Origin of the sequence: Paenibacillus sp. PastF-3, from assembly GCF_029893135.1 — a bacterium.
GTDB lineage: Bacteria > Bacillota > Bacilli > Paenibacillales > Paenibacillaceae > Paenibacillus_AQ > Paenibacillus_AQ nitricinens.
Window position 1 is genome coordinate 1 of sequence record NZ_JARXWM010000006.1, and the last position, 57,671, is coordinate 57,671.

The window sequence follows — 57,671 nt, forward strand, 5'->3', positions numbered from 1 at the left end:
GCCCAATAATTCCGGACAACGCTTGCCCCCTACGTATTACCGCGGCTGCTGGCACGTAGTTAGCCGGGGCTTTCTTCTCAGGTACCGTCACTCCGGTAGCAGTTACTCTACCGGACGTTCTTCCCTGGCAACAGAGCTTTACGATCCGAAAACCTTCATCACTCACGCGGCGTTGCTCCGTCAGACTTTCGTCCATTGCGGAAGATTCCCTACTGCTGCCTCCCGTAGGAGTCTGGGCCGTGTCTCAGTCCCAGTGTGGCCGTTCACCCTCTCAGGTCGGCTACGCATCGTCGCCTTGGTGGGCCGTTACCCCACCAACTAGCTAATGCGCCGCAGGCCCATCCCTCAGTGACAGATTGCTCCGTCTTTCATTCTTTCTTCAGGAGAAGAAAGAAATTATCCGGTATTAGCTACCGTTTCCGGTAGTTATCCCAGTCTAAGGGGCAGGTTGCCTACGTGTTACTCACCCGTCCGCCGCTAAGTTATTTTGAAAGCAAGCTTTCAAAATAACTCCGCTCGACTTGCATGTATTAGGCACGCCGCCAGCGTTCGTCCTGAGCCAGGATCAAACTCTCCAATTAGTATTGAAAAGAGCGATATGCTCATTTTGAAACTGACGATTCATTAAATGAATCTTTTTAAAAATTAACGCGTTCCATTTGTTCAGTTTTCAAAGAACTTGCTCCTAGCATTTCGACATTCAATGTCTCTTGCACAGGAATTTTAGTATATCATGTTGTCGTATTTCTTGTCAACTTATTTTTTCATCGTTTGTGTTTCATTTGTTCGATGCGTCATAAGCACAAGAGATAATATACCATGCCGTTCTTATGTTTGCAAGCTTTTTTTGAAATAAAAATAATCTACGAATAAATACTTTCAAACTAACACAAACCAACACAAATTGATTCCAATAATTCATAATCTGTGGCTAAATAGAATCTATCGTAATCCCATATATTAACTTCTAATGATACGTACGAAAGGAGTCTAAATGAAAAACAATCCATCTACTGCTACGAGCCAAACAAACACTAAGGACAAGGAGCAGCGTAATCTGCAGCAAGCAACAATTTATAAGATTTTGCTGGCTGTCAGCTTTGTTCATTTATTTAACGATTCTATTCAGGCAGTTATCCCTGCAATCTTCCCTATTCTTAAAGATAACCTGATGCTCTCCTTTGCTCAAATTGGGTGGATCTCCTTCGCCTTAAACATGACGTCCTCAGTGATCCAGCCAGTCATCGGATATGCCGCTGATCGCAAACCTCGTCCTATTTTGTTACCACTGGGCATGTGCAGCACATTTTTAGGCGTACTTTTATTGGCTTATGCCAACAACTATATCCTTGTATTGTTTTCCGTCATGTTAATCGGCTTCGGATCTGCTACCTTTCATCCGGAAGGCATGCGTGTGGCTCATATGGCTGCCGGTCAGCGGAAAGGTCTTTCGCAATCTATTTTTCAAGTCGGCGGCAATGCCGGGCAATCTCTAGGTCCAATGCTTACAAAATGGATTTTCATTCCCTTTGGGCAGATCGGGGCTCTTGGCTTCACTATCGTTGCGGCTGCCGGAATTGCCGTCCAGACCTATGTCGCTCGCTGGTATCGGGAGATGCTGGATGCGGGATATACGTTTCATAAGAAATCAACCGCACGCGCAATCGATCCTGCCCGCCGCAAAAGTATTCGCACGGCAACTATCATCCTTGTGTTCCTAGTCTTTGTAAGATCTTGGTACGGCGCTTCTATCGGCAGTTACTACGCTTTCTATTTAATGGACAAATATCAAATGACGCTTGATAAGGCCCAAATCTATATTTTTATGTATCTGGCAGCTGGAGCTGTCGGTACATTCTTTGGAGGCCCACTGGCTGACCGCTTCGGACGGCGTAATCTCATCCTTCTTTCTATGGTCGGAACAGTGCCCTTTGCGCTGGCTCTACCCTTTGTGAACCAAATGTGGGCAGCTATTCTCCTGCTGATTGGTGGTTTCATCCTTTTGTCCAGCTTCTCCGTTACTGTAATCTACGCTCAGATGCTTTATCCAGGCAATATCGGAACAGTTTCAGGGTTAATCACTGGTCTTGCTTTTGGGCTCGGAGGAATTGGCTCTTTGGTACTCGGCAATCTGATTGACAGCATTGGAATTTCAAAAGTGTTTATTGCTTGTGGATTCCTCCCTCTTCTTGGTTTCCTTGCTCTCCTGCTTCCTAGAGACGAGAAACTAGAAGAATGGGCCGCTCAATAAACATCAGTAAAATCAGTAACCACTTAACGCCTTACTCATGACTGCAGAAAATAGAGCGGCAGCCTTCCCGCTGCCCTCTGTCATATAATTATCCCTATTTGTACGATCAAACCCCATCCACACTGCAGCTGTCCATTCCGAAGTATAACCAACAAACCACAAATCCCGATTAGCTTTCTTGCTTACGCCAGGCAAATCCAATTGGGTTGTTCCGGTTTTCCCTGCTACAGGTCTGTTCATTTGTGCTTTTTTGCCTGTTCCTTCATTGACAACATTACGGAGCATCATCGTCATTGCCTCTGCGGTTCGCTGCGAGATTACCTGCCGTGATTCGGAGAGATGTGAATACACGACCTTCCCTTTTGAATCCATTATCGTGCGTATCATATGAGCCTCATTCAGTTTACCTCCATTAGCAAAGACACCGTAGGCTTGTGTCATTTTAAGTGGAGATACTCCGTTATGAAGCCCTCCCAAAGCTATTGATAAATGGTTATCCTCCTCCGTCAGTACAATTCCTAATTTGGCTGCGAATTGCCGCGCAGATGAAATTCCAACCTGCTTCAAAAGCCAGACGGCTGGCGCATTTATGGATTTTTGTAGCGCTGTGTTCATGGTAATCTTACCTTGGTACACTCCATTCAAATTCTCAGGTACATAGCTTCCATAAGCGTATTTGCGATCAGACAGTATGCTATCCGGGCTATACTTCCCGCTTTCTAGTGCGGGTCCATAGTCAATGATCGGCTTGAAGCTGGACCCAGGTTGCCGCGCATCAATTGTAGCTCTATTCAAGCTCCCCTCGTTATGTTCACGTCCACCAATCAATGCTACCACTTCACCTGTACGATGATCCATGATCGTCATAGCTGCTTCTACCTGCTGATCTTTTCCGTCAGGCGGGAAAGAAGAATCTTTAAGAAAAGACTGCTCTAGCGCCTGCTGCGCTTTAATGTTCAACCCTGTAACGATAGTGTAGCCACCCGTTCGAAGCTCCTCCACAGACTTCCCAGTGATCTGAGCCGCTTCCTTAAGCGTAGAATCCACATAATGAACGCCGATGACTTCTTCTTTTTTTGTAGCAGGAGGTTGATACTGTTTATCTCTAGCCTCAAGCATTTGTTCATTAGTGATCAGTCCTTGATCTAACATAATCTGTAGAACGAGATCCCTTCTTGTTTTGGATAATGTCCAATTATCTACCGGATTATAAATAGACGGTCCTTTAGGAATTCCCGCTAGGGTGGCGATTTGCCATATTTCTAGTTTTTTTAAATCGGATACGCCGAAGTAACGCTCCGCAGCTGCCTTTACTCCATATTGCCCACGCCCCATATAAATCTGATTGAGGTAAAGCCCTAGGATCTCTCGTTTTGTAAACTGTCTCTCTAATGCAAGAGCAATGGATGCTTCATTTAGCTTACGTATGACATTCTTGTTCCTGTTCAAATAAAGATTGCGTGCTAGCTGCTGAGTAATACTACTCCCGCCCTCGGAGAGATCCATATCCACAATATTATTTAGAAAAGCGCGAGAAATCCCTTTATAATCTAACCCCTGGTGGCTATAAAAGCGCCGGTCCTCCACCGCTAAAAACGTATTGATCAATAATGCAGGCATCTCCTCCAGCTCCGCTGAATGTCTATACCCCGAGCCCGGTAAAGGGATCCTTCGTAATGTCGTCCCATCCGAGGCCTTAATGATGCTCGATTCCGGCAGCTGAAGTTTATCCTCTTGCTGCTCAACCACTTGCCCGCCGTATTGAAATATGTAAAGCAAACCCACGAGCGCTATTATTATTCCAATGACACTCCCATCAAATAATAAATACCCCAGACGGAGTATCCGGGTACGCATGATCCATCTGCCATCCTTGCCTGAACGGGCTACACTTTGTTTTTTTTCGGTAACGGCATTCATGACTCTATAATCAGGTTCTCTAAGAACCGCTCCATACTACGGGCTTCAACATTCGCTGCTTCAAGAAGTGCTTGGGCTTCCATCCCATCATCCATATTGTCAGCATCCTCTACCTCACGGAGAGCACGGAGAATTGCCCGAGTTCTTATCAATAAAGCTACTGCTGGTGTGTCCTGCATCGTTTCTGGTGCTACGCCTCTATTTGGAACTTCAATTCTTTGCATGCGATTCAGGTTAGCGACGATTTGCCCTAATTCTCCTCCGGAGAGGACCTTGATTTCTTTTGTTACTCCCTTATCTGCTAACTCTGAGGTTCCAAGCAATACCGTGTGCAAATCATCGGCAATTTTCTGTGAACGGAGAATAAACAACCCGCTGAAGAATAGAACAAATAGAATTATGGCGCTGGGGATTGTTCCAATATGATTAATGGTCCAATGGATAAGACGAACAAAAAAGACGCCTGATTGCCCCGAATAATGTGCATACAGCAAAGCAACAACCCGCTGGACAGCAAAAAGAAAGGCAGCACTCAAAAGAGCACTCCCTATAAAAACATAAAGATAATGGATGCGAACCGTCCGAAGTTTGTGCATAGTAATCCCTCCTTGTGCTCATAAGAAGAAACGCCTTCGGCGTCCTTTTTAAGGACGATAAGCATTTCTTCGAAAAATATAAGGATAAAGTATAGCTTGAAGCTTATACTTTCTTATATTTCAAGGATAGCTTCCAAATCTTAAGAACCTGCCTAGAGTTTTCTTAAGATTCTATGAAGAAGGGGAAACAGGTGATGAAATCCGTGCGAAGTGGGGAGCTTTCTACATAAATAACGCCATTGTGGCGTTCGATGATACTTTTTGAAATGGCAAGGCCTAAGCCTGAACCGCCTGTATGCTGTGAACGGGACTTCTCTGCCCGATAAAATCGTTCAAAAATAAACGGAATATCGCTCTCTGCAATCCTCTCTCCAAAGTTGCTAATGCGGACAATCGCTTCATTTCCCTTTTTACTGAAACCAATCTCCAGTTTTTTGCCGCTTCTCCCGTAACGGATTGCATTCGTAATCAAATTCTCATAAGCACGAACTAATTCTTTAGGGGAAGCCTCTATCCACAGCTCATCAGCTTGGTCATCGATCTCGTAGGTCATTTCAGCCTTTGTTAGTTCAGGAACCGACTCCTCCGCTAACTGCCGTATAAATGCTTTTAAATCTAATCGCTCCATAGCCAGAGGGTATTCCCCACTATTTACGCGTGTATATTCAAAAAGATCGTCGATCAGTTTACGCAGCACAAGGGATTTGTTGTAGGCTATGCTCACGTAATATCGTATTTCTACTTCTTCCTGGCATCGATCTTGCTCGATATATTCCAGAAAGCCGAGGACAGAGGTGAGTGGGGTTCGTAAGTCGTGTGAAACGCCAGTAATCAAGTCATTTTTCGCATTCACAGCTTTACGTTCCTCTTCCACGGAGTGCTGCAAACGCTCAGCCATTTCATTAATATTCTCAGCCAGCACACCCAACTCGTCCGATGTTCTGACCTCAATGCGGTGAGTCATCCCTGAGCTCGTGATTTCCTGAATCCCTTTGGTGATCTCCTCCAGATACAGCACTACTTTACGAGTATAGATAAAAAAGAACAGCAAAAAGCTGATAATCCCGGCTGCGGTCAGTAGTGGCACAGAGCCAATATGATTAATGATCCAGCGTAAGATACGTGAATAGGGAGCCGACTCTGGAGCTGGATTCAGATAGATCATAAAATTAACGAGCTGGTAGCCAGCCATAAGTAACAAACCACCGGAAAGTACACTAAGTAAAAATGCAAATATAAACTTCCACCGGATCGTTGTTATATATTTCGAATTCAAGAAGCCTCACCTAATCCTTTCAGGAAGGTCCATCTAATTTATAGCCAACTCCCCAGACGGTTTGTATGTAACGCGGGCGCTTTGAATCGATTTCAATTTTGTCGCGGAGATTACGAATATGTACCATAACTGTATTGCCTCCATCTAAAAATGGTTCATTCCACACTTTATCGTAAATCTGTTCTAAGCTGAGCACTTGACCTTGGTGCCTTGCCAAAAGCTCTAGAATAGAAAATTCCCGCGGAGTCAGCTTAATCTTCTGTAGATCTACATGTACCTCATGCTTAGACGTATCTATGGTTAAATCTTCAAAGTTCAGTTTACTTTCACTCCCCAAGCTACTATTATCCTTATTAAATGCGTGGTAACGACGCAGCTGTGACTTGACGCGGGCCACAATCTCTAAAGGATTAAAAGGCTTGCCCACGTAGTCGTCCGCTCCTATGCTCAGTCCTGAGATTTTGTCCATATCGGTATTTTTGGCTGAAAGGATGATAATCGGCATCTTCCGCGCTTCACGGATCTTCATACATGCCGCTAGTCCATCCATCTTAGGCATCATGACATCAAGAATAATTAAATCCACTTCTTCCTTCTGCAGACACGCCAGCGCTTCCAACCCATCATAGGCTTTAAGCAGCCGGTAGCCCTCATTGCTGAGATAAATCGATAACAGCTCTACAATTTCCCTCTCATCATCTACTAACAATATCGTCTCTCTCTTCACGGAAGGGGTATCCTTTCAAATAGAGTAATAAGTATCTATAGCTTATATATTAGCAGATCAATCGAATGACAATAAGAAGAATACGCAAAAAAGGGTTCCAGCTCCTCTCGTACTTAAACGAAATGGAACTGGAACCTTTTGAGGTTCTAGTATAACTATGCTTACATCTCCAGCAATCGAATCAGCTCATCCTCATCCTCAATGACTTGAATGCCCAGCTGCTGCGCCTTGGCCAGTTTACTACCTGCCTTCTCGCCGGCAATAACTAAATCCGTCTTCTTGGATACACTACCGGATACCTTCGCTCCAAGTGCTTCTAAGCGTTCAGCGGCTTCGTCTCGGGTAAGCTTTTGTAACGAACCGGTCAACACTACCGTTTTTCCGCTAAAGAAGGAATTCGTACTAACAGGACGTGGTGCCTCAGGAGCTTTCGCTTCAACCCCAAGCGCGCGCAGCCGCGAAACGTTCGCCACAACGATAGGATCTGCGAAGAAGTTAACAATGCTTTCGGCGACAATCCCGCCAATGTCCGGTAACTCAGCGAGTTCCTCTGCTTTAGCCTGCATCACAGCATCCAAATCGCGGAAATGATCGGCCAGCATCCTGGTTGTTGCTTTTCCTGTGTTAGGAATACCTAACGCAAAGAGGAACGAAGCGAGATCACGCCCCTTGCTATCTTCTAACGCTTGCAGCAAATTCTGTGCTTTTTTCTCTCCAAAACGATTTAGCTGTACAAGCTGCTCAAAGGACAATTCATACAGATCGGCAGAGTCATGTACATTAAGCTCGTCGTAGAGCTGGCCTGCCGTCTTCTCACTGAACGTCTCAATATCCATAGCATCACGCGAAGCGAAATGAGTAATCCGGCTAACTATTTGCGGCCTACAATTCAGCTTATTGTTACAGAAAAGATGCGCGCCGCGCATTTCCAGCGGATATCCACAAGCCGGACAATTTTCAGGAAAAATGATCTCTTCACCGTCATTCTCTTCTGTTACTTTGCCGAGGATTTCCGGGATAACATCATTAGAGCGCCGAATAAACACTCGTGAGCCTAAGGCGAATTTCAAGTTTTTGCGCTCAATATCGCCCACATTATTCAAGGTGCAATTCTGTACGGTAACTCCAGCAAGCTCTACAGCCTCAACACGAGCCAGCGGAGTCACTTTACCTGTACGTCCAACATTCCAGCTAACAGACTCTAGCACGGTCGTTGTTTCTTCCGCTTCAAATTTATAAGCCACCGCCCAGCGTGGAAACTTATCCGTATAACCAAGAACCTCACGGATACGGAAATCCGTCACCTTAATTACGGCTCCATCGATCAGGTAATCAAGACTTGAACGACTCTCCTCGATTCCAGCAAGCTGTTCGGTCACATCATCGAAATCATTGCAGTAAGTCAGATAAGGATTTACTTTGAATTTGTTATTCCGCAGAAAATCCATCATCTTCTGATGATCTGCGAAATCTACACCCTCTGCAAAACCTACATTATAGAAATAAGCATTCAACCGACGCTCTGCAGTCGTCTTTGGATTAAGATTACGCAGTGCACCCGCTGCTGCATTACGTGCATTCTTCAGCGGCTCTGCAGCCCGTGTATTATAATCAGCCAGCACAGACAGATTCATAATTCCTTCACCCTGAACCTCAATGACCCCTTCTTTAAAAGGAATCGTTAATGGAACAGACTTAATGGTCTTCACCTGTGCAAGGATTCCTTCACCCACTACACCATTCCCACGGGTTGATGCCTGTTCGAGAACACCATTCCGATAGGTTAGATTTAGCGTCAAGCCATCGAACTTCAGTTCTACTGCATAACAAGGATCAGGCAGAGGGTTGCCTGGGTTCTTAAGATTGTACTCATTCACTAAGCGAAGTACCCGCGTATTCCAGCTCCGCAGCTGTTCGATATTCTGTGCTTTATCCAGACTCCAAAGCGGAGCCAGATGCCGATGCGGCGTGAAGCCCTTAAGAAGATCTCCTCCTACACGTTGTGTAGGAGAATCTGGTAACACGAAGCCACTCTCAGCCTCCAGTGCTACAAGCTTGTCGTATAAAACATCGTATTCCTTATCGCTGACTAGCGGTGTATCCAGCGTATAGTAGTGGTAATTATAGTGATTCAATTCTGCAACAAGCTCTTCCATCACATGCATAGCATCCATGCAGGTACATCCCTCCGTCAATAAGTTTCCTAATGGTTAGCGTGGTCTAAATATCCGTTCGTTAATCGTTTGTTACTATTATTCCACCCTGGTAATCGGTGCAAACCCTGCAAGCAGTCGTTTTACACCCACTGGTGCCGGAAAAGCAATTTGTAGCTCCGTATCATTCCCGGTGCCCTTCACAGCTACAACGGTGCCAGTGCCCCATTTGCCATGCGAAACCTTATCACCCGCTTTGTATTCGCCAGCTGCTGCAGCCCCTGCTCCAGTAGCGCGCTGAGCGCCTCCGGAGGTTACGGTCACGCTGCTCTTGCTTGTCGCTGCTGACGCCGTGCTTCCGCCTGCCGACGTAGCTTCGGCCGCTCCGCCCCGGCCGCCAAAGTTCCCACGGCTACCGCCGCTAAAGCCGCGTCCGCCGTAAGCACCGCCTACGTCCGCGCCTCCGCGCTGGAAGCGGTCCTTCGTCTTAACGGTATCTTCCTTCAGCTCTTCTGGAATCTCCTCCAGGAAGCGGGACGGCTGGTTCGCCGTCGTCCGCCCAAAGAGTGTACGCATCCGTGCACAGGAGAGAAACAGTTGTTTCTCGGCGCGTGTGATCCCTACATAAGCAAGCCGACGTTCCTCTTCGAGCTCATCATTGTCCTGGAAAGCACGGCTATGCGGGAATACGCCTTCTTCCATACCGACGATAAAAACGGTCGGGAATTCCAGACCTTTGGCACTGTGCATTGTCATTAGCACAACAGCATCACTACGATCCTCTTCATCATCGTTGACACTATCAATATCTGCGATAAGGGCCAGATCCGTGAGGAAGGAGACCAGTGACTTGTCCTCGTTATTCTTTTCAAACTCCATCGTCACGGACAAGAACTCATCGATATTCTCTAGCCGGGAGCGAGATTCGAGTGTGTTTTCATTTTGCAGCTCCAAACGGTACTGCGACATCTCCAAGATTTTTTCCGTCAGTTCAGTTACAGACAAGAACTCCACCATACGGTGCAGAGCTTCAATCATATCGTAGAACTCTACTAGCATATTCCGCGTCCGTCCGGCAAAGCCCAAATCATCAACAGTTTGCAGTACGCGGAAGATAGAAACACCACGTTCACCAGCCGCAGCTGCCAGCTTGCCAACCGTTGTATCCCCTAATCCCCGCTTAGGTACATTAATAATACGCGTCAGGCTGATATCATCATCAGGGTTAGACAACAGGCGTAGATACGCCAGTAGATCCTTGATTTCTTTACGATCATAGAACTTAATCCCGCCAACAATTTGATACGGAATATCTGATTTAATCAGAATTTCCTCGATTACCCGTGACTGGGCATTCGTACGATACAATATCGCGTGATTCTGATAAGCTTGGCCTTGTTTTACATTCTTACTAATTTCTCCGGTTACAAAGTACCCTTCGTCATGCTCAGAATCTGCTCTGTACACTTTAATCTTGGCGCCTTCTTCAGAGTCGGTCCACAGCTTCTTCGGCTTCCGTCCACTATTGAGCGCGATCACACCATTCGCTGCATTCAGGATATTAGCGGTCGAACGATAGTTTTGTTCTAAAAGAATGGTCTTCGCTTCTGGATAATCCTCTTCAAAATTAAGAATGTTCGTAATATCCGCTCCGCGCCAGCGATAAATCGACTGGTCACTATCCCCTACCACACAAATCCGGTGGTGGCTATCAGCTAGCATGCGGCATAACATGTACTGCGCTCTATTCGTATCCTGATACTCATCTACATGGATGTATTTGAATTTCTTTTGGTAGAAATCAAGAACCTCGGGAACTTCTTTAAATAATTCGATAGTCTTCATAATCAAATCATCAAAGTCCAGCGAGTTATTGCTTCTCAAACGTCTTTGGTACATCTTATAAACCTTAGCAATAAGGCCTTCAAAATAATCGCCAACCTTCTGCTCATACTGCGCTGGAGTGATCAGTTCATTTTTGGATGCGCTGATTACAGCTTGTACAGCTTTTGGCTCGAATTTTTTCGTATCAATGTTCAGTTCCTTCATACAGTTACGGATTACCGATAGCTGATCTGTAGAGTCCAAGATGGAGAAGTTGGAGGTAAAGCCAATCCGCTCGATATCCTTCCGCAAAATCCGCACACACATAGAGTGAAAGGTGGATACCCAGATATCTCTTCCCTCAGGTCCAACGAGCTTAGATACCCGTTCCTGCATTTCCCGCGCGGCTTTATTCGTAAACGTAATCGCCAAAATCGCCCAAGGCGGCGCCTTTCGATTGGCAATCAGCCAGGCGATTCTGTGAGTCAACACTCTCGTCTTCCCACTGCCCGCACCAGCCATAATCAAAAGGGGTCCTTCAGTAGTTTCGACAGCCTGTCTTTGTGGAGGATTCAGTCGACTCACTGCATCTTGTATGCTAATAAGTTGCATGTGTAACATGCTCCTTTCTAAATATAAAATCACAAATCATAAGTAGTCCTTGGACTAACCACTACTCAAATTGCTCTTGTACTGTCTTCTTCACAGCCGCAACTGTTAGCAGTGCCTTCTGTACATCACTATAAATAATATTGCCGACCACTACTGTATCACATAGAGCTGCTGCTTGCTCGGCCTCTTCCTCACAAGTAATGCCCCCTCCATAAAAAAGCTGAGCCTGCTCCACCATTTCACGTACCGTCCGCACGGTCTCCATATCCCCGAACCTACCGCTGTATTCAAGATAAACAATCGGCAGTGACATCAGCCTGTCCGCAACCTGGGCATATGCTGCCGCTTCTTCAGCATCAATGGCCGTCTCAGCCCCTGTAATCCGTGCAACTGAAGATTCGCTATTCAGCACAATATAGCCTTCCGTTAGTAACGAATCCCATGGAATCATAAATCCATAGCGTTCAATCGCTCGGCGATGATGGCCTACAATCCAAGCTGGATCAGGCGTATTAAGCACCATTGGAATCATATAAAGATCAAATCCGGGCACAGCAGCTTCAAGTTCGGACACCTCGAGTGCACAGGGCAACTCAAACCGTCTTACTCTGGATAAGAGATCCACTGTGTTCTCATAGGTTACTCCTGTAGAGCCCCCTATCAGTATGGCATCCGTGCCAGATAAGCAAACGGCCTCCAAATCCTCATCCAAAATCATCCGGTCAGGGTCAAGCTTAAACACATGCCGCCAAGGTTTGATCATTTGCTGCACTGATTTCATGAGAATCATCCTTAATAGTCATTTGGGCAAGACAAAGACACTCCTGCCGCCGCAAAAGATATAAATCTAGTCTATGCCAGCACAGCAGGTGTGTCAATTTAAAGCGAACAAAAATGCGAACATTTTTTCGCATATAAATTTTGGGAAACCCCGCAAAGTACCTGAATACACGCTAAGGAAAGCAGCAATTTGTGGGGATATATTAATGGCAATAAGTAGTCTACGATTTCAACGTACACCTGAGATGTTAATCAAATCCTTTTCGGGTACAAAATCAGTGTAAAAACCATCCACGCCCATACGGGCCAGCTCCCTAATTTCATTTTCTTCATTTACTGTATGAACATATACTCGAGCACCAGCCTTCTTCAGCTTTTTAACAAAGCTCTTGGTGGCTCGGCTAACTGGCATGGTAATATCCACACCTGTTTTATTTACAAACTCAATAACCTGTTCATCCGTATCCTTGGATTGGTACAGGGTGTAGAGCACTTCCGGAAAAGAATATACCTTATTGATCTCATCCAGCATCGTCTGATTGTATATTTGTGGAATGATTCGATCTAATATGGCTGGATCCCGGCGCTGCGCCGCTTCTACCAACAATGTAAATTGTTTATTTATAAGTTCAGGTTTGATTTCTTTCGTATCGGTCACGATATAAGCATCTGGATAATGCTGCATCAGATCAAGCAACTTCTCAACATCGATCGGGGAGTATATATTTAAGATTGGACTGTCCATGAATTCCTTATAATCTAGCACTACCCCTTGTTTATTAGCAGGAAGTACATCCAACTGACCTAAAAGCTTACTCATGTTGCCTGACCACTCATGCCTGCCTACTAGCTGATCATCAGCCGATAATAACAAGTCTACTTCAAATACACGAGTTCCCTGTGCATAATTAGCAACAAATGCTTCAAAGGCATTGGTGTATGTATGACCGTTAATGCCACCCATGGCATGTGCTACGACCTTGTGAGCCTCAAAACCACTTGCAGGCTGTTCGTCTTCATTACTAAAAGCGATTACAAGTAACATGATAAGAGCTCCAATTACAATTACGGTAGCAACAATCTTTTTCTTATCCATAGTTGAGAGTTTCCTTTGCGAAGTTTAGATTATAAAACCAATAGAAAAACAATACCCCGCTCTACCATAGGTAGAAACGGGGATCCAATTAAAGTTTTAGAAAATCTGAATAAGTGCAGGAATCAATAAGCATTTTTGTTGACAAAGCCGTTGCGAATCGTTTTGAAAATAATTCGAATGTCAAACAGTAAAGACCAGTTCTCAATGTAGAAAATATCGTGCTTGATCCGCTCCTCGATGGAAGTGTCACCGCGGAGTCCATTACTCTGTGCCCAACCTGTAATTCCAGGGCGTACATGGTGCTTAACCATATACTTCGGAATTTCATCACGGAACTGTTCCACATAATATGGGCGTTCTGGTCGAGGTCCCACCACACTCATATGTCCCAGCAACACATTAAAAAATTGCGGAAGCTCATCTAGACTTGTCTTACGGATAAAAGTACCAAACCGAGTTCTGCGAGGATCTTCACGCGTACTCCAGCCTGTATCCTCTTCACCATCCTGCTGCATCTTCATGGAGCGGAACTTATACATCATAAAATTACGACGGTTCAGACCTACACGTTCCTGCCGGAATATAATCGGTCCCGGAGAGGTCAGCCGGACACCAAGAGCCACGATAAGCATCACTGGAGAGATCATAATAATTGCGAACAAAGAGAACACAATATCAAACAATCGTTTTGCCATCTTATTCCCCGTCATATCTAGTGGAATATCACGAACATTAATCATTGGCATGCCTGCAAAGTTATCAAAGTAAGGGCGGGCTGGTAAGTAGTCGAAAAAATCAGGGATAATCAGTGTGCGTACACCTGCTTTTTCACAGGCCGCAATTATTGAAGGGTACTTCGAATGCGCATCAAGTGGCAGCGCAAGGATAACCTCATCCACAGGCAGCATCTCTAGCATTCCAGACAACTGGTCAACTGTTCCAAGAATTGGTTTATATCGTTGTTCTTCAATTCCATCCCAAGTATGATAGTCATCCAGGAAACCAATCGCTTCGTACCCAAGCTCAGGGTACTGTTCTAGATTATTGTAGAATCTTTTGCCTAGCGTTCCTGCGCCTATAATGAGTACAAACTGTCGGTTGAAGCCCTTTTCGCGAAAAGATTTAAGCATTTTCTTCAGTACATAACGGTATAGCATAATAGAAAGAATGTTCAATCCCATGTAAAGAGCTAGATATGTTCGGGAGATATTTATTTCTTTCACGAAAAACATCAGACCAAGCAGAATGAAAATGCCCATAATATGCACTTGGAAAATCTTAATGAATTCATCGACAAACCGTTTCTTACGCTTCGGCAAATACAGCGACAGCAGTATACCGATTAACACTGCAATTCCGCCATAAATCATACTCCAGTAAGCGTACGACTCTACAGGCAACGGGTTTTCATACTCCATCCAACCACTTCTAAACTTTAGCCACCAGGCTATAAGGAAGGACAGCTGGATAACAAGAAAGTCAGCCACCATATAGAGCTGTGTCAAAAATTTCTGATTACGCCGAATCATAAATTCACCTCAGTATTCTTTTCGTTACGTGCACCTGTTTCATTAGCGGAGTTAAGACTCTGTGCAGGTGATGGAACTCTTTTAGGAGAGATTAAGGCATTCCGCAAAAGAGAAAGTGCGAACTTCACGCCAACTCCAGCATATACTGTTCCATTTATCATACTGTTGTACTTCTTACTATAATGCTTACGATGAAATAAAATCATTGCCCGGTGGAATTCATAGACGATCTTAAACGGTCTGCGTCTGGCACTGCCACCTTTAAGATGTACAATAGAGGTCTTCGGATAATAATAAATCCCCCAGCCAGCCTCTTTAATACGATAACACCAATCTAAATCCTCGCCGTACATAAAGAACTCTTCATCCAATCCACCCACCTGGTTAATCGTCTCCCGCCGCAGCAGCATAAACGCACCAACCAGACAATCTATCGGGTAATCAAGATCAGGGTCCAAATATCCTAACTGGTAACCATTAAACCTCGGACGATCCGGAAATAGCTTACTAAATCCAAAAGCATAATAGAAGGAAGCTGACGGTGTCGGAAATCCCCGCTTACAGGCTTTATCTAGCGAACCATCCGGTAAAATAATCTTACATCCTGACGCCCCAACATCGGGCCGACTGTCCATAAAGGAGATCATTGTCTCCAGCGTATCCTTACGCACTACTGTATCTGAGTTGAGCAGAAGCACATACCTTCCGGATGAAGCCTCCATACCTTGATTATTTGCACGGGCAAAGCCGACGTTGTCCTTATTTGCAATCAACATTACACCTGGAAACTCTCTACTAATCTTCTCTACCGAATCATCATGGGAATTATTGTCTATCAAAATAATTTCATAGGAATAGTTCGTTTCTGAGTCATATACCGACCTGAGACAATCCATCGTCAGGCGACATGTGTTGTAATTAACAATAAGTATACTTACATCTACATTCACTGCGTAACGCTCCTGACAAATATAGTAATCTACCGACAATAATTATAACATAAAACCTCCCTGAGAGGAGGTGACGTTTCAGGGAGGTTTTTCCAGATTCGATTTAGATTTTGTGTTTCTTTCTCTCTTTTATGTTGGTTTGTATATACTTCCGCTTCTTTTTTAATGCAGGGAGCTGAGTGAAAAAGGATTTCCATGCTGTGATTAACTGCGGCTCTCTAAGAAGCATATAGCCGTGCGCGGCAAGCTCATAGGGAAGAGCAATGAAGATTGTCTTCAGCATCGTTCGAGCAGGTTCATTCTTATAGATCATTTTGTAGCGGTTAATGTAAGATATTCGTCGGATGAACATCGCTTTGGTGCTGCGGCCAGACGTTTTCCAGCCACGTTCATGATACCCGATCGCCTCAGCATCATAGCAAGCTTGCCAGCCAAAGAGCTGAGCGCGCCAGGCGACGTCCACGTCCTCCTTATATGCAAAGAAGTCCGCATCAAAAAATTCACCATCGACACTAATGTCGTTGATCATCCGACGAGAATACACCGCAGCCGCTCCAGATACACCAATTACAGATCCAGACTGTGTCCATTGGGCTGCTGGCTCACCCGCACCGCGATCAAACGCACGCCGAGCTCTGTTCATACGGAGACCCGTGCTGTCTACCAGTCCATAATCGCTCTTTAGAAGAAGCTTACCTGTGGCGCTGCCGATCTGTGGATTATTCTCCATCTGTGTGATAAGTCTGGAGATATAGTTTGGAGCCAGCGTTAGGTCAGGGTTAAGGACGAGCACGTAATCTGTCTCCGTTGCGGCTATCGCCTGGTTGTGGGCTGGGGCGAAGCCTGTGTTAAGCTCATTCTCCAGAAGGTCAATTGTTGGATATTGCTTTATCTCCCTTGCGGAGTTCATAGCTTCATGCCCCACCAAGAATGCAGCGGGTGAGTCCGATTTAAACTGGTGATAGAACGTTCTGACCTTATCCGCCGAACCATCAGTTGAAGCGTTGTCCACTACGACAATTTTTTTGACCAAATAATCCTGTGCCATTACTGCCTCTATACAATCTATGATGTCGTCAGCACTATTATAGGTGACGATATGTACACTAACTGATTTGTTGTTCATGGGTATCCTCGACTTTGTGATTTCTTGTTAACTACCTACTCCCTTCCTATTATAGCGAAAGAATACAAAAAACTCCCGCATCGTTATGAACGATTTGGGAGTTTCAATTGCTACTATCTTATTCTTTTAGCTCTAAGAGGAAATCTCTCAGGCCCTCACGCCAAGGTCGAATATCCTGAAAACCGTTCGTACGTATCGATAGATGCTCCATCACCGAATTCCGAGGACGTGGTGCAGGTCTCGGGAACTGTTCCGTAGCACACGGTTCAAGCTTAGCGGTGAATTTCAAACCCAAAATATCCTCAGCCTCTGCAAAGATCGCCTGTGTAAATTCAAACCAAGTACATGAGTCACTATTTGACGCATGGTATACACCATACTTCTCAGTTTGGACAAGCTCAAGCAAGAAACGAGCTAAATCGACTGTATAGGTAGGCGAACCTTTTTGGTCATCTACGACTTGAAGCATTGGCTTTTCTTGACCAAGCTTTAGCATTGTTTTGACAAAGTTATTACCATATTTACCGTACACCCATGATGTGCGTACGATAAAATACTTAGAGGAAAGGGATTGAACTAACACTTCACCCGCACGTTTCGATTTACCATATATACTCTTAGGGTCTGTATTATCATACTCATGGTAAGGTTGTACTCCCAAACCATCAAATACATAATCCGTACTAATGTACACCAGCTTAGCTCCAGCTTTTTCAGAAGCTAGCGCTACGTTTCGACTGCCCGTTGCATTGATTAAATAAGCTGCATCGATGTCACTTTCTGCCGCATCTACTGCCGTATGCGCAGCACAGTGAATGACAGCATCCGGTCCAAACTCACCAATAACCTGGATACACTGATCCAGATCGGTGATATCCATCTCCTGACGGTCGCAGCCCATTACATGGTGACCTTGATGCTGGAGTAGTAAAACAACATCCTGACCCAATTGTCCGGCCGCACCTGTAACAAGTACCTTCAGTTGAGCCATTATAGAGATTCTCCCAAACGATCGCCATACTGTAATTCAGCGTACTTTTGATATTCCCCTGATTGAATACGAGTCCACCACTCGCGGTTATTGAGATACCATTGGATGGTTTCTTTAATACCTGTTTCAAACGTATGTTTCGGCTTCCATCCCAGTTCGTTCATAATCTTAGTTGGATCTATACCGTAGCGGCGATCATGACCCGGACGGTCTTGAACATAAGTAATCAATGAATCAGGTTTGCCTAGTTCCTGCAATACCGTGTTTACAATATGCACATTCGTACGCTCGTTATTACCACCAATGTTGTAAACTTCGCCATTCACACCGTCATGAATGACTAAATCAATCGCGCTGCAATGATCCTCAACATACAACCAGTCGCGGATATTCATCCCATCGCCATAAACAGGCAACGCTTGATCAGCTAGTGCGCGGGAGATCATTAGTGGGATAAGCTTCTCAGGGAATTGGTATGGGCCATAGTTGTTTGAACAGCGGGTAATGTTCACGGGCAGTCCAAACGTCTCGTGATATGCCCGTACAAGCAAGTCCCCACCTGCTTTACTTGCGGAATAAGGACTGTTAGGAGCCAAAGGAGTTTCTTCGGTAAATAATCCAGTCGCTCCCAGTGATCCGTATACCTCATCCGTAGAAACCTGAACGAACTTGGTGACACTGTATTTTTTCGCCGCATCCAAAAGCACTTGTGTTCCAAGTACATTCGTCTTCACAAACACTTCCGGCTCCAAAATACTCCGATCCACATGCGATTCAGCCGCGAAATTCACCACTACATCAACACCTTGGCTTATCAGCGCGTCCATCGCCGCTACATCGGTAATGTCTGCCTTTACGAACTTGTGGTTCGGATGATTTTCAATTGACTTCAAATTTTCCAGGTTCCCTGCATACGTCAACGCATCTACGTTAACGATTTGATAATCAGGATGTTGTTGCAGCATGTATAATACAAAGTTGCTGCCGATAAAGCCGGCTCCGCCGGTAACTAGCAGTTTCATTTATAGCCCACCTTTATTTCATGAAATATTGTGTTTATAACTCAAAATTAAGTTCGGCGTCCTTCAGCAATGGATGATGCTGATCCTTATCCGATAATACTGGACTAGAAGTCGGCCAATCAATACCTAAGGCTGGATCATTCCATAATATGCCGCGATCATTTTCGGGGGAATAATATTCGTCCACCTTGTATAACACTTGGGTATTAGGGACCAACGTACAGAAACCATGTGCGAAGCCCTTCGGTACAAGAAGTTGGCGGTTGTTATATTCGCTAAGAATTACGCCGATCCATTGACCAAATGTAGGGGAATTACGACGGATATCAACGATTACATCGTAAATAGCACCGGTTAAGACACGGATTAATTTCGTTTGGGCTTTAGGATTCAGTTGGTAGTGAAGTCCTCGTAGGACACCAACCTCTGCAGAAAGGGATTGGTTGTCTTGAATGAAATTATAGTTTACTCCGAGCTTATGCATGATCTCTTCATTGTAGCTTTCCATGAAAAATCCACGTTTGTCACCGTGAACCACAGGTTCTAAAATGCTCGCACCTTGTAGTTGTAAGGGGGTAACTTTCATATTGCAAAACTCCTTCACATCTAAAGTTTCAGTTTTCCGAACTCTTCACCAAATAGAAGGTCTTGAGCCAAGTTATGTGCTTTAGCTAATGAGGCATGTGTACCTGCATCCGTCCACCAACCTTGAAGAACATCAAAAGTCAATTCTCCACGTTTAATATATGCATTATTAACATCAGTAATCTCTAATTCTCCACGTGCAGAAGGTGTAATCGTTTTGATAATATTGAACACTTCACTATCGAACATATAAATCCCTGTTACTGCATAACCAGACTTGGGCTCACTAGGCTTCTCTTCAATAGATAGAATCCGATTACCATCCAATTCTGGCACTCCAAAACGCTTAGGATCATGAACTTCCTGAATTAGGATCTTTGCGCCTTTCTTTTGCTCACGGAAATTACGTGCATAAGGAGCAATATCATCGGCAAATACATTATCACCAAGGATAACGATCATCTGATCATCCCCGACGAATTGCTCTGCCAAGTCCAAAGCCTGAGCAATTCCCCCTGCTTCATCTTGTACTTTGTAAGTAAAGCAAACTCCCATTTCACGTCCGCTACCTAATAGGTTAACCACATCGCCCATATGTTCTTTACCCGTAACGATGAGAATATCTGTTACATCAGCTTGCTTTAATTTATATACAGAATGAAAAATCATGGGGTACTTGCCTACAGGGAGAAGATGTTTGTTTGTTACCTTTGTTAATGGATATAATCGTGAACCTGTACCACCTGCTAGAATTATGCCTTTCATTATATTGCCTCCATTCATTTACTTTTAATAATAAGTTTAGAAAGTGTGTAGGTAATCGGAATTGTCACTACAATAACTATTAAGGGTACGATTTGTTTCGATAGATTTAAATGCTCAACTAAAACATACAACATAAACAAATTAATTAAATACTGTACCAGATATACGATCGGAAACTTAAGAAACTTTCTAAATAAAACCTTTTCTTTAAATACAAAAACTGTATTCAAATAATAGGAAAGAAATATTCCAGAAATATAAGAAATTGTATAAGACATAGAATAACTAAGGAATCCAAGAAGGAGTAAATAGACCAGATATGTTGCTAATGTATTTATTCCTCCGCTAATGACAAATTTCAAAAATTGTTTACTCAAAAGTTTGGTCAACAACGTAGGATGGTCTTTCTCTACTTTCATCTAATATCCTCCAAAGATATTCACCTATAATTCCTAACATAATCATTATAATCCCTAATAAAAAAGTAATAAGAGCTATAATTGTAGTCCATCCTTGTAACTCAATGATACCAAAGACAGTACTAATTATAACAAAAACTCCATATAGAAAACTCAGAAAAGCTGTAACAAATCCAATGAATGACATGAAACGAATAGGTGTGTATGAAAAACTTACAAATGAATCAATAAAAAGCTTCACTTTCTTAGCAAGTGTCCACCTAGATTTGCCCAGTTTTCTTTCTTGCCTCACATAAGGAATTTGTACTTGATCATGTCCAAGCCAATAAATGAGACTCATAACACTCGTATTCTTCTCTTGAATCTCCAACACTTCTTGTACAACCTGTCTATCAATTAATAAGAAATCAAATCCGCCTTTCGGATATCCCTTTAATGCGAATTTTTCCAATAAAAAATAATAGGTATTTGAAAACATCTTCTGAGAGAAGGACTCTTCTCTATCTGCTCTTGTTCCAAGTACAACTTTTATACCTGTTCTCCAATGTTCTACCATCTCTTTAAACATTTCAGGAGGGTCTTGTAAATCAGCAGCTATAATACCGACACAATCACCAGTAGTATATCTTAAGCCCGCCTGTATAGCCGACATCGAGCCAAAGTTACGACTTAACTTAATAACTTTAATCCGGGAATCTTGTTCTTTAGCTTCCATCAATAAAGAAAATGAGTTGTCTTTTGAACCATCATCGACAAAAACAAATTCAAAATCACAATTGGGTATAATAGTCTCTAATTTCTGCAATCGTGGGATAGTATGTGGAATGTTTAACTCATTAAAGTATATAGGGACGACAATAGATAATTTAATACGTTCTGAAATCATTCACAACCTCCACAACTTTCTTCACATCTTCTAAATCCATTACCGGACTTATTGGGAGGCTAACAATTTCCGAATGGATTTTTTCAGAGATAGGGAAAGATAGTTCATTCCATTCTTTATATGCTTCCTGTTTATGAGGCGGAATAGGGTAGTGAATCATAGTTTGAATACCCTTTTGGGTCATATAGTTAATAAAATCAGTTCTATAGGACGTTCTAACTACAAATACATGCCAAACATGTGATTCCGATTTCTCCTCAACAAATGGCAATACAAGATTTTCATTATTGATATTATTCAAGTAATATGATGCGATAGTTCTTCTTTGACTGTTATCTTGATCTAGAAATTTTAATTTCTCACTCAAAATTGGTGCTTGAAATTCATCTAATCTGCTATTATAACCTTTAAAAATATTTTCATATTTTTTATGTGATCCATAGTTTCTTAAAGCATGAAGATTTGTATATAGGTTCTCATCATTAGTAGTGATGGCACCTGCATCTCCTAAGGCCCCAAGATTTTTACCAGGATAAAAACTGAATGCTGCAGCATCTCCCAAGTTTCCCACCTTTCTATCAGCATAAACAGCACCGTGAGCCTGCGCACAATCTTCGATTATCTTCAGGTTGTATTTTTCTGCAATACTCTTAATTGGCGTCATATTACACGCTTGACCATAGAGGTGAACAACTAGAATTGCCTTTGTATTAGGAGTAATACTTTCTTCAATTTTGTCAGGGTCTAGGTTATATGTTAGTAAGTTAGGTTCGACTAACACTGGTATTGCACCATTAGCGGATATGGATAATATAGACGCAATATAGGTATTCGAAGGCACAATAATTTCGTCTCCAGGACCGATATCATAAGCTCTAATTATTAATTCCAGAGCATCTAATCCATTAGCTACTCCCAGAGCAAATTTGGTGCCACAATAATCAGCAAATTCCGATTCAAAAAATTTAACTTCATCACCCATTATATACCATCCTGAGTGTAGAACTTTACGAACACTATTTAATATCGCTTCTTCATGACGTAGATTGATTTTCTTCAGATCGAGGAAAGGGATCATGTTTTGTTCACCTATTTCATAAATTTAATGTTGCTCAACTATAACTTCATCTTCCAGTAAGTATTGTTTATTACAAGCAGAACACAACAATTCATTACTGAGTTTCTCTCCACAATTACAAATATATCCTTTGAATTTTGCTGGATTACCATACCATAACGTATTGTTTGGAATGTTTTTAGTCACTAAAGATCCTGCTCCAATCATAGCGTACTTACCAATTGTATTCCCTGCTATAATTGTTGCGTTTGCACCTATTGAAACCCATTCCTCAAGCACAGTCTTCAAAAATTGAGTTGGGTACTGTTTGGAACGAGGTCTCAAATCATTAGTAAAAGTAACATTCGGACCAATAAAAACATTATTTTCTATTCTAACACCATCCCAAATATACACTCCTGATTTAACAGTAACATTATCGCCCAAGATTACATCATTTTCGATGAAGGTATGATCGTTAATATTACAGTTCGAGCCAATCACCGCATTCGGTAAGATATGTGCAAATGCCCAAATTCGAGTGTCCTCACCAATTTGCTCTGATTCGACAATAGCCTGCGAATGTGTAAAAAAATGTTTCATCCCCCATACACCTCTACAAATTTGTCATAGTCACGGATATAATCTGCTGAATCATATAAGTGGGAAGCGAGAACGAGTAATACACAATCAGATGAAAAATCATACATTTCATGCCAATCATTTGGTTCAAGAACGAGAACTTTGGTAGGAGAATCTAATAATATATCCGTTTTTCTTTTCGTATTATCCAAATAAACTTTACAGCTTCCTGATACGCTTATTAAAGCTTGTCTAGTTTTATAATGAGCGTGATATCCTCGGCGTATATTGGATAAAGTTCCATAAATATAAAACACCCTCTTAATATCAAAAGGAATTGTATTCTCTGCCTCAATGACAGTTAAATGCCCTCTTTCATCACCTAGCATGGTACTTTCAATGATAGAGCTTTCTAGGGCTTCACTTTCCATACTTATCATACCCTCTCATATTTCAATTCTTGTAATTATTAATTAATTCATGTTGTTGCTACTAATCATTTAAAAAAACTAATTTTCTTCACTTCAAAAGTTGACTGAGCAGGTGGATCTATCCGAATTGATATAAGATTATTCATCAATTGATTCCTATCACAATAAATCCTATTTATCCCTTTCTTCAATTCAATAATCCCACTGTACTTTTCGCTGTAATTATCATTCTCCTGAAGTAAGAATAATTGCATATCTCCATCAACACTAGAATTTATCTCGAAAGAAATGTAACTATAAGAATCCTTCTCAAGTTTATGACCAAGCGATATGGAAACATAGGGATCTAATTTACCTGCCTTTAAAATAAGTTCACTACTATCAGCCTTCTCTATTTCTAGATCATTATAATATTCTACTTTTTCAGTAATATTCAAATCGGAAATCATTTCTTTTTGGATTTTCGAGTCATCATAATGTAAATTCAGCTTATACTTGTCAGGATTTTCTGAGAGATTGACAATTATAAGATCATTTTTTAACGCCACGGAGCCTTTATGTGGCCAGATAGGCATAGAATCCGCGATTTTCAAGGCCTTTTCTCTTTGTTCTTCCGTTGGATCCAAATAATCATATCCTACAGATTTCATAAAATTACCAATTCTATTGTAATTTCCTCCATCCCATTCAAAAAAAGAAAACCCTAATACCTCTTGTTTAATAACATTTGCCCTTATTGGTTGCACATGCATACCCAGATAAACAACTGGGTATGGCGGTGTTTCTCCCAAGTCAAGATCCATTATTCTAAATCCAATTTGATTGGCTATTTTCACATCTTCTTGATATCTATTATAATCGCTATAAAACAGTTGAGCCATTGACTGAGATTGATAGAAAACGGTAATTATCGTAAAGGATATAATTACAATCTTATAAATTTTTCTATCTATTATTATATAAAGTAAGTACCAACTTGCTGAGATAAATAACACTATAGCAAAACTTGCCCTAATTGGCATTGGAGATCCTAACAAAATAGACATCAAAAATGGTGAGATGATAAACACAAGGAATAATAAAACAATTATCCAATCGGTTCTTCTTACTTCAGAACGTATCAAAGCTTTACAGAAAAAGAATAACAAAAGCAAGATACTAACAATCATACTTGGTAATATAATATTACCACCATGAATGACATCTCCCATAACAATTCCTTTAATGTTGCCGAGCAAGTTTCTTATTATAATACTCGGAGTCTCTTTCCCCCAAAGAAAAAAACCTTCAACATAATCAGTCTTGGGAATATATAATGAAATCACTGTATCAATAATCTTATAAATTATAAGACTAACCACTGTAACAGTTAAATATTTCAAGATTATTAATAGATAATCTTTGAAAACAGCATTGATATTATCTTTATGCAAAGATACTAAATTTATCAATGTAATTAAAATTACTCCACATATAAAAACTGGCAAAAAAGCTTGGTATATAGAAATTGATAAAATTAATAATAGTAGACCCATCATCATATAATATTTATCTTTTTTAAAAATCGCCCATTTAGCAATGAGTAACGTAGCCATTGAAACAAATATCCAACCAACTCCCAGTTCAAAACTCATTATAGAAAACCCTATATTTTCTGAATGGGCCGGAAAGCTTAAGAATAATAAAGCTACTATTAATCCACCAAAATCAAACTTTGTTTTGTTTTTACTAGTATTCAAACTACTAAATGCATAAGCCCATATCAGACTAGTAAAGCTGAGTGCCGATACAGATAAAAAAGTACTTGTAATAGAATTAGTTTGCCCACTAAAAAATAAAGTCTTTAGTATTGATATTCCAAAACGCCCCTGCATACTCCAAACAGTAATAGCATCTCCAACCCGAAATAAGGCGTTCTCTTCATCAATAGAAAGTGTATAGTGTGTTAATGGAAATCCGTAAGCAAATAGAGCAACAAAAAATATAAAAATACAAAGTAACTTATTACTTTTTAAATAAGAAAAAAATGTTTGAAATTCTTCACTCATTTCTAATGAACCTCTTTTTAAAGACCTCATTACTCTATCTCCTTTGTACCAACTTAATACCAAAAATATCATATATCTCTAGACTTTTAATGAATAGGACTTATCACTCTCTAACGAAAGATTTATATTATAATATGGATCTGCCTTAATAAACTCAGGCCATTTTTCTAGCATGTATTCAATTTCTTGCATAAACCTCGCCTTTTTCTCAGGTGTATCTTCAGCACCTCTAGTTTTTGATTCATGATGAAATAAGCTCACATTATTTAAGCAAACATTATAATATCCTTTATCAATTAATTTAAGACAAAAATCCACATCGTTGAACGCTACGGAAAGATCTTCTTCCAGTCCCCCAACTTCATTAAATACTTCTTTTCTTACCATTAAACACGCAGCTGTTACCACTGAACAATTACGATTTGTTAACAACTTACCAAAATATCCTGGATCGAATTCGTTACAGGTTCTAAAAGCGTGTCCAGCGACTCCACCAAGCCCCATAATTACACCTGAATGCTGTATAGTGCGATCTGGGTAATATAGCTTGGCTCCAACCGCTCCAGTATTAGGTCTAAGAGTGTAACCCACCATTTCCTCTAGCCAATTCGGACTTATAATTTCAATATCATTATTAAGTAGCAATATAAAAGAACCTTTAGATGCTTGGACAGCAACATTATTAATCTTCGAGTAATTAAATGGGATGTCCAAAGGAATTATGCTAAGCTTCTCATTTAAACGTTCTTCCCACTTCCGAAATAAGGAAAACGTTCCATCTTCTTTACTTCCATTATCTACAATTATTATTTCATAGTTACTATAATTCGTTTTACTAACAATAGATTCTAAGCAAAGATCTAGAATCCCACTTCCATCCTTAGTAGGGATAATAATTGAAACAAGAGGTTCATCTCTTAAATTGTAATGTACTCGATACATGTTAGGATAACCATCAATTTCTTGAACTTTACCATCTATCCCTCTTCTTTTAAGCGTATCTTCTAATGCTCTTACTCCAGCGAAGTGTGTATAATTCTTAGCGCCAGATCCAGAAGCTGTAGATTCAGGTATCGATCTCCAATGATAGAGGATTTTTGGCAAGTGATGTATGCGCTCAGTTAATTCTGTAAACCTTAATACTAAATCGTAATCTTGACTGCCCTCATAACCTTTTCTAAATCCACCTAACTGATCTACGATTTCCTTCCGATAAATACCTAAATGACACGTATACATATGAGAAAGAATCAGGTCAGGTGACCAATCCGGTTTAAAATATGGAGAATGTCTCTCGCCATTAACTCCTATTTTATCTTCATCTGTATAAATCATATCAGCGTCGGGATATGTATTTAATAGTTTCACCACCTCAAATAATGCCGTTGAAGCTAATTCATCATCATGATCTAACAATGCGATAAATTCTCCAGTTGCTACTTGAAGAGCTGAGTTGGAATTTTCTGAGATATGACCATTTGTCTTCCTAAATACAACTTTTATCCTTGCATCTTGCTCTTCATATTCTTTTAACACATTTTTAATATGCATTTTAGGTGAGGCATCATCTGAAATACACAATTCCCAGTTTGTATAAATCTGACCTATTACTGAGTCAATACATTTTCTTAGCCATACTTCATCCACATTATAGACTGGAAGAATGACTGATATTAATGGATTATAATTAAAACCCTTCATGCTTTCATTAGCTTCTTGATAAGCACTTGATGTAATAGCATTTCGAGTAAGCCACACTTGATAACTATTACTAGTATCTAGTTTATTTTCTTGTACAATTTTAATTTTTTGTTTCAAACCCGCTAACCCTTGGGCTTTATAAACAGTTAAAGCTTTGTACAATAATATTTTGATTGTTTTTATGTTAAGTCCACGTTGTTTTAAAATATTCAGAATTGATTTTAAAATCAGATAGTGTTTCATTGTTTTTTTAATCATTACCTTTTCCATTTTAAACTCAAATTCCCTATCGCCTGGATCTAGTCTCAATTTTTTAACGCCAATGGGGATGTGGAAAACACTTTTATACTTACTATCACCTGCAGAAATGGAAGCCAAATTCATAGTTTTTTCTTCCGAAAACCCCGCACCATCATCCCAATATAGTTTAACTGGAATACTATCGCTGCTCACTGAATTCCAAGATATGATGTTCCAGCCGCAATAAAACTTCCCGTCCAAAATAAATGCTGGATCTGTACCTAATGAAATCCATGTTCCATTTACTTTTTTCAAATCAGATATGGGAAGGGGTTTCAAGTTTGTTCTAAAACCAAATACACCCGCAATTGCTGTCAAAATTCGACTAATTATGTCTGTAATCTTCAATACAATCCTCCTAAATTCGCTTCTGTTATTGTTATTTCCCTAATACTTTTCTTGCCTTAATAACTAATTTCCAAGCTTTGGATTTATAAATACTACTTAACTCATGTTCTTTTATTTCCAGTTCCTGAATCAACTTTTGTTTTTCTGTTTCATATAAGATATTTGCTGCTCTTAGATGCTCAATTTCATCATTTAATTTTTCATTTAACCTACCTTTATCCGCTAAATCATCAACGAGAGTTTCATTCATTCTTTGATAATTTTCGTTTTCTTTTTTCAATACTTGTTCATTCGCTTCTTTCATCTCTAATTGCTGCTTATATTCACTATTTATAGACGTAATTTCATTTTCTTTACTAACTGACATACTCACATATTGATTCACAATCTCAGTTATAGATAATTTCGATATATAGAATTCAATGCGCACTATATCCACTTCAGATTCAAAATTCAATATTATATTTGGATCATCTTTTTCAAACAAATAAATATTAGATTTTTTAATATCAAAATTACCTGACACTTGATATTTTATCTCAGTATCATTATTAGCCCCAATAAGTCTGAGATTATCAATTTTGTAAAAGCCACAGTAATCTGAAGGATCTATTCTAATACTTTTAATCACTTCAAAATCACGAAGATCGACTGTAATAAACTTCATTAATTCTTTATCGTTAAATTGAAAATTCTCACTATCTGACTCTGTAAAACCAGCTCCAGAATCTATAAAGATCTGAACTTTATCTACACATAAATCCCCTTCTTTATCTCCACCTATCATTGAGCAAAGATTATAAAATGTGTGTTCCATCATTTCTAACGTTTGCAATGTTTCTGAAGGAATTTCTGAAGATGTCTTAAATGATAAGTTTAGATTTCTTCCTTTTTCTAAAATAACAACTTTTCTATAGGAATCTTCTGTATAATCCTGATCAAATATATGGGAGTTATAAAATCTATCAATTTCTTGGCGATAGACAGCCAATTCAGGGTTCTTCGCGGCAAAAAAGTGAATCCCCATCAACTTTTCCCAAATACTTATTCTTCCATGTCCAATCATCATATATTTTATATTTTTTAATTCGAGATATTCTTTAAGAGAGTCCTTATTAGGAAGTCCATTGTCCATATGTTCTTCTAACCATATAAAATTCTTTTTAAATAAACTCTTATAGACTGAATTCACTCTTGATTCCGCATCTATAGATTGTTCTGAATGAAAAGGCGCAGTAATAATACACACTTGTGAACTCACACGATATAATTCATCAATGAATTGATTTCGCTTTTCCAACGGGATATGTTCAAATACATCCAATGCAACAATTACATCATACTCATCATCTGGGAATTCCATATTTGTTGCATCGCCGAGAATATAATTCGGATCATGTTGTAGTTCTTCCGGTAGTTGAATATCTAAATAGGTTATCTTATCTATAGGCAAGAAATTTTCTAAGTTACGATGTTCATTAGCACCAACTTCAAGAATACGGAAACTTTCATCTCCACATCGCATTTCATTAATAATTTTCCGAATATTATTATATCTTTGATACTGATCAAAGAGAGTGTTTTTCATTTTGACACTTCCCATCTATGGTTCATATATATTAGCCCTTCAGAGATATATTTATTTGTTATAATAAAGTCCACAATATTCTCTTTATAGTGTAGACATACTATTCCTTCATTGTTGAATATCCCTACATCTATACAGAAAGTCCCACCAAGTAACGGTAAACTAGATATAATATATTTAACTCTATGTCTACCTAATTTATTCGGAATATCAATTTTTTCCAAGTGTGTATTTGGCCCGAATATATATTCTCGATCCGGGGTATAAATCGCTACACCCAATAATAAGTCTTCTATGACATCTTCATAGACTTCATATTCAACTTCCACTATTAGCTCATCAAAAGTCTTAAAGTTATTCTTGTTTAGTTCTACTTTTGTAATCGACGCTAATACATCGGGATTGGTTGGTCTAATAAAATCATCTTGTTGCACGACTGGGATTGGCTCATTTTCATTGTTAATCACGGTTTCCGTACTATGTTCAGTATTATATTTCATGAAATCTTCATATAGATCAGCAATTTCAGATGATTCGCCTGATGCTTGCACTATACCATCCTTAAGCCATACTGCTTTATTACAGAATCTCTTCACTTGCTCAGTTGCATGGGATACAAACAATATTGTTGTCCCCTTACTCTTCAACTCTTTCATTTTATCAATACATTTCGTTTGAAAACGTACATCTCCAACAGCAAGGGCTTCATCAACAATTAGTATATCAGGCTCTACATTAATAGAAACAGCAAAAGCCAACCTCGCAAACATACCGCTAGAGTAAATTTTTACAGGTTGCTCAATAAATTCACCAATATCAGCAAATTCAATTATATCATTCATTTTGATGTCAATTTCTTCACGACTGAAGCCCATCATCAGACCATTTAAGTACACATTCTCTTTACCACTGTACTCCGGATTAAATCCAGCTCCTAACTCCAAAATTGCAGATATCTTCCCCTTTACTTGTATAGACCCACTTGAAGGAGATAAGACTCCAGTTATTAACTTCAACAGTGTTGATTTACCTGATCCATTTTTACCTAGAATCCCGAGAGCATCTCCCTTCTCAACATTAAACGAGATACCGTTAAGAGCTTTGAATTCTTTGTGATAAGTTTTATGAGATATGGATAGTGCCTCTTTCAGGCGGTCTATGGGTTTATCGTATAATTTATAAGATTTTACAACATCTTGAATTTCGATTATCTCATTCAAAACTTCACTCCACCTTTACAACTTTATATTACATCTGCAAAATGAGGCTTTAACTTTTTCAAGCTCTTAATTCCAACTACAAGTGCAGTTAAGCAGAACATCCAAAAATAAAGAGTATAGTAGGGATGTTCTATAAAGGAAACCCCATAAATAAAAGTATCTCTATAGCCCTCTACAATATAAAACATTGGATTTAATTTAAAAACATTACTCCAAAAATTCGGTAGCATAGTGTATGACCATCCAATAGGTGTGAACCAGAAACCTATTTGCAAAATTATTATTATGATTTGATTTAAATCTTTAAAAAACAACACAATTGCAGATGTGACTAGCGATACCGAAAAGACAAGCATGATTGTACAAATTAAATAATATAACATCTGAAAACTGTATGAATCAGGGTAATATCCATATCCTGTATACATAACAAATATAAATAAAATGAAAAACAAATGTACGAATAAAGCAGATATAATCTTTACTATAGGAAGAAGTTCAATCTTAAATACAACCTTCTTGACAAGATAACTATACTCTGTGTACACATTTGTGGCACTAGATAGAGCCTCTGAGAAGAAAAACCATGGGATTATGGCAACTATAAACCACAAAATAAATGGAACATCCGATACACTACCACTTCGTAACCCTACCTGAAATACAAACCAATAGGTTACAATGGTTAGTAGTGGTTGAATGAACCCCCAGACTATCCCCAAATAGGATGACGCATATTTAGTTTTAAAATCATTTTTAGCTAAGCTGAAAATCAGCTTTCTCCCCATAAATATCTCTTTCATAAATTTATAAACTTCTTTAATAGAGTTAATAACATACAGACTAATTAATGTTGCAACCACACTACTTAATGAAACCAATGCAATATTCAGAAAACTATTTCCCTCTATTGCGGCATCCCGATATGCTTTAATGTCTAAAATTACAAACGGATCTGAATCAAGTACTTGTAGTTCTATTTGTTTTTCTTTCTGGCTTGTTAATTTCACTTCGTGCTCTTCACTTATTATTTCCCCAAGTGGAACATTTACACTAGAGTTACCTGTTAACTTAACATCTTTAATCTTAACTGTAGCCTTTTGATTACCCAGATCTAGCCTAAGGGAGTATACATCTTTCGGTAAATCATATTCAATATTTACCCAATCTCCTGTTCGCTCGTAGTTTTGATGAAGAGATTGTTCTTCTGTCCATTCCTGATCTTTATTCATAATGTAAAATAGCTGGTAATCATCCGGCCGATCTGAATTCACTTGAACCTCAAGAGTTAATTTAGTTTCATTTTTTTGATATGCAGTAAACATATTAAAGAATAAAACCACCAAGACAATTCCCATTACAGCGAGTATCGTTTTTTTAAATTTCATTATTATACTCCTTAAATCATCAGAAAATTTAGATTTTTTTCTAATCTGAAGACTAAATATATTTAAAAATGCAATGCTCTACCTTTCTATAACTAAATAGAAAGTAGATATTCAGAACTGGTAAGAAACAATAACTTATCTCATCCCTCTTATTCGTTTCATACTTAGTAGTAATAGAAGTTAAGATTATGCTAAAATATTGTCGTACCTACAGGAAAAGGAGATTATAACGTGTCGAAACCAGTATACGGTAAAAACGCCGCTCAGTCGAGAAATGTTGAAAAGACAGCAAGTCCGATCTGGGCCTTGGTTGTTGCTTTTATTTTATTTTTATGTTGGGCCCCATTTCAAGTGGGATTATTTAACGGACAGCAGTTAGACTTCGAGAAGCCTATATATGTGTCAGCACTAGTAAGTGGACTTTTACTGCTAGTCTGCCTTGGCTTATACTACAAAAAAATCAAACTAGATGAACAGAGGGACTTAGTTGCTTCAGCTTCAATATTACTGCCTCTGACTTATGCTCTTTCATTGTTTGTCGCAGTTTCGCATTATATGGGGATGAATATGTTGTTTATTCAGAGCATGTATGTTGCAGTCTTCATTATAGCCTTTTATCTCTTGAAGCAAAAGCAAGTAAATGTTGTCATTCAAAACGCTATTCTAGCAATTGCTTATTTCATAGTAGGGTTTGGACTACTAAATTGGTTGGGGAGTAACAAACTAGCGGGAGCTCTAGTGGGTTGGTTCTCAAACACCGTAAGAAATAATATCTACTTAGATGCAGTAATGACGGACTCTAACGGACTTCGTCTGACTTCGATCTTTCAATATGCAAATACCTACGCAGCATTCTTGATGGCCTTTCTATTTGTAGCTATATTCGCTCTTATTCGCTCTAAAAAATGGTACGGAACGTTAACACACAGCTTTATGTTAGTTCCTATCATTGTATCAATTTTATTAACATTATCTCGTGGTGGTCTTGTATTGCTACCTGTCGTATTTATATTGCTGCTGCTATTCCTGAAACCTTCACAGCAAATCCTCTGGATTCTTCATCTTGGAGTTGCTGGTATTGCTTCGTTGATCATTACGACTCCAGTGACTAACCTTGGACTAGAGCTAAATACAAATTTCACTTCTTCCGGCGCCTTGAAAGGCTGGGGTTATCTGTTTGGAGCTTCACTGGCTGTAGCTTTAGTATCTTGGGTCATTCAGAGGTTTGTCGCTCCTTGGCTAGAGAAGAAGCTCAGCAACTGGTCGTCGCGTAAACTGACAGGTCTATGGATTCCACTTGGTTCTGTTGCACTCGTCGGAATAGTAGCTTTCCTACTAATAGGTACAAGCGCAAAAAATATCTTACCTAGCAATATGGCAACTCGTCTTGAGAACATCAACTTCCAGCAACATAGTGTTCTTGAGCGGATTACTTTTTATAAAGATGCGATGAAGGTAGTTAAGGATTATCCGATTCTTGGTGCTGGTGGTGGTGGATGGTCCTCATTATATGAGCACTATCAGAACAACCCTTACACCAGCCGCCAAGTGCATAACTTCTTTTTGCAATACTTGATTGAGGTTGGGATCCTTGGTTTTATCGTATTTATGGGATTCATTTTGTATATTTTCTATAAATACATTCGTGGGTATGTGAAGCGGGATAAAAATGATTTTGAGAATGGTTTCTTTTATCTAATTATTGCTCTATCCATTCTTGTTCACAGTCTACTAGATTTCAATATGAGCTATGCCTTTATGGGAATACTCGTCTTCCTTGGACTGGCGGGCATGGCAGTTGTCATGGATAGTAAACAGCTACGTAAAAGTTGGAATAAAACTGGTTTGCGGCTTGGATATTCCGCTGTTCTTACAGTAGGAACTGTATTCTTGATATTCCTCTCGATTAGCTATATTGGTTCCAGTAATGCAGCCCTAAAGGGTAAAAATCTAATCGGGGTTAGTAATTCTTACGAGGAAATTAAGAAACCATTAACTGAGGCTTTAAAAACACGTCCAGGTCATCCAGAATCAGTCTTATACCTATCCTCGTTAGATCTACAGGTTTTTAAGCAGAATCAGGATGAGCAATTTCTAAATGAGGCTTATAGTGTACTGACTCGAGCACTAGAGGACGAACCATACAACAAAAATATTTTAACTCAGTTAGTAACCTATTATGACCTAAAAGGTCAAAATGATCTTGCATACGGTGTTTACCGTGATAATGCTGATAAGTTCAACTGGGATATTAGTTGGTATGATACTCTCATCAGCCGTTCCTTTGCATTAGGTCAGCAAGCCCTTAACCAAAAGGATGAGACAAAGAAACAAGAGTATTTCAATGAAGCTCAAGAAGCATATAATCATGTTCTCACTGGTATAGAACATTTGAAGACTCTTCCACCAGAACAATTGCAAGGGCGTCCTTTCTCAGTAACACCAGCAATGGCTTTGAACGTCGGAAAAATGCAGCTATTATCTGGGCAAGAAGATGCAGCAAAGACAACTCTGAAGCTTAGTTCAGATGCTAATTACACGGATATTATGAATAGTGAAACTCCATGGAATATTGATTGGTACAGTTCACTTATCAGCCGTTCTTTTGATTTAGGACAAGTGGCTTACGCACAACAAGATAATGAAGATAGATTAGAAAATATGAAAGCTGGCTTTGCCGTTGGGCTTTTGGCCTACAATCATGTACTTGCGGATAATGAACTTTCCAAGACTCTTTCTCCAGATGTGAAACTGAAGGTAGGGAAAATGCATTATATGTCTGGACAGCTACAAAATGCAGTCTCCATCTTGAAACCAGCCATAAGCCAAGATTTCGCAGATGCAACGAATCGTGAAATTGCCCGTTGGTACCTTGCTGCATTGACGAAAACTGGTGGCGAAGATCAGGCGATATACAATTCACTGATCGCAGCTGATCCTGCGGAAGCAGCACAAATCGAGGCCATCGCAAATTCACAATTCTAAAACAGAAAGAAATCAAAAAAGCGCGCCACTGTAATTACAGCGGCGCGCTTTTTTCAATGATATGAGTTCTATTTAAAGCCCTGCCTTAGCAACTTCATTATCTACAAGCTCTTTCATATAACGAAGTAAGTCATCTTTAAGCTCTTCATGCTGAAGTGCATAATGAATAGTGGTCTGAATGAAGCCCATCTTCTCACCTACATCATGGCGTTTACCTTCAAAGTCATAAGCAATAATTCGCTCCACTTCACTTAGGCGGGAAATGGCATCCGTCAGTTGAATTTCTCCACCTACGCCTACCTGCTGCTCACCAAGCATATCAAAGATGCGTGGAGTCAGGATATATCGTCCTAGAATTGCTAAATTAGAAGGAGCATCTTCTCTCTTCGGCTTCTCTACAAGGCGATTGGCCTTAAAGACCCGCTCAGCCAACTCAGTTCCATCCACCAATCCATAGCGGGAAACTTCTTCCCAAGGCACAGGTTGGACACCCACAATAGAGGATTTGTATTGTTCATATACTTCCATCATCTGTTTGAGACAGGGTTTCTCCGACTCAACAATATCATCACCTAGCAGAACAGCAAATGGCTCATTTCCAATGAATTTACGTGCACACCAAATCGCGTGACCGAGACCTCTTGGTTCTTTTTGGCGAATGTAATGGATATCAGCCATCTCGGAGGATTTACGAACGGATTCAAGAAGTTCCCACTTCTGTTTCTCAGCTAAGTTAAATTCCAGTTCAAAAGAATTATCAAAGTGGTCTTCAATCGCACGTTTACCTTTACCCGTCACGATAATAATATCCTCGATTCCGGAAGCAACTGCTTCTTCGACAATATATTGGATCGTCGGTTTATCTACTATCGGTAACATTTCTTTAGGCATTGCTTTGGTTGCAGGCAAAAAACGGGTACCAAGACCTGCAGCGGGGATAATGGCTTTACGTATCTTCATCACATTAACTCCTTCTGTCGGTTACTCTTCCATTTTAAATACTCTGTATAGTAAAATGGCATATTTCCTTCAATTATAGCAGTTATAGCGGACTAATGTCAGAGAGTTTGTTATATTTGTATATCAATTCCAATCAAACTCTCACCTATATATTACCTAGTATATGCAAGTAACAAAGAGGACGAGATGGTCTCTATAAAAAAAGGCCAAGCAACTCCAGAGTGTCCTCTAGTAGTCACCTAGCCCTATTTCTTTAACCTTAATTACTTCGCGTTAACCAATTGTCCCCGTGTAACCCCCAGCTGGTTGGTAGCCTTCAAGCTCTTCCATACCTGCGTACCAGAGATCTCTCCACGCAGTGCGCGGCTATAGAGACTAATTACTTCAGCCACTTGCTCTGGTGTCTCTTCCAGGAACTCCACGCGGTACGAGGATACGCCTAGATCACGGAAATTGTTCAAATACTCCGCACCGGACTGTTCAACCGCGTTATAGACGGTATTACGGCAGCCTTCATCCACACGAACTGGATGTGACATTCCAATACGGTCTTGCAGGGAAGCGCGATGCTCTTCACATGGACGACCACAGTTCGTAAAGTCTGTGCCTTCACTCATGAAGGTACAGTATACACAGTGCTCTGTGTGGAACATCGGCAAATGCTGATGGATTACGATCTCCATACGAGAAGTATCGCTGTGTTCAAGCAGGTCGACCATCTGTTGAATGTTCAAGTCATAGGATGGTGTCACCATGTCACAGCCTGCCTCCAGGAACAGATCCACTGCCTTATGATTGGCAATATTCAATGAGAAATCGCCGATCAGGCGTGGATGCACAGCATCCGGTTGCTCTTGGCGGCGGCGCAGGTAATAATACAGCGCGCCTGTGTTGCGTACTAACACGGCATCAGGCTGCAAGCGCAGGATATTGGCGTGGTAGCCGTTCTCGCCCGGCATATGAATGCGCGGTGTGGCCAGCGCGATGCTGGCCCCTGCAGCCCGTACCGCATCTACCGCTGCCGGGAACTGCTTGATAAACTCGAAGTCGGCGTAGATATTTCTCACGCCGGCCTCGAGCGCAGCCTGCACCTGCGGCAGGCTGCGGCACAGCGCGGTGAGCTCCGCTTCACCAGCGCGCTGCGGAGCGACGCCCCTGCGGGTAGCGTCGCCGTAGACCTCGATCGCCCGTTTCACGTACACGGGCGGTTTCGGGCGCTCGCCCGCAAGCAGCTCCACCGCTTGGCGGCGGATGCTGTTCAGCTCGCGCATAGGGACGATCACGTCGCCTTGCAGATGCGACTCTAGCGCATCAAGCTGGAACACGGTCCCGCCCAGGCGGCCGAATTGTTCTTCCAGCAGCGCGGTATCCATCGGACGCTTTTGCGCGGTTTCCAGCGCGAGCTCCGAGTCCACACGGACGGTAACGTTCTTCTGAACGTCCGTCCACCAAGTGGTCAGCTTCTCGCCGACGCAGCCTTGCACTCGCACATGTACCGGGAATACCCGGTACGGCTTCTCAGTCTCATACGTCTGACGTAGCGCCTTGTCTAGCGCAGGGTCATTCGTCTTCCAAATGCGGTCACCAACATTTAGACGGCGCAGGTCTACATCATTACGACCCGCTACGATGTCGATGATCCAGCCTTCTCCTGCTTCACCTTCGAGCTTCACACCTTTACGACGAAGATTGTAAACACGTCCACCTTCTTCTTTTTTCATCGGATCCCCTGCATCAAACACGATTCCGTCTCCCCGCTTAAGCGGTGCGTGAATACGGCAGACTACGCCGTCACGAAGAATTTGTTCAACTGTTCCGAGATATACACCCCGGCTTTTCGGGAAAGTGCCGTCTACGAGCTTTTTATTGTTCGTTCCATCTAGGAAACCATGCGTGAAACCGCGGGAGAAGCTTTGTTGCAGTTCACGAACTTCTTCCATCGATGGTTTGGACATATCGCCATCAAAATACCGATCAATTGCCTTACGGTACTTACTAACTACATTCGCAACATATTCTGGGGTCTTGAGACGCCCTTCGATTTTAAAAGAAGTTACGCCCGCCTCAATCAGCTCAGGCATAAGATCAATAGCTGCCAAATCCTTAGGGGAGAGCAAATAAGTCACATCACCCATTGGTTTAACTTCGCCATCCACCATCAGATCATAAGGCAGACGGCAAGCCTGAGCACATTCTCCCCGGTTCGCGGAACGTCCGCCCCACATTTCGGAAGTCAAACATTGACCTGAATAAGACACACACAAGGCACCGTGCACAAATACTTCCATCGGCAGACGGGCTTGTTCCCCAATCGTCTTAATTTGCTTCAGATTGTTCTCACGACCGAGTACCACACGTTCCAAGCTGAAAGGCTTAGTGAACTCGACCGCCTCCGGGGAGGTAATCGTCATCTGTGTCGATCCATGAATCGGAAAGTCTGGTGAGATTTCACGAATCATTTTGACCAAACCTAAATCCTGGACAATCACTGCGTCCACACCAGCATCTACACAAGCGTCAATCAGTTCTTTAGCATCCGTCAATTCATTTTCAAAAACCAGTATATTAAAGGTCAGGAAACCCTTCACACCATAACTATGCAAAAACGCCATAATTTCCGTCAGCTCGTCCATGCGAAAGTTGTTCGCTCTCGCCCGTGCATTAAACTTCTCTACGCCAAAAAAGATAGCATCCGCTCCGTTCGCTACCGCCGCACGCATGCAGTCCCAGTCACCTGCAGGTGCCAATAGCTCCACGTCTTCTCTGCGTATTTGTTGCTCTTTCATTTATATCCTCCCAAACCGCCATGTGGCGGGTCATTTCTAGTTGATTAACTTGATAATTGTATCAAATATCACATCTTAGCGCCATGTGTTTACCAACATTTATATAAAGAAAAGAACGCCCCACGCCATTTTGGCTACAGGGACGTTCTCGTCTAATTGAATTACACTCTACTATTAGTTAGTAAAGAACTCCAAACATCCCTAAACTACTCATTCCCCGTAAACCGAAACGACTGGAGCGTTTTATCCAACAAAGCTTGCTGTTCTGCAGTAGCATTGGCATCATTCAGCGTAACAGTAATCGTGTAGACCACCTCATTTTTGCCAAAAACAACTTGCTTACTGAGGAGAGGAACACCATTTTTGATTTGATGCACAGTAAGGGTCGTAGCAGGAACACCAGCAAAGGTAGACTCCACTATACTTTCAATGTGAGGACCTTTAGGATCATTATTTTTATTCTGATAAGAATCTTTGAGCATATTTACAGCATAATCGACTGAGCCCTCAGGTTTCGAGTTGATCTGGAAACGTCCTCCGATGAACCGATACTCTACCAGTTGTGTCTCGAATACATCTTGATTGGGTGTCCATAAACGTGGAATGTCGATGGCATAGCCGTATCTTTTGGATACTTTGGTTATCGTTTTATTCTTGATTATCTTATAATCATCACTAGCGATTCGGCCGAAGTTCTCCTTCATGTGATCAAAATCAATATCAATCGAGGATATAATGGCTTTAAACTTGGCCTTATCTTCTTCTTGTCCAGCAGGTGTCACATATTCAAAATAATACCGATACCCGTTCTTGAGCACGAGTGCCTGATATTCTGTCGTCCAACCGTTGCCATAATTCAGCTGTGTCTCACTTATTTGCGCAGGTACGCCGGAGATTTCAGACTTCATGCTGTCCTTAAAAACATAAGCGTCCGATACAAAGTTCTCTTGCGTTTTTGTCTTCAACTCTTCAGCCCAGCTCTCTAGTGTAGAACCAGCAGGCGCCGATGTAATCGCCACACTCAAATGACTTCCTTGTTTGCTTTCATAATAGAAATGCTGGTCATCCTTAGTCCAAGCAGCAGGAACCTGTAGTGAGATGCCATAGTCCTCATTATAAGCTTCACTTAAGCCATTCTTTACGGTAGAGAGATCACGGATTTTGTTATCCTTAGTGTCAAAAGAGGGTCGAAAAGAGCCCAGCAATCCTGCATATTTGGCTAAGTCTTTATAATGAGTGGCTTTTTCATCGGTCAAATAGATCTCGTAAAGTCTACCTTCAGCATAGATCAGCCTGCTTTCCCAGAGTGCTCCACTGGAATCTTTACTGACTAATCGGGCATAAGGTACAGAGGCTTTCGGAAACAACTCCTGATCTAATATCAGTTCACCACTTAACTCGACTTCCCGAACTAGTTGTTCCAATAGCCCATCTGCATCAACAGCAACTGCCTGATCACTTGCATGAATCTCCAAATAATAAAGATTGTCCGTACTGGAGAATGCAGCCACACTCTCATCACCACCGCTATTTCCAGCAATCAATCCAGACGGATAATTTAGTGTCCATCGAAAATAGCTGTTCCCAATTTGCGTCTTCCCCACATCGCTATCAATACCAGTATCCACTGGCACATCGCCTTCATTGTCAGCAGGAGCTAAGGTAATGATCAGCTCACCACCATTACCCTGTGAGAGGGTTACACCCAGTACACTCGCCACAAAACGCAGCGGCACCATCAGCACACCTGAAACCATCCGAGGCGCGGAGGTGAGTTTAACTTTAGTCTCATCCTTCCAGGCACTAATACTACCAATCGTCATTAAGCCTGTATGAGAGCCGTACGTTACTTTCACTACATCATTTCCTTCTAAGGAAACCGTGCTGCCAAATGTCTTTTTAAAAACCCCGAGCGGTACCATAACCGTTCCGTTCTCCATATAAGGCCGCTCGATAGTCACCTTCTTGCCATTCACCGTAGCTGAAGTACTGCCAACTTTAAGACTCAGCTGTAGCTTCTCTGTTTCTGCTGCCCGTGCGGTTTGTATCGGTAATATAAAAAATAGCAATAATAAAGCCAGCATCGCACACAATCCTTGTGTTAAAACTTTAAAGCCCATTTACCGTCCCCCTCTCAAGTTTCCTGATCACTCTTCCGTATGCTCGTCCCCATCTGTTCCAGAACTGTCTTCACTTAACAGGGGATCACCCTGAGTGAGCACGACCTTTCGGACGACAATATCCCCATCACTTTGCATAACCAATCGTACCGTCTTACCCGGAGAATAGCTTTTGAACAATTCATTAATATCAACTAGTGAGACCACACGGTGGCCGTCAATGCTGTACAAGACATCGTCTTCGGCAACACCCGCCTTGCGTGCTTCAGCAGATATCACTTTTGTTACGGTAAGTGGATCAAGCGTTGGCAAGCCCACAATCGAGGACCAACTCGGCTCTAACTCCAGTCCAAGACTCGGGTGTTTTACTTCACCGTACTTAAAAAGCTGGTTCATAATATACTGCACGGTATCCGCCGGTATAGAGAAGCCCATATTCTCCACACCCACCGCTGAGTATTTCAGGCTGTTTATTCCCAGCACTTCGCCCTTCATATTCACTAGCGGGCCTCCGCTATTTCCGGGATTAATCGCTGTATCACTTTGGATCAGGCGATAAGCCGCAGCTACTTCACGGTTAAGGCCACTTATAACCCCTACCGTCGCTGAATTCCTTAGAGAAAAGCTAATCGGTGTTCCGATGGCCACTACCTTCTCACCAACAACGGTTTTACCGGTCGATGGAATAAACTTTGCAGGTTTAAGGGAGGTTGCATTGATTTTGATCAGGGCCAGATCACTAACTTCATCTAGATATGTTTCTTTAATGCTGTAGGTTTTGGAGTCTGACGTCACTACCAAGGCATTCTGCAGATCCTTGATGACATGTGCATTGGTTACGATCCATCCGTTCGACTTCACAATAATGCCAGAGCCATGCGTCAGATTGTACCGATCATCCGGTCCGCTATTCCCGCCACTATCGTCTTTGCCGATAATGCCCACTACGGAGGGGGTGATACTTCTAATAATCCCTGGGACAGGGTCTTCAGCTGCTGTAGAATTTTTGATTTTGTTTTTCTGGGTTGTCGTCGACGTGCTAACCTTCTTAGTCGTACTACCAAACGCATAAACCGACTCACTCCATACTCCTGACAGCAACACACCACATAACAGCAGGCCCAATCCTTTCTTCACCAGCTTCTCCCCAATCCTCATCAACCTTCACCAGACCCTCTCTCTGCACATGGATAAATTTTACATTATATAATTTGAAAAAAGACACCTTCAATGCGCCCACGGCGTTAAAGGAGTCTTTTGGTGCAAAGCTGTTCAATTTAATTCTTTCGTTAACTTAACCAATGCATCACCATGGCATAGTCAGAGATTATAAAAACCAACAAACTAACCGCTCCGAAAGCAATGGCGAACTTGTTCTTCTGGGGAGCTCTCAGTAACCGAACGACTCCAACCAAAATTAGGATCGTGAATAAAATCATAAAAACATCAAAGGTATGAAATTTAGACGGTCCTTGCGCGGCAACTTCTGCAAGTAGCATTACCTTACCTCCTCAAAAATGTTGTCAAGCAAGATCCAGTATTCCCCATATCCTCTTCTATGTTATCGCTACCATTTGGGCGATGCAATAGGTTTTGTAGAAAAATTATGTATTTGTCGCAAAAAATATATTTTATCCCTGCAAAATCCGCAAAAATGATGATATTGGTCACTGACGTTTAGCTTTCGATCAAAAAAGTAGGTGAATCTAACCAGAGATAGTATGCGTCGTGAAGGTTCAAAGAGGAAACCAGTTAGTGCTTTGAAGGTACTTTTTAAAGTACTGAGGAATCAATTTGGAGTTCAGTTTAAAATTCAGAGATAGAACTTCACACTTGCGTTCAAATCTTACGTTTTTCAAGAATTAGGGAAACCCTCCCTAAAATCGTACGATTATCAGATCAATTTGAGGTTTTTAGGGAATTTCTCCTTAAAAATCATTAGAAATCCTGCTAAATGATTTAAACTTCCTGATAATTAGGGAGTTTTTACCGGGTTTCATCTTTTATGATCTAGAAACTCAGATTTTTAGGGAGGTTTTCCCTAATCTAATAAAACATTCGTTTGATAGAGTTAAGTCTATAACAATTAGTTATTAATTTTTCAAGGAACCATTGCGCCTATTGCTCTCCTATTACTCGCCTATTGCATCCTATTACCCATTAAGCATACCAATAGCAACAGCATACTACTCATTAAATCTTACGACGGACATGCCCTACTTATGCCTATCTCATCTATGATTTTGTTTTCTTTTTATAGGAGTCATATAACGTTTACTAGAACACTCACATCAGAACGGATAATGGCTCTAATTTACAGGTGACTACTAGCATTTTACCTATCAATTGTTTTCACAAAATAATGATTTCGGACGGACAACAAACAAAAAGGTCACGGCAAATTGCCGTGACCTTTATCATTTAGTAGTTATACTATCCAGCTATTTATAGCTTAGATGGTTTCTGCCGTCTCAAGCATAAGGGCTTTGGTACGCTCTGTATCACGAATCAGAACCGGCTTCAGATACTTACCTGTGTAAGACTCCGTAACGGTAATGAGCTTCTCTGGTGTTCCTGTTGCCAGCACAGTTCCGCCGCCACTGCCGCCCTCTGGTCCCATATCGATGAGATAGTCCGCGGTTTTAATAACGTCCAAATTATGCTCAATGACGAGAACTGATTCTCCGGAATCCACCAAGCGATGCAACACTTCAAGTAAACGACCAATGTCATCCACATGCAGACCTGTTGTCGGCTCATCCAAAATATAAAGGGTCTTTCCGGTACTACGGCGGTATAGCTCGGAAGCCAATTTCACGCGCTGCGCTTCACCACCGGATAATGTGGTACCTGGCTGACCAATCTTGATGTAACCAAGACCAACATCCATCAGTGTTTGCATTTTACGATGGATACGAGGGATATTCACGAAGAATTCTGTAGCATCCTCTACCGTCATCTCCAGTACATCAGAGATGTTTTTCCCTTTATACTTCACTTCCAGAGTTTCCCGGTTATAACGCTTGCCCTTACATACTTCGCAAGGAACATAGACATCCGGCAAGAAGTGCATCTCAATCTTGATAATTCCGTCCCCGCGGCAAGCTTCACAGCGTCCGCCTTTTACGTTAAAGCTAAAGCGTCCCTTTTGGAACCCGCGTACCTTTGCCTCATTCGTCTTCGAGAACAGATCACGAATGTCGTCAAATACACCCGTATAGGTTGCTGGGTTAGAACGTGGTGTACGCCCGATTGGTGATTGGTCGATTTCAATTACTTTATCGAGATTTTCCAAGCCGCGAATTTCTTTGTGCTGACCCGGACGTACCTTCACAGCCTTATTCAGTTGCCGTGCCAAGCTCTTATAAAGAATCTCGTTAATAAGCGACGATTTACCGGAACCAGAAACACCTGTCACCGCTGTAAACACACCTAATGGAATCTTCACATTCACATTTTTCAGGTTATTCTCCTTAGCCCCACGGATTTCTATCCATCGATCATCAGTAGCACGACGCTTAGCGGTTACCGGAATAAATTTACGACCACTTAAATAATCACCCGTTAAGGAATTCGGATCCTTCATAATTTCTTCCGGTGTTCCTTGCGCCATAACTTGTCCACCGTGGATACCCGCACCTGGTCCGATATCAATAATATAATCCGCTGCCATCATCGTGTCTTCATCATGCTCAACAACAATCAGCGTATTCCCTAAGTCACGCATATGCGCAAGGGTCGAGATGAGGCGATCATTATCCCGCTGATGCAGGCCAATACTTGGCTCATCCAGAATGTACAACACACCCATCAAGCTCGAACCAATCTGAGTGGCCAACCGGATACGCTGTGCTTCCCCACCAGACAGTGAGCCTGCTGCACGGCTAAGCGTCAAATAGTCCAAGCCTACATTTACAAGGAATCCAAGCCGATTACAAATCTCTTTTAAAATGAGATTGGCGATGGCTGTTTCTTTTTCGCTCAATTTTATCTCTTCAAACCAATGCTGACAGTCACCAATCGAGAGATCGGTAATGTCCGAAATATTTTGTTCGTTGATCGTCACCGCCAAAATTTCTTTCTTCAGACGTTTGCCTTTACATACATGACAAGGCTTTGCACTCATGAATCCTTCGATAAATTCACGAATACCATCCGAAGCAGTTTCACGATAACGCCGCTCAAGGTTAGGAATAATCCCTTCAAAAGCAACCATCGCATCTTTCTTTTGTCCAAAATCATTCTCATATTTGAAGCGAACCTTCTCACTGCCTGTACCATTTAGTAGTTTGTTCATATGATCAGGTGTTAAACTGCTCACTGGAACGTTCTGTGGAATATTAAAGTGTTCACACACGGATTTCAAAAATTGCGGATAGTAATTGGAGGTACTTCCTGTCCAAGCTAAAAAAGCGCCCTCTTCAATGGATTTCTCAGCATCAGGAATAAGCAGGTCTGGATCGACCACCATCTTCATGCCAAGTCCATCGCACTCTGTGCAGGCTCCGAATGGACTGTTGAAAGAGAACATCCGTGGTGCCAACTCTTCAATACTAAAACCACAAATCGGACAAGCGAAGTTAGAGCTGAACAGCAGCTCTTCCTGACCGATGATATCCACAAGGATTTTACCGCCCGAAAGTTTAAGTGCCGTCTCCAGTGAATCCGTCAGCCGGGTCTCCACATCGTCTTTAACGACGATCCGGTCTACAACAACTTCTATAGTGTGTTTTTTATTCTTCTCAAGTTCAATATCCTCAGACAGATCTCTTAGCTCACCGTCCACACGCACACGTACGAACCCTTGCTTAGAAATGTCTGTGAAGAGTCCTTTGTGTTCCCCTTTACGTCCTGAAATAATAGGCGCTAGGATTTGCAAACGAGTCTTCTCTGGATACTGCATAATCCGGTCTACCATTTGTTCAACGGTCTGGGAAGTAATCTCAATTCCATGCTCTGGACAATGAGGGTGACCGATCCGTGCGAAAAGCAGCCGTAAATAGTCATAGATCTCAGTTACCGTACCTACTGTGGAACGAGGGTTGCGACTTGTTGTCTTCTGATCAATAGAGATTGCCGGGGATAATCCGTCTATCGAATCCACATCCGGCTTCTCCATTTGCCCCAAGAACTGACGAGCATAAGCGGACAAAGATTCAACATAACGCCGCTGTCCTTCAGCATAAATCGTATCAAATGCAAGCGACGATTTACCTGAGCCGCTCAGTCCCGTCAGCACGACGAAACGGTCACGTGGAATCGTCACATCGATGTTTTTGAGATTGTGCGCCCTCGCGCCTTTAATTACAATATTTTCGTTCGCCAACGGAACCTCTCCTTAATGAATCAAATATCAAATATCAAAGCTTTATCAAAAGCGTTTTCGATCCCTCCCAAACCCTCCCTTCCAAGGGAGGGCCCCAAGGGTTGCACCCTCTGGACACCCGCATTTATTGGCGAAGGAGGTTGGTAGGACGGGACTTAGTGACAGTGCTGCTTGGAGCGCTTATCCCTACGGGACCGCTTGGACGTTAGGCGCACACTTGCTAAGTGCGGGAAGTGCAAGATTACCGCAACTGCTATAACGTTGCAGGGCGCTGTCCCTGCGGGATACGCGTAAGTGCTAAGAGCATTGCGGAGCACTCTCCCTACGTAATACACGTAAGTGCTAAGCTGTCCCTGCGGGATGCGTGTCCATCTATTTATTCAAAAAGAACGGCCTGGACAGCACCGTTCATTTACATATTTTAAATATCGGTGATGCATTTAAGGTTTATTACTCGGCCCGAAGCTCCAACAATGCGTCACGCAGCTCTGCCGCGCGCTCAAATTGCAAGTTCTTCGCTGCGTCCTTCATCTCGGCTTCCAGACGCTGGATCAGGCTTTGTTTCTCTTTCTTATTCATCTTGCCACCAACACCCGTGAGGTAATCCGCTTTAGTCTCAGCAACCTTCGTTGCCTCGATGATGTCACGCACCTTTTTATTAATGGTGGTTGGGGTAATGCCGTGTTTCTCATTATGGGCGATCTGGATGGCGCGGCGACGCGATGTTTCGCTCATCGCTTTCTCCATCGAATCCGTGATCCGATCACCGTACATAATGACACGCCCCTCGGAGTTACGGGCCGCACGGCCAATCGTCTGAATTAGCGAACGCTCGGAACGAAGGAAGCCCTCTTTATCGGCATCGAGTATAGCGACCAGCGATACTTCCGGTAGATCGAGACCTTCTCTTAGCAGGTTAATCCCTACTAAAACATGGAAAGTACCCAGACGAAGATCCCGCAAGATCGCCATCCGTTCCAGTGTTTTGATATCAGAGTGCATATACCGAACCTTAATCCCAATTTCCTTAAAGTAATCTGTCAGATCTTCCGACATCTTCTTCGTCAACGTTGTGACGAGGACGCGTTCGTCTCGTTCTACCCGATCACGAATCTCACTAATCAAGTCATCGATTTGTCCCTCTGTAGGACGAACCTCAATGATCGGATCTAAAAGACCTGTAGGCCGAATAATCTGCTGCACCATGGTGTCACAGTGCTCCATTTCATAAGGTCCCGGTGTCGCAGAAACATATACGATCTGCTTCACCTTTTCTTCGAATTCCTCAAACTGAAGTGGACGGTTATCGAGCGCAGACGGCAAACGGAAACCATGCTCTACCAGTACTGTCTTACGCGCCCGGTCACCGTTATACATCGCCCGAATCTGCGGAAGTGTAACATGGGACTCATCAATAATGATCAGCATATCATCCGGAAAATAATCCATTAATGTATATGGGGTTGCCCCTGGTTCACGGAAGGTGAGTGGTCCGGAATAGTTCTCAATCCCTGAGCAGAAGCCCACTTCCTTCATCATTTCAATATCATAACGTGTCCGCTGTTCCAGACGTTGAGCTTCAAGAAGCTTTCCTGCGTCACGAAGAACCGTTAAGCGGTCTTCCAACTCTTTTTCAATGTTGACCAGTGCTACACGCATTGTTTCTTCTTTGGTAACAAAGTGAGACGCCGGAAAAATAGCGACATGATCGCGTTCCCCGATCAGTTCACCCGTCAGCACATCAATCTCAGTGATTCGCTCAATTTCATCACCGAACAATTCGACCCGAATGGCATGCTCACCCTGAGATGCCGGGAAAATCTCAACCACATCACCACGTACACGGAAGGTTCCGCGTACAAAATTGATATCATTACGCTGGTACTGGATATCCACTAGCCTGCTCAAAATCTCATTTCGAGGCTTCTCCATCCCAACCCGCAATGACAAAAGCAAGCTTCCATATTCCATCGGCGAACCGAGGCCGTAAATACAAGACACACTCGCCACAATAATAACGTCACGCCGTTCGAACAAGGAGCTCGTTGCGGAGTGGCGCAATTTATCAATCTCTTCATTAATACTGGAGTCTTTCTCGATATAAGTATCGGAGGAGGGAATATACGCCTCTGGTTGGTAATAGTCGTAGTAGCTGACGAAATAGTCTACCGAATTATGCGGAAAAAACTCCTTAAACTCACTCGCCAGTTGGGCAGCCAAAGTCTTGTTGTGCGCAATAACTAATGTCGGGCGGTTTAATTTGGAAATAACTTGTGCAACGGTAAACGTCTTCCCCGTACCCGTCGCGCCCAGCAGCGTCTGGTGCTTCTTGCCCTGCCGGATGCCTTGTAGTAATTCCTCTATGGCATGAGGCTGATCGCCCTGGGGTGTATACTCGGACTCCAATTCAAAAGTCTTCGTACTGACGACAATATCACTCATTTGCCCGTCTCCCCTCTATCGTCTAAACTAGATTAATATATTATAATTGTTGTCTGAATGTTCTCTCTCCATACGATAGCAAGCTAAACGCCTTTGGCGTCTCTAAAAGACGTTAAGCGTTTGTGCGAGAATTATAAGGTTTAAGTATAACGTGAAACTTATACTTTCTTATAATTAAAAATATGGAAGATAAGAATATGTGTTCCCGTTCATTATACAGTGTTGACTAGATCGATGCAAACCATAATACATAGAAATGTTAGGAGCTTGAAGCATGGATATTACCTCAATAATTGGCCTATTGGCTGGACTGGCTGCGTTAATCGGCGGCTATCTCTGGGAAGGCGGAAGCCTCTCAGGACTGCTGCAGCTTAATGCGGCTTTGATTGTGTTCGGGGGTACATTTGCCGCCGTTATGATCAGCTTCCCGGCATCTAAGCTGCGCTCCATTCCAACAGCACTACGCATGGCTTTCGGCAGCAACCCTGATCGTGATATGGAAAAAGCTGAAGAACTCATTGCAATGGCAACCGTGGCCCGTCGCGGCGGCGTTTTAATGTTAGAAAAACAAGCTGAAGAGCATCCGGATTCTTTTACACGTGAAGGTCTGCTTCTTATTGTCGACGGCACTGATCCTGAGCAGGTAAGACAGATTTTGGAACTGGAAATGGACGCTAAAGAATTGAAGCATGAGAACTATGCTAAGATTTTTGAAGCTGCTGGTGGATATGCACCAACGATGGGAATTATCGGGACGGTGATGGGTCTCATCCGTGTACTTGGCAACCTTACAGATCCGTCAAATCTGGGCACATCTATCGCAGTAGCGTTCACTGCAACGTTGTACGGTGTAGCCATCGCTAATCTAATATTTTTACCCATTGCCTCCAAAATCAAATCCCGCAGTCAAAGTGAGCTACATAGCATGGAAATGCTGCTAGTAGGTATTCTTTCTCTACAGAATGGGGATCATCCACTGCTGGTACGTAAAAAACTGAACTCATTCATCTCAGACTCGGACACGAATGACCGTGCGGAAACTAGAGGCCTTTTATGAGACAAAGAGACCGGCGCAAGCGGCGTGTAGAGACTCGGGAAAGCCGCGACCGTTGGATGATTACTTATGCTGATCTAATTACACTTTTACTTATTTTTTTCGTTATATTGTATGCGATGAGCAGCCTGGATACTGACAAATATAACATCGTGACAGGCTCGTTATCCGAGACCTTCAAGTCTGGAACCACTGTCCTTGAGGGTGGGAACGGTATTTTAGATGCTGGGAAATCAACTGAGAACAAACCGGAAAGTACAGACGGAAATGAGAATGCAGCTGCAACTGCAAGACCGAATAACGGATCTGGTGAACAAGCGGAGAATGAAACACCTTCGGCACGTGAACTCGCTTTTCGAGAACAAGAGACTAAACTTGCTGAATTAATGGGTGTGATCACCCACTATGTGGAGGAAAATAATCTCGGAGAACAAATTTTTGTTGCTGACAAACCGCAGGGGATAGAAATCACACTCAGTGATCGTTTTCTATTCGATATAGGTAAGGCAGACCTGAAATCACCAGCCTTCCCTGCTCTTCAGCAGTTATCTGGTTTATTCAAAGACATCGGCGCAAAGATTAGCATTGAAGGACATACCGATAATACGCCCGTATCCTCGGCTTCTCAATTTAACGACAACTGGGAGCTGTCTGGTGCTCGTGCGCTATCTGTACTTCGCTTTTTTCTAGACCATGAAGGACTGAAGCCGGATACTTTTCAATACGCAGGTTATGCTGACACCCAGCCCACCGCAGATAATACCACGATAGCAGGTAAGCAGAAGAACCGCCGTGTAGAGATCATTGTGCTGCGGCAGCTTCAAGAGGGTGAATAAAATATTGATTGTACTCAGAGCTAGATATAGTAGTTAGTGCGGGTGCGAATCTGCTATCAACATACTAAAATGGACTTGCCACTATTAATTACGGAAATACTCCCTGATTATCCGCGTGATCTCTTGTTCAGGCGCAAGATTAGGGAATTCCTCCCTGATTAATCCCCTATTTAGTCAAAAATAGCGGTTTCACCGGAATTTTCAGGGAGAAATTCCCTAAAAGCCTTAGTTTCACGCTATATTCGTCTAAAATGAGGGAGGTTTTCCCTATTTACACAACTAGCAGATTCGCTTTTAAATAAAATCAAATAATTCCGAGCCGTCCCAGGGTATGACGCAAAAATTCCCACCCACCTCTAAATAAAAATACCAAACAGCAAGTCCCCAAAAACAGAAACTTGCTGCTACAAATATCACTCGCGATAAAATTAATATCCTGTGAATAATCCCAATTACTCTCCTACCAATGCACGATATCCGGCTGCATCCAGCAGACCTTTTACAGCATCAGCATACTCTCCGTCCACTTCAATTTCAAAAATCCAACCCTCGCCATACGGCTTATCGTTGATCTGCTCCGGACTAGCCTCTAAACCGTCATTAATCTTGGTAACCGTCCCCGAGACGGGTGAATATAATTCCGATACAGTCTTAACGGATTCGATACTGCCTACGCTGTCACCGGCTGAAATGGCCGAGCCCACTTCTGGAAATTCGACAAATACGATATCGCCTAACAAATGCTGAGCATGATCCGTAATCCCAATACGTACTACGCGTCCTTCCACTTGCTGTGCCCACTCATGCTCTTCGCTGTAAAGAAGGTGATCTAAAACTTCACTCATTTCAAGCCGCCTCATTTCCAAATTGGAATTCTAAATTTAGTTATAGCCTAAGTGATCCCAGAGCAGAATGTCAATATTACTAACAGTAAAATAAATTTGTCGTTTTTTTGACTTTTTCTTGTTGACAGCGCCCTCCTATACCCGTTTAATGGAGACATACAAGAAGAGACGACGTTGTCGTCTTTTTTATAGACGATAACCGTTTCTCGGAGAAATATAAAACAAATACAGTTGCGGATGATGGCATAGGGAGAGACTGTCTCACTTGAAGACGGCGCCGAAGGAGTAAGCCCTAACAGGGGTGAATCTCTCAGGCAAAAGGACCTTTGTCGGACGTACCTCTGGAGAGCATCAGACGCGGGGCTGAGTGCGTCAGGTCACCAACGGGGAAACTTGCAGGTTCGTTACGGCAGGGTAACTCTCAGGTACAAAGGACAGAGCAGAAAGCGATTAGTGCATTTATGCATGATTGCTTCTGCCTGTCCTTTTTTTCGTATGTAATCAGACTAGGGGAGTGACGATATGGATGCTTTGAAAAGAACACCTTTTTACGATCTCTATTCCGCTTACACGGAGTCCAGGTGCATTGATTTTGGCGGCTGGGAGCTGCCAGTACAGTTTACAGGTATCGTGAAGGAGCATGAAGCTGTTCGCCAGCAGGCTGGACTGTTCGATGTATCGCATATGGGTGAATTCATGGTGATCGGGAGCGGTGCTGAAGCCTTTTTACAAAAAATGACGACCAACGATGTCAGCCGCCTGACCGATGGTGCGGCACAATATACGCTGCTCTGTTATCCAAACGGCGGTGTGGTCGACGATTTGCTCGTGTACCGAATAAGTGAAGACCGTTATATGCTTGTCGTAAATGCCTCCAACATCGATAAGGACTTCCAGTGGCTGCAAGAGCATCTGACCTCTGAATTCGGTGAAGTCACACTCACTAATGTCTCTGACGAGACGCTTTTGCTTGCCTTGCAAGGCCCGTTGGCAGAGACCATACTCGCGAAAGTTACTGATGCTCCGATCTCAGAACTCAAGCCTTTCCACTTCATCGAACGCGCAACCGTCTGCGGTGTAGAAGTACTGATCTCCCGTACGGGTTACACCGGCGAAGATGGCTTCGAGATCTACGCTCCGCTGGATGGGGCAGCAACGTTATGGAACGGCCTACTCGCAGCTGGCACTCCTCACGGATTAACACCTGCTGGACTGGGCGCCCGTGATACGCTGCGTTTTGAAGCAAAATTGCCGCTGTACGGTCAGGAGCTGTCAGCTGACATCACCCCTCTTGAAGCTGGAGTACAGTTCTTTGTGAAGCTGGACAAAGCGGACTTTATCGGTCGCGATGCGCTAGTGCAGCAAAAAGAAGCCGGTCTACCCCGACGTCTGGTCGGCTTAGAAATGATTGACCGGGGCATTCCGCGCTCCCATTACCCAGTCTATGCGAACGGCGTAAAATCGGAGAGGTCACAACCGGAACCCAATCACCAACGCTGAAACGCAATCTGGGATTAGCTTTGCTTGATACAGCTTACAGTGAAATAGGCACAGAGGTATTCGTAGAGATACGCGGCAAGCAGCTTAAGGCTGTCGTGATTAAAGCCCCTTTTTACAAGTATAAACGCCTTTAGCGTCCATATTGGGACGGTTAGCTTTTAAGCGAGAAATAGAAGGATAAAGTATAGCGTGAAAATTGTACTTTCTTATATTTTAAAAAAGCCAAGGAGTGAAACCTTAATGAAGCACCGTTATCTGCCCATGACAGCACAGGACCGCGTAGAGATGATGGAAACCGTCGGGATTCAGTCCATAGATGAGCTGTTCTCCGATATTCCTGAAGCCGTCCGTTATCAAGGCACTATGCCGATGTCTGAACCACTCGATGAGTACGCCCTGCTACGTCACATGAAAGGTCTCGCTGACCGAAATGCTGATTTCGATTCGCACGCCAGCTTCCTCGGCGCCGGATTATACGACCATCACATCCCTGTGGTGATCAACCATGTCATTTCCCGTTCTGAATTCTACACTGCTTACACCCCTTATCAACCGGAGATCAGCCAAGGCGAACTGCAGGCGATCTTCGAATTCCAATCCTACATTTGCGAACTAACCGGTATGAAAGTAGCCAATGCCAGCATGTATGATGGCGCAACCGCATTATCCGAAGCAGCAGTCCTCGCAGCTGGTGCTACCAAACGCAAAAAATTAATTGTTTCCCGCACCGTTCATCCTGAAGCACGCCAAGTGTTACGCACATCGGCTAATGCTTGGGGGCTTGAGGTCGTGGAGATTGACTATAAAAACGGCGTTACCGATCAGGTAAAGCTTGCTGAAGCCATTGATGGTGATACAGCTGCAGTACTGATGCAATCGCCTAACTTTTTTGGCAGCATCGAAGATCTTAGCTCTGTTGAGCCGCTGATCCATGCTGTTAAAGGGTTGTTCGTCGTCAGTGCAAATCCGATCGCTCTTGGCGTACTAGAAACACCAGGCAAGCTCGGAGCCGACATCGTAGTCGGTGACGCTCAGCCACTTGGTATTCCAGCTTCCCTCGGCGGTCCAACCTGTGGATTCTTCGCGGTAGCTGAGCACTTGATGCGTAAGATGCCGGGCCGTATCGTAGGCCAAACGGTTGACCGTAACGGGAAACGCGGCTTCGTTCTGACGCTGCAAGCACGGGAGCAACATATCCGCCGAGAAAAAGCTACCTCGAACATCTGCTCCAATCAGGCGCTGCTGGCTCTCTGCGCATCGGTTTACTTGTCCGTTATGGGCAAAGAAGGCATGCGTGAAGTAGGCGAGCTAAACATTCGTAAAAGCCATTATGCCGCTGATAAACTTAGCCAACTAACAGGTGCTGAATATGCCTTCTCCTCCCCCTTCTTTAACGAGTTTGTCTTGAAGCTTCCTGAGGGAAGCAGCGTTAGCGCAATTAATTCGAAGCTGCTGAAGGAAGGTTATCTCGGCGGTTATGATCTGGGCCGTGATTATCCTGAGCTTGCTGGACATATGCTGGTTGCCGTAACGGAAAAAAGAAGCAAAAACGAAATCGACCAATTCGCTAGCGCACTGGAGGGCTGTTTATGAAACCGGAGCAAAGTCTAATTTTTGAATTAAGCCGTCCCGGCCGTTCGGCCTATTCTTTGCCACTGTGCGATGTGCCGCAGGAAGAAAGCTTAGAATCTCTGATTCCATCAGGTTTACTCCGTTGCGAACCCGTCGTGCTTCCAGAAGTATCGGAAGTGGATGTCATTCGCCACTACACTTCCTTGTCACGCCGCAACTTTGGGGTAGATAACGGCTTCTATCCACTCGGTTCATGTACGATGAAATACAATCCGAAGATTAACGAAGATGTTGCCCGCATCGTAGGCCTAGCTAAGATCCACCCTTACCAGCCAGAAGAAAGCATTCAAGGCGCACTGGAATTAATGTATACCCTGCAAAATGACTTGTCTGCACTAACCGGCATGGATGCTGTATCTTTACAACCTGCCGCAGGTGCTCATGGGGAATGGACCGGTCTCATGATGATCCGCGCCTACCATGAAAGCCGCGGCGAGACCCGCACGAAGGTTATCGTGCCGGATTCCTCACACGGCACCAATCCTGCTAGTGCTTCAGCCGCAGGACTTGAAACGATCACGATCCCATCCACAGATAAAGGGATGGTTGATCTTGAAGCGCTGCGGACAGCAGTCGGCAGCGATACTGCCGCGCTGATGCTGACTAACCCAAGCACACTCGGCTTGTTCGAGACCCAAATCGTCGAGATTGCTGAGATCGTGCATGAAGCAGGCGGCTTGCTCTATTACGATGGAGCGAACTCCAATGCTATTATGGGCATTACCCGCCCCGGTGATATGGGCTTTGACGTTGTGCATTTGAACTTGCATAAGACAATGAGTACCCCGCACGGCGGCGGTGGCCCTGGAGCCGGACCTGTTGGCGTAAAATCCATCCTGATTCCGTTCCTACCACAACCAACTGTGGTGAAAAACGAAGATAACAGCTTCTCACTCGACTTCGGCGGACCTGAATCCATTGGACGCGTGAAAGCTTTTTACGGCAACTTTGGTATTCTGGTTCGTGCCTACGCCTATATCCGTACCTATGGCCCAGATGGACTGCGTGAGGTATCCGAAAATGCCGTGCTGAATGCGAACTATATGATGCACCGTCTGGCGCCGTATTTTGAAATTCCGTATCCGGGCGTATGTAAGCATGAATTCGTAATGTCCGGCAAAAACCTCAAGCAGTATGGTGTGCGCACCTTAGACGTTGCTAAACGATTACTCGACTTCGGCTACCATCCGCCAACCGTGTACTTCCCTCTGACTGTTGAGGAATGCATGATGATCGAGCCTACGGAAACCGAAAGTAAAGAAACGCTCGATGGCTTCATCGATACAATGATCCAGATCGTGAAAGAAGCGCAGGAGACACCGGAGATCGTAATCAACGCACCGCATACCACAGAAATTAGCCGATTAGATGAGACACAGGCTGCGCGTAAGCCGGTATTGAATTGTTCTTGCGGTTAATAGATAGTGAGCAATATTAAAAAAGCAGGCCACGATAATCGGTTTATCGTCGGCCTGCTTTTTAGTATGCGAATAAAAATCAACACTATGATCTACTCGGCCTGCACCTTCGCAAAAATCTGGAGTTATGATATTCTAATTTGGAGGGTAGCGTTTTCCCCTTAGAAAGGAATGTATTCCTTGTGAAATTTGAATTTGTCCACAATGTATTCCACAGAAAATATTTATTGTCCCTTCCCTATTTGCTCCTCGCATTATTTATGTTATCCGCCTTGTCTTCGTCCCATAGAATATTCTCTATCATCCCTTTCATATTAATTATGCTAAATGCGTTGTATATCGTTGTAAAAATCATAATTTATAAAATCAAAACTTAGATCTCTCGCACTGTTCATATACGCAAGTAAATTCTCATTTTCTAAATAATAAGACCCTTCCCAGCATCATTTAAAATGACTGAGAAGGGCCTATTTCAGTTGTTTATCACTATAACTTTTTGAAATTAAGCACCATGCGTCGGAATTTCTACTTTCACCGCGCCCTTGCGCTCCTTAGCCGATTTACGGAAGTAGAACAGCTCGTAAATCGCTGGAACCACAACCAGCGTAAGCAGCGTTGCCGCGGTCAAGCCACCGATGACCACAATCGCCAAGCTTTGCGAGACGATGCTGCCCATCTCGGCATGGCCGATCAGCAGTGGAGTCATGGCGCAAATGGTAGCAATTGCCGTCATCAGAATCGGACGCATCCGTGTTCCGGCCGCTTCCAGAATCGCTTCGCGGATATTCATATGCACTTCATTCTGCTTAATGCGGTCAATGAGCACAATGGCATTGGTCACGACGATACCAATTAGCATCAGAGCCCCGAACAGGGCAGTGAAATCAGGTGTTACGCCGGATACGATCAGCCCAACAATCGCCCCAATCGCAGCCAATGGCAAGGAGAACATGATTGCCAGCGGAGCACGAAGGGTTTTGAAGGTGAGGACCATGATCAGATACACCAACCCGATGGAGATCAGCGCTGTCATACCAAGGTCAGCGAAATCCTCTGACTGATCCACCGAGGCTCCGCCTGCAAATAGAGTCACACCCTTTGGAAGGGTAAGACTATCGGTTTGTTTTTTAATATCCGCTCCGATTTCAGACACCTTCTTCGGATCCACTTCCGCTGTGATTCTCGCATATGGCTTCCCATCTTTATGGAACAACAGTGCTGGTTCATTCCGAACCTCATAGGTTGCTAGTTGTGACAATGGCTTTGGACCTTCAGCAGTCATGAGCGTCATTGCCTTTAAATCTTGCTCTGTCTTTGGCTCAGCTATAGGATCTAACACTACTCCTGCAGGCGTACCGTCCAGTTCGATTTGCCCTATAGGGATCGGATTCAGCATAGCCGACAATTGCATGGTAATTTCTTGTGCATTCGTCAGTACTGGATCTACCTTAAATGTAAAGACAGGTTTGGTATCCTCCATATTGCTACTGACCTTCTGAATACCCTCCACAGTCTTCAGCTTATCCGTAACTTCTGCTGCAACAGCAGTAATATCAGTAAGATTATCACCCACGATATCAATATACTCGCTAGTGG

At 42.6% G+C, this 57,671-nt stretch carries 40 protein-coding genes, 1 rRNA gene, 1 pseudogene and 1 riboswitch (1 of these 43 running past the window's edge); of the genes and pseudogenes, 7 read left to right on the top strand and 35 right to left on the bottom strand.

Translation table 11 applies throughout. The annotated features are described in order from the left end of the window. A 16S ribosomal RNA gene (locus M2444_RS13535) occupies positions 1-581 on the bottom strand; the annotation flags it as partial. A gap of 413 nt (positions 582-994) precedes the next feature. Between M2444_RS13535 and M2444_RS13540 the strand changes: the two genes are divergently transcribed. Further along, positions 995-2,251, top strand: coding sequence for an MFS transporter (locus M2444_RS13540; RefSeq protein WP_280787208.1), 1,257 nt, complete (start codon positions 995-997; stop codon positions 2,249-2,251). 12 nt (positions 2,252-2,263) lie between these two features. Here M2444_RS13540 and M2444_RS13545 read toward each other — a convergent pair whose 3' ends face one another. The 25 genes from M2444_RS13545 to M2444_RS13665 form a co-directional block, all read right to left on the bottom strand. Beyond that, on the bottom strand, positions 2,264-4,108 hold the full coding sequence (locus M2444_RS13545) for a transglycosylase domain-containing protein (protein WP_280787209.1): 1,845 nt from the start codon (positions 4,106-4,108) through the stop codon (positions 2,264-2,266). 59 nt (positions 4,109-4,167) lie between these two features. After that, positions 4,168-4,767, bottom strand: a complete 600-nt coding sequence (locus M2444_RS13550) for a hypothetical protein (RefSeq protein WP_280787210.1) — start codon at positions 4,765-4,767, stop codon at positions 4,168-4,170. 163 nt (positions 4,768-4,930) lie between these two features. Beyond that, a complete protein-coding gene (locus M2444_RS13555) occupies positions 4,931-6,043 on the bottom strand; it encodes a sensor histidine kinase (protein ID WP_256990457.1) in 1,113 nt (370 codons plus the stop codon). 19 nt (positions 6,044-6,062) lie between these two features. Then, positions 6,063-6,770 carry a response regulator transcription factor gene (locus M2444_RS13560; protein WP_280787211.1) on the bottom strand — a complete coding sequence of 236 codons (708 nt, stop codon included), beginning with the start codon at positions 6,768-6,770 and terminating at the stop codon, positions 6,063-6,065. Positions 6,771-6,931: 161 nt separating this feature from the next. Then, entirely contained in the window at positions 6,932-8,944 is a 2,013-nt protein-coding gene (gene ligA, locus M2444_RS13565; RefSeq protein WP_280787212.1) for an NAD-dependent DNA ligase LigA, read from the bottom strand. Positions 8,945-9,022: 78 nt separating this feature from the next. Further along, positions 9,023-11,359 (bottom strand): DNA helicase PcrA, encoded by a 2,337-nt coding sequence (gene pcrA, locus M2444_RS13570; RefSeq protein WP_094876502.1) that lies wholly within the window; start codon positions 11,357-11,359, stop codon positions 9,023-9,025. A 61-nt stretch (positions 11,360-11,420) separates the two neighbouring features. Next, entirely contained in the window at positions 11,421-12,140 is a 720-nt protein-coding gene (gene pcrB, locus M2444_RS13575; protein ID WP_179281620.1) for a heptaprenylglyceryl phosphate synthase, read from the bottom strand. Between the two features lie 228 nt (positions 12,141-12,368). Beyond that, a complete protein-coding gene (locus M2444_RS13580) occupies positions 12,369-13,235 on the bottom strand; it encodes a phosphatidylinositol-specific phospholipase C/glycerophosphodiester phosphodiesterase family protein (protein ID WP_094870814.1) in 867 nt (288 codons plus the stop codon). Positions 13,236-13,357: 122 nt separating this feature from the next. Continuing rightward, the gene (locus M2444_RS13585; protein ID WP_042192233.1) at positions 13,358-14,764 is read right to left on the bottom strand and encodes an undecaprenyl-phosphate glucose phosphotransferase; all 1,407 of its coding nucleotides are present in this window, start codon (positions 14,762-14,764) and stop codon (positions 13,358-13,360) included. After that, positions 14,761-15,660: a glycosyltransferase family 2 protein gene (locus M2444_RS13590; RefSeq protein WP_481857501.1), complete on the bottom strand. Its 900-nt coding sequence runs from the start codon at positions 15,658-15,660 to the stop codon at positions 14,761-14,763. Before M2444_RS13590 ends, M2444_RS13585 begins: the two co-directional genes overlap by 4 nt. Before the next feature lie 157 nt (positions 15,661-15,817). After that, entirely contained in the window at positions 15,818-16,840 is a 1,023-nt protein-coding gene (locus tag M2444_RS13595; RefSeq protein WP_280787214.1) for a glycosyltransferase family 2 protein, read from the bottom strand. A gap of 118 nt (positions 16,841-16,958) precedes the next feature. Next, positions 16,959-17,822 carry a dTDP-4-dehydrorhamnose reductase gene (gene rfbD / locus M2444_RS13600; RefSeq protein WP_280787381.1) on the bottom strand — a complete coding sequence of 288 codons (864 nt, stop codon included), beginning with the start codon at positions 17,820-17,822 and terminating at the stop codon, positions 16,959-16,961. An 8-nt stretch (positions 17,823-17,830) separates the two neighbouring features. Continuing rightward, a complete protein-coding gene (gene rfbB / locus M2444_RS13605; protein ID WP_280787215.1) occupies positions 17,831-18,853 on the bottom strand; it encodes a dTDP-glucose 4,6-dehydratase in 1,023 nt (340 codons plus the stop codon). Positions 18,854-18,887: 34 nt separating this feature from the next. Then, positions 18,888-19,439 (bottom strand): dTDP-4-dehydrorhamnose 3,5-epimerase, encoded by a 552-nt coding sequence (gene rfbC / locus M2444_RS13610; RefSeq protein WP_280787216.1) that lies wholly within the window; start codon positions 19,437-19,439, stop codon positions 18,888-18,890. Positions 19,440-19,459: 20 nt separating this feature from the next. Next, the gene (locus M2444_RS13615) at positions 19,460-20,203 is read right to left on the bottom strand and encodes a sugar phosphate nucleotidyltransferase (RefSeq protein ID WP_280787217.1); all 744 of its coding nucleotides are present in this window, start codon (positions 20,201-20,203) and stop codon (positions 19,460-19,462) included. Positions 20,204-20,217: 14 nt separating this feature from the next. Then, entirely contained in the window at positions 20,218-20,622 is a 405-nt protein-coding gene (locus tag M2444_RS13620; RefSeq protein WP_094870827.1) for a GtrA family protein, read from the bottom strand. Continuing rightward, on the bottom strand, positions 20,573-21,508 hold the full coding sequence (locus tag M2444_RS13625; protein WP_094870829.1) for a glycosyltransferase family 2 protein: 936 nt from the start codon (positions 21,506-21,508) through the stop codon (positions 20,573-20,575). The genes M2444_RS13620 and M2444_RS13625 overlap by 50 nt, the downstream gene beginning before the upstream one ends. Then, positions 21,489-22,586 (bottom strand): DegT/DnrJ/EryC1/StrS family aminotransferase, encoded by a 1,098-nt coding sequence (locus M2444_RS13630; RefSeq protein WP_280787218.1) that lies wholly within the window; start codon positions 22,584-22,586, stop codon positions 21,489-21,491. Before M2444_RS13630 ends, M2444_RS13625 begins: the two co-directional genes overlap by 20 nt. 24 nt (positions 22,587-22,610) lie before the next feature. Further along, entirely contained in the window at positions 22,611-23,168 is a 558-nt protein-coding gene (locus tag M2444_RS13635) for an acyltransferase (protein WP_280787219.1), read from the bottom strand. Next, positions 23,165-23,578 carry a sugar 3,4-ketoisomerase gene (locus tag M2444_RS13640; RefSeq protein WP_094870834.1) on the bottom strand — a complete coding sequence of 138 codons (414 nt, stop codon included), beginning with the start codon at positions 23,576-23,578 and terminating at the stop codon, positions 23,165-23,167. Before M2444_RS13640 ends, M2444_RS13635 begins: the two co-directional genes overlap by 4 nt. 65 nt (positions 23,579-23,643) lie before the next feature. After that, positions 23,644-25,656 carry a glucosyltransferase domain-containing protein gene (locus M2444_RS13645; RefSeq protein ID WP_280787220.1) on the bottom strand — a complete coding sequence of 671 codons (2,013 nt, stop codon included), beginning with the start codon at positions 25,654-25,656 and terminating at the stop codon, positions 23,644-23,646. 48 nt (positions 25,657-25,704) lie between these two features. Further along, positions 25,705-27,975 carry a glycosyltransferase family 2 protein gene (locus M2444_RS13650; protein ID WP_280787221.1) on the bottom strand — a complete coding sequence of 757 codons (2,271 nt, stop codon included), beginning with the start codon at positions 27,973-27,975 and terminating at the stop codon, positions 25,705-25,707. Between the two features lie 31 nt (positions 27,976-28,006). After that, positions 28,007-29,563: a methyltransferase domain-containing protein gene (locus M2444_RS13655; RefSeq protein WP_280787222.1), complete on the bottom strand. Its 1,557-nt coding sequence runs from the start codon at positions 29,561-29,563 to the stop codon at positions 28,007-28,009. After that, a complete protein-coding gene (locus M2444_RS13660) occupies positions 29,560-30,783 on the bottom strand; it encodes an ABC transporter ATP-binding protein (protein ID WP_094870840.1) in 1,224 nt (407 codons plus the stop codon). Before M2444_RS13660 ends, M2444_RS13655 begins: the two co-directional genes overlap by 4 nt. Positions 30,784-30,806: 23 nt before the next feature. Next, positions 30,807-32,171: an ABC transporter permease gene (locus tag M2444_RS13665; protein WP_280787223.1), complete on the bottom strand. Its 1,365-nt coding sequence runs from the start codon at positions 32,169-32,171 to the stop codon at positions 30,807-30,809. Between the two features lie 231 nt (positions 32,172-32,402). On the opposite strand from M2444_RS13665, the gene M2444_RS13670 reads away from it, so the two are divergent. Next, positions 32,403-35,156: an O-antigen ligase family protein gene (locus tag M2444_RS13670; RefSeq protein ID WP_280787224.1), complete on the top strand. Its 2,754-nt coding sequence runs from the start codon at positions 32,403-32,405 to the stop codon at positions 35,154-35,156. 72 nt (positions 35,157-35,228) lie between these two features. Here the strand turns inward: M2444_RS13670 and galU are convergent, their stop codons facing one another. The 7 genes from galU to uvrB form a co-directional block, all read right to left on the bottom strand. Next, the gene (gene galU / locus M2444_RS13675; protein ID WP_280787225.1) at positions 35,229-36,116 is read right to left on the bottom strand and encodes a UTP--glucose-1-phosphate uridylyltransferase GalU; all 888 of its coding nucleotides are present in this window, start codon (positions 36,114-36,116) and stop codon (positions 35,229-35,231) included. Between the two features lie 263 nt (positions 36,117-36,379). Beyond that, positions 36,380-38,902 (bottom strand): U32 family peptidase, encoded by a 2,523-nt coding sequence (locus M2444_RS13680; protein ID WP_280787226.1) that lies wholly within the window; start codon positions 38,900-38,902, stop codon positions 36,380-36,382. A gap of 206 nt (positions 38,903-39,108) precedes the next feature. Then, positions 39,109-41,022 (bottom strand): stalk domain-containing protein, encoded by a 1,914-nt coding sequence (locus M2444_RS13685; RefSeq protein WP_280787227.1) that lies wholly within the window; start codon positions 41,020-41,022, stop codon positions 39,109-39,111. 27 nt (positions 41,023-41,049) lie between these two features. Next, the gene (locus tag M2444_RS13690) at positions 41,050-42,159 is read right to left on the bottom strand and encodes a S1C family serine protease (RefSeq protein WP_280787228.1); all 1,110 of its coding nucleotides are present in this window, start codon (positions 42,157-42,159) and stop codon (positions 41,050-41,052) included. A 152-nt stretch (positions 42,160-42,311) separates the two neighbouring features. Then, entirely contained in the window at positions 42,312-42,521 is a 210-nt protein-coding gene (locus M2444_RS13695) for a DUF2759 family protein (protein ID WP_042192275.1), read from the bottom strand. A 953-nt stretch (positions 42,522-43,474) separates the two neighbouring features. Continuing rightward, positions 43,475-46,348 carry an excinuclease ABC subunit UvrA gene (gene uvrA, locus M2444_RS13700; protein WP_094876522.1) on the bottom strand — a complete coding sequence of 958 codons (2,874 nt, stop codon included), beginning with the start codon at positions 46,346-46,348 and terminating at the stop codon, positions 43,475-43,477. Between the two features lie 450 nt (positions 46,349-46,798). Beyond that, positions 46,799-48,790 (bottom strand): excinuclease ABC subunit UvrB, encoded by a 1,992-nt coding sequence (gene uvrB, locus M2444_RS13705; RefSeq protein ID WP_076286987.1) that lies wholly within the window; start codon positions 48,788-48,790, stop codon positions 46,799-46,801. A 274-nt stretch (positions 48,791-49,064) separates the two neighbouring features. Here uvrB and M2444_RS13710 point away from each other — a divergent pair, with 274 nt between their 5' ends. Both M2444_RS13710 and M2444_RS13715 read left to right on the top strand, forming a co-directional pair. Then, positions 49,065-49,847, top strand: a complete 783-nt coding sequence (locus M2444_RS13710) for a flagellar motor protein (protein ID WP_280787229.1) — start codon at positions 49,065-49,067, stop codon at positions 49,845-49,847. Then, positions 49,844-50,680 (top strand): flagellar motor protein MotB, encoded by an 837-nt coding sequence (locus M2444_RS13715; RefSeq protein ID WP_280787230.1) that lies wholly within the window; start codon positions 49,844-49,846, stop codon positions 50,678-50,680. Before M2444_RS13710 ends, M2444_RS13715 begins: the two co-directional genes overlap by 4 nt. A gap of 452 nt (positions 50,681-51,132) precedes the next feature. Here M2444_RS13715 and gcvH read toward each other — a convergent pair whose 3' ends face one another. Further along, on the bottom strand, positions 51,133-51,525 hold the full coding sequence (gene gcvH / locus M2444_RS13720) for a glycine cleavage system protein GcvH (protein ID WP_280787231.1): 393 nt from the start codon (positions 51,523-51,525) through the stop codon (positions 51,133-51,135). Positions 51,526-51,762: 237 nt separating this feature from the next. After that, a riboswitch (glycine riboswitch) is annotated at positions 51,763-51,861 on the top strand. A 186-nt stretch (positions 51,862-52,047) separates the two neighbouring features. Between gcvH and gcvT the strand changes: the two are divergent. The 3 genes and pseudogenes from gcvT to gcvPB all read left to right on the top strand — a co-directional run bounded on the left by gcvT (position 52,048) and on the right by gcvPB (position 56,075). Next, positions 52,048-53,159 (top strand): annotated as a pseudogene (gcvT, locus tag M2444_RS13725) (glycine cleavage system aminomethyltransferase GcvT). Between the two features lie 106 nt (positions 53,160-53,265). Beyond that, positions 53,266-54,618: an aminomethyl-transferring glycine dehydrogenase subunit GcvPA gene (gcvPA, locus tag M2444_RS13730; RefSeq protein WP_094870861.1), complete on the top strand. Its 1,353-nt coding sequence runs from the start codon at positions 53,266-53,268 to the stop codon at positions 54,616-54,618. Beyond that, entirely contained in the window at positions 54,615-56,075 is a 1,461-nt protein-coding gene (gene gcvPB, locus M2444_RS13735; RefSeq protein WP_280787232.1) for an aminomethyl-transferring glycine dehydrogenase subunit GcvPB, read from the top strand. The genes gcvPA and gcvPB overlap by 4 nt, the downstream gene beginning before the upstream one ends. 502 nt (positions 56,076-56,577) lie before the next feature. Here the strand turns inward: gcvPB and M2444_RS13740 are convergent. Beyond that, a protein-coding gene (locus M2444_RS13740) for an efflux RND transporter permease subunit (RefSeq protein ID WP_280787233.1) crosses the window boundary here: on the bottom strand, positions 56,578-57,671 show its 3' portion. 1,921 nt of this gene lie beyond the right edge of the window; 1,094 of the gene's 3,015 nt are visible here — the last part of the coding sequence; the start codon falls outside the window, past its right edge; its stop codon occupies positions 56,578-56,580.

What these genes read in the sequence shown, in the direction of transcription:
- M2444_RS13655 (WP_280787222.1), bottom strand. Translation starts at nt 29,563, where the DNA reads ATGAAAAACACTCTCTTTGATCAGTATCAAAGATATAATAATATTCGG.
- galU (WP_280787225.1), bottom strand. Translation starts at nt 36,116, where the DNA reads ATGAAGATACGTAAAGCCATTATCCCCGCTGCAGGTCTTGGTACCCGT.
- pcrA (WP_094876502.1), bottom strand. Translation starts at nt 11,359, where the DNA reads ATGCAACTTATTAGCATACAAGATGCAGTGAGTCGACTGAATCCTCCA.
- M2444_RS13545 (WP_280787209.1), bottom strand. Translation starts at nt 4,108, where the DNA reads ATGCGTACCCGGATACTCCGTCTGGGGTATTTATTATTTGATGGGAGT.
- M2444_RS13665 (WP_280787223.1), bottom strand. Translation starts at nt 32,171, where the DNA reads ATGAAATTTAAAAAAACGATACTCGCTGTAATGGGAATTGTCTTGGTG.
- ligA (WP_280787212.1), bottom strand. Translation starts at nt 8,944, where the DNA reads ATGGATGCTATGCATGTGATGGAAGAGCTTGTTGCAGAATTGAATCAC.
- rfbC (WP_280787216.1), bottom strand. Translation starts at nt 19,439, where the DNA reads ATGAAAGTTACCCCCTTACAACTACAAGGTGCGAGCATTTTAGAACCT.
- M2444_RS13590 (WP_481857501.1), bottom strand. Translation starts at nt 15,660, where the DNA reads ATGGATTGTCTCAGGTCGGTATATGACTCAGAAACGAACTATTCCTAT.
- M2444_RS13635 (WP_280787219.1), bottom strand. Translation starts at nt 23,168, where the DNA reads ATGAAACATTTTTTTACACATTCGCAGGCTATTGTCGAATCAGAGCAA.
- M2444_RS13685 (WP_280787227.1), bottom strand. Translation starts at nt 41,022, where the DNA reads ATGGGCTTTAAAGTTTTAACACAAGGATTGTGTGCGATGCTGGCTTTA.
- M2444_RS13540 (WP_280787208.1), top strand. Translation starts at nt 995, where the DNA reads ATGAAAAACAATCCATCTACTGCTACGAGCCAAACAAACACTAAGGAC.
- M2444_RS13645 (WP_280787220.1), bottom strand. Translation starts at nt 25,656, where the DNA reads ATGAGGTCTTTAAAAAGAGGTTCATTAGAAATGAGTGAAGAATTTCAA.
- M2444_RS13620 (WP_094870827.1), bottom strand. Translation starts at nt 20,622, where the DNA reads ATGAAAGTAGAGAAAGACCATCCTACGTTGTTGACCAAACTTTTGAGT.
- pcrB (WP_179281620.1), bottom strand. Translation starts at nt 12,140, where the DNA reads ATGAAATCAGTGCAGCAAATGATCAAACCTTGGCGGCATGTGTTTAAG.
- gcvH (WP_280787231.1), bottom strand. Translation starts at nt 51,525, where the DNA reads ATGAGTGAAGTTTTAGATCACCTTCTTTACAGCGAAGAGCATGAGTGG.
- M2444_RS13630 (WP_280787218.1), bottom strand. Translation starts at nt 22,586, where the DNA reads ATGATCCCTTTCCTCGATCTGAAGAAAATCAATCTACGTCATGAAGAA.
- uvrB (WP_076286987.1), bottom strand. Translation starts at nt 48,790, where the DNA reads ATGAGTGATATTGTCGTCAGTACGAAGACTTTTGAATTGGAGTCCGAG.
- M2444_RS13695 (WP_042192275.1), bottom strand. Translation starts at nt 42,521, where the DNA reads ATGCTACTTGCAGAAGTTGCCGCGCAAGGACCGTCTAAATTTCATACC.
- M2444_RS13585 (WP_042192233.1), bottom strand. Translation starts at nt 14,764, where the DNA reads ATGATTCGGCGTAATCAGAAATTTTTGACACAGCTCTATATGGTGGCT.
- gcvPA (WP_094870861.1), top strand. Translation starts at nt 53,266, where the DNA reads ATGAAGCACCGTTATCTGCCCATGACAGCACAGGACCGCGTAGAGATG.
- M2444_RS13640 (WP_094870834.1), bottom strand. Translation starts at nt 23,578, where the DNA reads ATGGAAAGTGAAGCCCTAGAAAGCTCTATCATTGAAAGTACCATGCTA.
- M2444_RS13550 (WP_280787210.1), bottom strand. Translation starts at nt 4,767, where the DNA reads ATGCACAAACTTCGGACGGTTCGCATCCATTATCTTTATGTTTTTATA.
- gcvPB (WP_280787232.1), top strand. Translation starts at nt 54,615, where the DNA reads ATGAAACCGGAGCAAAGTCTAATTTTTGAATTAAGCCGTCCCGGCCGT.
- M2444_RS13710 (WP_280787229.1), top strand. Translation starts at nt 49,065, where the DNA reads ATGGATATTACCTCAATAATTGGCCTATTGGCTGGACTGGCTGCGTTA.
- M2444_RS13625 (WP_094870829.1), bottom strand. Translation starts at nt 21,508, where the DNA reads ATGATTTCAGAACGTATTAAATTATCTATTGTCGTCCCTATATACTTT.
- M2444_RS13680 (WP_280787226.1), bottom strand. Translation starts at nt 38,902, where the DNA reads ATGAAAGAGCAACAAATACGCAGAGAAGACGTGGAGCTATTGGCACCT.
- M2444_RS13615 (WP_280787217.1), bottom strand. Translation starts at nt 20,203, where the DNA reads ATGAAAGGCATAATTCTAGCAGGTGGTACAGGTTCACGATTATATCCA.
- M2444_RS13715 (WP_280787230.1), top strand. Translation starts at nt 49,844, where the DNA reads ATGAGACAAAGAGACCGGCGCAAGCGGCGTGTAGAGACTCGGGAAAGC.
- M2444_RS13580 (WP_094870814.1), bottom strand. Translation starts at nt 13,235, where the DNA reads ATGGATAAGAAAAAGATTGTTGCTACCGTAATTGTAATTGGAGCTCTT.
- M2444_RS13595 (WP_280787214.1), bottom strand. Translation starts at nt 16,840, where the DNA reads ATGAACAACAAATCAGTTAGTGTACATATCGTCACCTATAATAGTGCT.
- rfbB (WP_280787215.1), bottom strand. Translation starts at nt 18,853, where the DNA reads ATGAAACTGCTAGTTACCGGCGGAGCCGGCTTTATCGGCAGCAACTTT.